At 47.0% G+C, this 51,262-nt stretch carries 52 protein-coding genes (1 of these 52 only partly in view); 18 read left to right on the top strand and 34 right to left on the bottom strand.

Annotation, left to right across the window (positions count from 1 at the left end):
- Positions 1 to 30: 30 nt before the first annotated feature.
- Complete coding sequence (locus ACF8OF_RS13285; RefSeq protein WP_392505297.1) at positions 31 to 5,028, top strand: dermonecrotic toxin domain-containing protein; 4,998 nt, start codon at positions 31 to 33, stop codon at positions 5,026 to 5,028.
- 189 nt (positions 5,029 to 5,217) lie between these two features.
- Positions 5,218 to 6,072 carry a hypothetical protein gene (locus tag ACF8OF_RS13280; RefSeq protein ID WP_392496918.1) on the top strand — a complete coding sequence of 285 codons (855 nt, stop codon included), beginning with the start codon at positions 5,218 to 5,220 and terminating at the stop codon, positions 6,070 to 6,072.
- Positions 6,073 to 6,099: 27 nt separating this feature from the next.
- Here ACF8OF_RS13280 and ACF8OF_RS13275 read toward each other — a convergent pair whose 3' ends face one another.
- The 7 genes from ACF8OF_RS13275 to zwf form a co-directional block, all read right to left on the bottom strand.
- Positions 6,100 to 6,714: a sulfite oxidase heme-binding subunit YedZ gene (locus ACF8OF_RS13275; RefSeq protein ID WP_392496917.1), complete on the bottom strand. Its 615-nt coding sequence runs from the start codon at positions 6,712 to 6,714 to the stop codon at positions 6,100 to 6,102.
- The gene (gene msrP, locus ACF8OF_RS13270; RefSeq protein ID WP_392496916.1) at positions 6,714 to 7,718 is read right to left on the bottom strand and encodes a protein-methionine-sulfoxide reductase catalytic subunit MsrP; all 1,005 of its coding nucleotides are present in this window, start codon (positions 7,716 to 7,718) and stop codon (positions 6,714 to 6,716) included. The genes ACF8OF_RS13275 and msrP overlap by 1 nt, the downstream gene beginning before the upstream one ends.
- A gap of 96 nt (positions 7,719 to 7,814) precedes the next feature.
- Entirely contained in the window at positions 7,815 to 9,191 is a 1,377-nt protein-coding gene (locus ACF8OF_RS13265; RefSeq protein ID WP_392496914.1) for an ATP-binding protein, read from the bottom strand.
- Positions 9,188 to 9,856 carry a heavy metal response regulator transcription factor gene (locus tag ACF8OF_RS13260; protein WP_262861571.1) on the bottom strand — a complete coding sequence of 223 codons (669 nt, stop codon included), beginning with the start codon at positions 9,854 to 9,856 and terminating at the stop codon, positions 9,188 to 9,190. The genes ACF8OF_RS13265 and ACF8OF_RS13260 overlap by 4 nt, the downstream gene beginning before the upstream one ends.
- 113 nt (positions 9,857 to 9,969) lie before the next feature.
- Positions 9,970 to 10,302, bottom strand: coding sequence for a multidrug/spermidine efflux SMR transporter subunit MdtI (gene mdtI / locus ACF8OF_RS13255; RefSeq protein ID WP_004237484.1), 333 nt, complete (start codon positions 10,300 to 10,302; stop codon positions 9,970 to 9,972).
- A gap of 1 nt (position 10,303) precedes the next feature.
- Positions 10,304 to 10,693: a multidrug/spermidine efflux SMR transporter subunit MdtJ gene (gene mdtJ / locus ACF8OF_RS13250; RefSeq protein ID WP_045138142.1), complete on the bottom strand. Its 390-nt coding sequence runs from the start codon at positions 10,691 to 10,693 to the stop codon at positions 10,304 to 10,306.
- Positions 10,694 to 11,201: 508 nt separating this feature from the next.
- Positions 11,202 to 12,677, bottom strand: a complete 1,476-nt coding sequence (zwf, locus tag ACF8OF_RS13245) for a glucose-6-phosphate dehydrogenase (protein WP_262861572.1) — start codon at positions 12,675 to 12,677, stop codon at positions 11,202 to 11,204.
- Between the two features lie 329 nt (positions 12,678 to 13,006).
- On the opposite strand from zwf, the gene ACF8OF_RS13240 reads away from it, so the two are divergent.
- Positions 13,007 to 13,855 (top strand): MurR/RpiR family transcriptional regulator, encoded by an 849-nt coding sequence (locus ACF8OF_RS13240; protein WP_025154199.1) that lies wholly within the window; start codon positions 13,007 to 13,009, stop codon positions 13,853 to 13,855.
- A gap of 252 nt (positions 13,856 to 14,107) precedes the next feature.
- Entirely contained in the window at positions 14,108 to 15,550 is a 1,443-nt protein-coding gene (gene pyk / locus ACF8OF_RS13235) for a pyruvate kinase (protein ID WP_392496912.1), read from the top strand.
- Between the two features lie 111 nt (positions 15,551 to 15,661).
- On the opposite strand, the gene ACF8OF_RS13230 is transcribed toward pyk, so the two are convergent.
- Positions 15,662 to 19,696, bottom strand: a complete 4,035-nt coding sequence (locus tag ACF8OF_RS13230; protein ID WP_392496911.1) for an NACHT domain-containing protein — start codon at positions 19,694 to 19,696, stop codon at positions 15,662 to 15,664.
- Between the two features lie 736 nt (positions 19,697 to 20,432).
- Positions 20,433 to 21,131 (bottom strand): arsenical resistance protein ArsH, encoded by a 699-nt coding sequence (gene arsH / locus ACF8OF_RS13225; protein ID WP_272515206.1) that lies wholly within the window; start codon positions 21,129 to 21,131, stop codon positions 20,433 to 20,435.
- A gap of 85 nt (positions 21,132 to 21,216) precedes the next feature.
- On the opposite strand from arsH, the gene ACF8OF_RS13220 reads away from it, so the two are divergent.
- Genes ACF8OF_RS13220 through arsC form a run of 3 tightly spaced genes read left to right on the top strand, consistent with a single transcriptional unit; the run spans position 21,217 to position 23,309 of the window.
- Positions 21,217 to 21,537: a transcriptional regulator gene (locus ACF8OF_RS13220; protein WP_392496910.1), complete on the top strand. Its 321-nt coding sequence runs from the start codon at positions 21,217 to 21,219 to the stop codon at positions 21,535 to 21,537.
- Positions 21,538 to 21,581: 44 nt separating this feature from the next.
- Positions 21,582 to 22,871: an arsenic transporter gene (locus tag ACF8OF_RS13215; RefSeq protein WP_004911723.1), complete on the top strand. Its 1,290-nt coding sequence runs from the start codon at positions 21,582 to 21,584 to the stop codon at positions 22,869 to 22,871.
- Positions 22,872 to 22,883: 12 nt separating this feature from the next.
- A complete protein-coding gene (arsC, locus tag ACF8OF_RS13210; RefSeq protein WP_004911718.1) occupies positions 22,884 to 23,309 on the top strand; it encodes a glutaredoxin-dependent arsenate reductase in 426 nt (141 codons plus the stop codon).
- 144 nt (positions 23,310 to 23,453) lie between these two features.
- Here the strand turns inward: arsC and ACF8OF_RS13205 are convergent, their stop codons facing one another.
- Genes ACF8OF_RS13205 through ACF8OF_RS13195 form a run of 3 tightly spaced genes read right to left on the bottom strand, consistent with a single transcriptional unit; the run spans position 23,454 to position 25,153 of the window.
- Positions 23,454 to 23,702: a hypothetical protein gene (locus ACF8OF_RS13205; RefSeq protein ID WP_392496908.1), complete on the bottom strand. Its 249-nt coding sequence runs from the start codon at positions 23,700 to 23,702 to the stop codon at positions 23,454 to 23,456.
- Positions 23,703 to 23,717: 15 nt separating this feature from the next.
- Complete coding sequence (locus tag ACF8OF_RS13200) at positions 23,718 to 23,978, bottom strand: ogr/Delta-like zinc finger family protein (protein ID WP_064483143.1); 261 nt, start codon at positions 23,976 to 23,978, stop codon at positions 23,718 to 23,720.
- Between the two features lie 50 nt (positions 23,979 to 24,028).
- The gene (locus tag ACF8OF_RS13195; RefSeq protein WP_392496906.1) at positions 24,029 to 25,153 is read right to left on the bottom strand and encodes a phage late control D family protein; all 1,125 of its coding nucleotides are present in this window, start codon (positions 25,151 to 25,153) and stop codon (positions 24,029 to 24,031) included.
- Positions 25,154 to 25,302: 149 nt separating this feature from the next.
- On the opposite strand from ACF8OF_RS13195, the gene ACF8OF_RS13190 reads away from it, so the two are divergent.
- The 6 genes from ACF8OF_RS13190 (at position 25,303) to ACF8OF_RS13165 (ending at position 30,853) form a co-directional block, all read left to right on the top strand.
- Positions 25,303 to 26,493: a phage tail sheath subtilisin-like domain-containing protein gene (locus tag ACF8OF_RS13190; protein ID WP_392496904.1), complete on the top strand. Its 1,191-nt coding sequence runs from the start codon at positions 25,303 to 25,305 to the stop codon at positions 26,491 to 26,493.
- Between the two features lie 3 nt (positions 26,494 to 26,496).
- Positions 26,497 to 27,009: a phage major tail tube protein gene (locus tag ACF8OF_RS13185; RefSeq protein WP_392496903.1), complete on the top strand. Its 513-nt coding sequence runs from the start codon at positions 26,497 to 26,499 to the stop codon at positions 27,007 to 27,009.
- A 61-nt stretch (positions 27,010 to 27,070) separates the two neighbouring features.
- Positions 27,071 to 27,370, top strand: a complete 300-nt coding sequence (locus ACF8OF_RS13180; protein ID WP_392496902.1) for a phage tail assembly protein — start codon at positions 27,071 to 27,073, stop codon at positions 27,368 to 27,370.
- On the top strand, positions 27,367 to 27,522 hold the full coding sequence (locus tag ACF8OF_RS13175; protein WP_392496923.1) for a GpE family phage tail protein: 156 nt from the start codon (positions 27,367 to 27,369) through the stop codon (positions 27,520 to 27,522). The genes ACF8OF_RS13180 and ACF8OF_RS13175 overlap by 4 nt, the downstream gene beginning before the upstream one ends.
- Positions 27,519 to 30,404 carry a phage tail tape measure protein gene (locus ACF8OF_RS13170; protein WP_392496901.1) on the top strand — a complete coding sequence of 962 codons (2,886 nt, stop codon included), beginning with the start codon at positions 27,519 to 27,521 and terminating at the stop codon, positions 30,402 to 30,404. Before ACF8OF_RS13175 ends, ACF8OF_RS13170 begins: the two co-directional genes overlap by 4 nt.
- A gap of 5 nt (positions 30,405 to 30,409) precedes the next feature.
- Positions 30,410 to 30,853 (top strand): phage tail protein, encoded by a 444-nt coding sequence (locus ACF8OF_RS13165; protein WP_392496900.1) that lies wholly within the window; start codon positions 30,410 to 30,412, stop codon positions 30,851 to 30,853.
- A 34-nt stretch (positions 30,854 to 30,887) separates the two neighbouring features.
- Here ACF8OF_RS13165 and ACF8OF_RS13160 read toward each other — a convergent pair whose 3' ends face one another.
- The 17 genes from ACF8OF_RS13160 to ACF8OF_RS13080 all read right to left on the bottom strand — a co-directional run bounded on the left by ACF8OF_RS13160 (position 30,888) and on the right by ACF8OF_RS13080 (position 41,089).
- Positions 30,888 to 31,271 carry a tail fiber assembly protein gene (locus ACF8OF_RS13160; RefSeq protein ID WP_392496899.1) on the bottom strand — a complete coding sequence of 128 codons (384 nt, stop codon included), beginning with the start codon at positions 31,269 to 31,271 and terminating at the stop codon, positions 30,888 to 30,890.
- Entirely contained in the window at positions 31,271 to 32,548 is a 1,278-nt protein-coding gene (locus ACF8OF_RS13155) for a phage tail protein (RefSeq protein ID WP_392496898.1), read from the bottom strand. Before ACF8OF_RS13155 ends, ACF8OF_RS13160 begins: the two co-directional genes overlap by 1 nt.
- Positions 32,545 to 33,153 carry a phage tail protein I gene (locus ACF8OF_RS13150; protein WP_392496896.1) on the bottom strand — a complete coding sequence of 203 codons (609 nt, stop codon included), beginning with the start codon at positions 33,151 to 33,153 and terminating at the stop codon, positions 32,545 to 32,547. Before ACF8OF_RS13150 ends, ACF8OF_RS13155 begins: the two co-directional genes overlap by 4 nt.
- Complete coding sequence (locus ACF8OF_RS13145; RefSeq protein WP_392496895.1) at positions 33,146 to 34,054, bottom strand: baseplate J/gp47 family protein; 909 nt, start codon at positions 34,052 to 34,054, stop codon at positions 33,146 to 33,148. Before ACF8OF_RS13145 ends, ACF8OF_RS13150 begins: the two co-directional genes overlap by 8 nt.
- A 2-nt stretch (positions 34,055 to 34,056) precedes the next feature.
- Positions 34,057 to 34,395, bottom strand: coding sequence for a GPW/gp25 family protein (locus ACF8OF_RS13140; protein ID WP_392496894.1), 339 nt, complete (start codon positions 34,393 to 34,395; stop codon positions 34,057 to 34,059).
- Positions 34,392 to 35,021, bottom strand: coding sequence for a phage baseplate assembly protein V (locus ACF8OF_RS13135; protein WP_392496893.1), 630 nt, complete (start codon positions 35,019 to 35,021; stop codon positions 34,392 to 34,394). Before ACF8OF_RS13135 ends, ACF8OF_RS13140 begins: the two co-directional genes overlap by 4 nt.
- Positions 35,018 to 35,659, bottom strand: coding sequence for a phage virion morphogenesis protein (locus ACF8OF_RS13130; protein ID WP_392496891.1), 642 nt, complete (start codon positions 35,657 to 35,659; stop codon positions 35,018 to 35,020). Before ACF8OF_RS13130 ends, ACF8OF_RS13135 begins: the two co-directional genes overlap by 4 nt.
- Positions 35,656 to 36,078: a phage tail protein gene (locus tag ACF8OF_RS13125; protein WP_182116158.1), complete on the bottom strand. Its 423-nt coding sequence runs from the start codon at positions 36,076 to 36,078 to the stop codon at positions 35,656 to 35,658. The genes ACF8OF_RS13130 and ACF8OF_RS13125 overlap by 4 nt, the downstream gene beginning before the upstream one ends.
- On the bottom strand, positions 36,078 to 36,233 hold the full coding sequence (locus ACF8OF_RS13120) for a hypothetical protein (protein ID WP_392496890.1): 156 nt from the start codon (positions 36,231 to 36,233) through the stop codon (positions 36,078 to 36,080). The genes ACF8OF_RS13125 and ACF8OF_RS13120 overlap by 1 nt, the downstream gene beginning before the upstream one ends.
- Positions 36,230 to 36,739 carry a lysis system i-spanin subunit Rz gene (locus tag ACF8OF_RS13115; protein WP_392496889.1) on the bottom strand — a complete coding sequence of 170 codons (510 nt, stop codon included), beginning with the start codon at positions 36,737 to 36,739 and terminating at the stop codon, positions 36,230 to 36,232. Before ACF8OF_RS13115 ends, ACF8OF_RS13120 begins: the two co-directional genes overlap by 4 nt.
- Positions 36,729 to 37,274, bottom strand: a complete 546-nt coding sequence (locus ACF8OF_RS13110) for a lysozyme (RefSeq protein WP_392496888.1) — start codon at positions 37,272 to 37,274, stop codon at positions 36,729 to 36,731. The genes ACF8OF_RS13115 and ACF8OF_RS13110 overlap by 11 nt, the downstream gene beginning before the upstream one ends.
- Positions 37,274 to 37,534 carry a hypothetical protein gene (locus ACF8OF_RS13105; RefSeq protein WP_392496886.1) on the bottom strand — a complete coding sequence of 87 codons (261 nt, stop codon included), beginning with the start codon at positions 37,532 to 37,534 and terminating at the stop codon, positions 37,274 to 37,276. The genes ACF8OF_RS13110 and ACF8OF_RS13105 overlap by 1 nt, the downstream gene beginning before the upstream one ends.
- Before the next feature lie 2 nt (positions 37,535 to 37,536).
- On the bottom strand, positions 37,537 to 37,737 hold the full coding sequence (locus tag ACF8OF_RS13100) for a tail protein X (protein ID WP_049247083.1): 201 nt from the start codon (positions 37,735 to 37,737) through the stop codon (positions 37,537 to 37,539).
- Positions 37,737 to 38,222, bottom strand: coding sequence for a head completion/stabilization protein (locus ACF8OF_RS13095; RefSeq protein ID WP_392496885.1), 486 nt, complete (start codon positions 38,220 to 38,222; stop codon positions 37,737 to 37,739). Before ACF8OF_RS13095 ends, ACF8OF_RS13100 begins: the two co-directional genes overlap by 1 nt.
- A 95-nt stretch (positions 38,223 to 38,317) precedes the next feature.
- Complete coding sequence (gene gpM / locus ACF8OF_RS13090; protein ID WP_392496884.1) at positions 38,318 to 39,124, bottom strand: phage terminase small subunit; 807 nt, start codon at positions 39,122 to 39,124, stop codon at positions 38,318 to 38,320.
- Positions 39,125 to 39,175: 51 nt separating this feature from the next.
- Positions 39,176 to 40,231: a phage major capsid protein, P2 family gene (locus tag ACF8OF_RS13085; RefSeq protein WP_392496882.1), complete on the bottom strand. Its 1,056-nt coding sequence runs from the start codon at positions 40,229 to 40,231 to the stop codon at positions 39,176 to 39,178.
- A gap of 12 nt (positions 40,232 to 40,243) precedes the next feature.
- Positions 40,244 to 41,089, bottom strand: coding sequence for a GPO family capsid scaffolding protein (locus tag ACF8OF_RS13080; protein WP_392496880.1), 846 nt, complete (start codon positions 41,087 to 41,089; stop codon positions 40,244 to 40,246).
- 146 nt (positions 41,090 to 41,235) lie between these two features.
- Here ACF8OF_RS13080 and ACF8OF_RS13075 point away from each other — a divergent pair, with 146 nt between their 5' ends.
- The 3 genes from ACF8OF_RS13075 to ACF8OF_RS13065 all read left to right on the top strand — a co-directional run bounded on the left by ACF8OF_RS13075 (position 41,236) and on the right by ACF8OF_RS13065 (position 46,271).
- Entirely contained in the window at positions 41,236 to 42,954 is a 1,719-nt protein-coding gene (locus ACF8OF_RS13075; protein ID WP_392496879.1) for a terminase large subunit domain-containing protein, read from the top strand.
- A 2-nt stretch (positions 42,955 to 42,956) separates the two neighbouring features.
- Positions 42,957 to 43,991, top strand: coding sequence for a phage portal protein (locus tag ACF8OF_RS13070; protein WP_392496878.1), 1,035 nt, complete (start codon positions 42,957 to 42,959; stop codon positions 43,989 to 43,991).
- Between the two features lie 372 nt (positions 43,992 to 44,363).
- Positions 44,364 to 46,271, top strand: coding sequence for a hypothetical protein (locus ACF8OF_RS13065; RefSeq protein WP_392496877.1), 1,908 nt, complete (start codon positions 44,364 to 44,366; stop codon positions 46,269 to 46,271).
- Between the two features lie 480 nt (positions 46,272 to 46,751).
- Here ACF8OF_RS13065 and ACF8OF_RS13060 read toward each other — a convergent pair whose 3' ends face one another.
- The 3 genes from ACF8OF_RS13060 to ACF8OF_RS13050 all read right to left on the bottom strand — a co-directional run bounded on the left by ACF8OF_RS13060 (position 46,752) and on the right by ACF8OF_RS13050 (position 49,929).
- Positions 46,752 to 49,415 carry a toprim domain-containing protein gene (locus ACF8OF_RS13060; RefSeq protein ID WP_392496876.1) on the bottom strand — a complete coding sequence of 888 codons (2,664 nt, stop codon included), beginning with the start codon at positions 49,413 to 49,415 and terminating at the stop codon, positions 46,752 to 46,754.
- A gap of 78 nt (positions 49,416 to 49,493) precedes the next feature.
- Complete coding sequence (locus tag ACF8OF_RS13055; RefSeq protein ID WP_392496874.1) at positions 49,494 to 49,715, bottom strand: TraR/DksA C4-type zinc finger protein; 222 nt, start codon at positions 49,713 to 49,715, stop codon at positions 49,494 to 49,496.
- Positions 49,708 to 49,929, bottom strand: coding sequence for a DUF2732 family protein (locus tag ACF8OF_RS13050; RefSeq protein ID WP_087826431.1), 222 nt, complete (start codon positions 49,927 to 49,929; stop codon positions 49,708 to 49,710). Before ACF8OF_RS13050 ends, ACF8OF_RS13055 begins: the two co-directional genes overlap by 8 nt.
- Before the next feature lie 195 nt (positions 49,930 to 50,124).
- On the opposite strand from ACF8OF_RS13050, the gene ACF8OF_RS13045 reads away from it, so the two are divergent.
- Positions 50,125 to 50,310, top strand: coding sequence for a hypothetical protein (locus ACF8OF_RS13045; RefSeq protein ID WP_318668037.1), 186 nt, complete (start codon positions 50,125 to 50,127; stop codon positions 50,308 to 50,310).
- 3 nt (positions 50,311 to 50,313) lie between these two features.
- Here the strand turns inward: ACF8OF_RS13045 and ACF8OF_RS13040 are convergent, their stop codons facing one another.
- Together ACF8OF_RS13040 and ACF8OF_RS13035 are read right to left on the bottom strand one after the other, a co-directional pair.
- Positions 50,314 to 50,616: a hypothetical protein gene (locus ACF8OF_RS13040; RefSeq protein WP_392505296.1), complete on the bottom strand. Its 303-nt coding sequence runs from the start codon at positions 50,614 to 50,616 to the stop codon at positions 50,314 to 50,316.
- Positions 50,617 to 50,827: 211 nt separating this feature from the next.
- Entirely contained in the window at positions 50,828 to 51,106 is a 279-nt protein-coding gene (locus tag ACF8OF_RS13035) for a regulatory phage cox family protein (RefSeq protein WP_087826427.1), read from the bottom strand.
- A gap of 103 nt (positions 51,107 to 51,209) precedes the next feature.
- Between ACF8OF_RS13035 and ACF8OF_RS13030 the strand changes: the two genes are divergently transcribed.
- Positions 51,210 to 51,262 carry the 5' portion of a helix-turn-helix transcriptional regulator gene (locus ACF8OF_RS13030; protein ID WP_262882927.1) on the top strand. The gene runs 247 nt beyond the window's last position, so 53 of the gene's 300 nt are visible here — the first part of the coding sequence; the start codon lies at positions 51,210 to 51,212; its stop codon lies beyond the right edge, outside the window.

Here is a 51,262-nt window from a genome sequence, read left to right as displayed (position 1 = left end):
CTACTGCCTCTGGTGGTGGCAGGAGCAGCTGTGACTCCCGTGGCAACGTCTTATGTGCAGGCTCTGAAGAGTAAAACAGTCATTGCAGCCGGCACAGCCATGGGGGTATTAGGGTTAACCGCAGGAGCAAAAGCGCTGTGGAATAGTATCAATCCACAAACTGCACGGAATGCAGATAGCGTTATTCCTGACACAGAACCGTTAGTACAGAATAAAAGCGCCGAGAGAGAGAATATTATTCAGGACTGCAATTGCAGGGTTAAGCGTGAACAGAATTCAAACAACATGGCATATAATAATTTTTATCTCTCAAATATGCCATGTCAAAAAGAGTTTCAGGTAATGACTGCTCAGCCCCGCAACCATGCAGCAGCCTTCAACGACATCACACGCAGTATGAATGCCATCCTTGGTCAACATAACCGGCAATACGATTCCATAGAGCTTCTTAAAAACGCACTAACCGACCAGCACGGAAAAATTCTTGTACGCAGAATTGAAAATGCACTAAATGAAGGCATGGCCCTGATTAATAACGCTTATAAAAAATTTATTAATCCGGCAGAGAAAGATAACATTTTACGCTATCTGTCTGCTGCACTTGAAACAGATAACAAAATAGCCCTTGATGAAGCTTACGAACGGTTAAGAAGAACGGCATTTCAAACAACCATGCTGGTTAAAAATAATATTCATCAGGCTGGTTTTTTTGAACGACGGGATAAAAATATCCCTTTACCCTCCACGGGGAATAAAAGCCCCATGGTTCTTGTTAACAGAAAGAACCCCGCATTAATCAGAATCAACCTGGAAAATGCAGAAAATAATATTGCAGAACTTTTGGCGCTGCAATCATCAGCAGGGTATAACCCTGAACTGATGGAGGCGTTCATGCGGCAAATGATCATGCTGGGAGGAAACACACAAGACGTAATTACCCTGCCTGCATGTCAAAATGAGCAGGGACTCTCTCCGGGCTCATATCAGCGGGCCCTGCTCTATTTCGCAATGAAAAATCAGCCGGTACAGGCGTTAGGCATTAAAGGCGCTGTCTATCCTGATGATAATGCAGTATGGGATATATTGAACACACATCATAATGTCACCCTGACAGACGCTATGCGTGAGGATGCTAAAAATAAGCTTCTGAACCCGCAGGATGAATATTATCGGAGAAAAACAGGTAAATGCGATCCGGCACGCCATGAGCAACAAGAGATTATTAATGCCATAACATGGGTATACACAGGTTCAGAACGTGATTTTGAGATGACAAAATTCTTCAGTGATCCTGTTTACCGGGCAGATATCATGACCGCCAATACGGACTCAGCAACGATTTACCTGCGGGATATCGGATCAGAAGACAGCCAAAACACCCATATTAAGGACTCAGATAACGCACTTTTCATTACTTTTAAGCAGAAAGCGCAGGAACTCCGTAATCGTTTCAGCGACCCCGCTAAAGTTGCAAGAAACATAGCCGGAAATAAAGTTTATGAACGAACGGGTCAAAACCTCGATCCGGACAACATTTTCCTGCACCAGTTCACACTGAGTCAAACGGTAAAAGATACCAACAGCTGTACGGGCTATGCACACAACGGTAAACCATTGCATACCGAGACGCTCACACAAGCCTATATGGATAATTTTAACGTATTTCGCAAGCGTCAGTTTAGCTCATTCATGGATGTGTTAAATAAAGGTGCTGCTTCATCGGCCGGAAATGGATATATTCCTGACCACATGAACAATCCTGAACTGACCGCTCCGTTTTTTACCGGTCCCGATAAACTGTCGGGTTTATATCTGGCTGATGCCGGCTCCACACATTTCGGTGCTGAAAATGAAGTTAAGTATCTTCCTTCTGATCTGAAAAATGATATTTATGATGCAAATATCATGAAACAGATTGAGGAGCAGCAACAGACATTCTGGCGTGAAAACAGCGAAGAGTGGCGGGCCATGGCGAAAGGACAATTCATTGAAGAGGCTCGCTTAGCCTATGTCAATAACACCCTTTCACAACAAGCATATGAAATAGCTATAAAAGGCGGTGCCGCCAACATCATTCTTTACGACCCGGTAACCATGTCCGAGCTAAACGAATCTGCCGCCGCAGCGTCCTCAGTGAAAGTCAGTTTTTTAAATGTTCTTACTCAGTCATACTCCTGGAGTCCCACAGAACCCGGGCCTTATCAATCATTTTATAAAACCAATATCCTTTGTTTCACCGGCAAAGATGGGCGTGAGGTTCTTTATATCCCGGGGAACAGCAATGCATTTCGTGAATTTAAGGATGAGAAAGCGCTTAAAGCATGGTTTGAGCAACAAATTAAAAAGGAAGAGACCCGCAACGCATTTCTTCAGCATATTTCGCTGATGGATCGGCAAAGCGAGGCTGAAGAAGCGCTTATCGAACTGGCGGACAGCGAAATATATGATGACTGCGGGATGGGGGATCTAAAACCGACTATCATTAAAAGAAGTATTAAAACAGAATATGACACTGAAGATGCCTTCTCTGCCCTCACACTGTTAACGAAAGAACGCACAAAACAGGACACGGATATCTTAATCAGTTCAAACGGAGAAATTGCTTTAGAATCGTTCCGGCAGATATTGCAGGTGGTGAGTATGCTGGCTATGCCCATTTTGCCAATGTTCGGGCCGGTAGGTATTGCTTTAGACATGGCTTTGATCACCACACAGCTGGGTACAGGTATAGGAATCATGTACACAGCCGATACGCAGGATGAGTATAACGTTGCGCTGACAGATGTCGGTATGAGTTTACTCTTTTTAGGCTTAAACAGTATCAGCGTTATTTCCTCAACTATAAATGCGGCTCCCCCCGCCACATCATTCCGTCATGCGTTATTGAAAACAGAGAGCACCACTCTGCAAAAGGAGTCAGGGGTTCTGCCGCGTATTCAATTAATAAAGGAAAAGGGTCTGAGTGGCAGAGGCGCCATTATGGCCGGAAGAAAGTGGCCGGCGTGGGTTAAAAAGCCGTTTGGCGAAGACCTGAATTTTCGCTGGATTGATGACGGAATCGGAGAAACGGAAAAAAATCTGCAAAAACAGCTCTTTTCCAGGGGGGGGAGTGCCGCGAAACTTCGTGAATTTCGTCAAAACCCGTCAGGTTTTTGTTATGAGGCGATGGTTGAATCTTATAATTCACTCAAAAATCAGGGCGAACAACCAAAAGTTATTGGTTTACTCATCTATAAGACGCCCCGGGATAACGCACCGTCAAATCATTTTGCCGTGGTTTTAAAGAAAGACGCTTCTGATTTTGTTATCGACCCCACTGTCCGTCAGTTTGATCCCGCTTTACCTGAAGAGGCAACAATATTAACCCTGAGTGAATGGAAAGCATTGATGCTCAATAACGTCGGGGTCGGCAAAGATTCGGTTGTTGTTCTGAATACCTTTGATACCCCCTTACTGGCTAAACTGAATGTGGCTGAACTTCATACAGCAAAGGGTAAGTATTTTCAGAATTCATTAATCAGAAAAGATAATATAATAAAACATGGCGATAGCTTTGAAAACTCTGTTATTAAGGAAATTCGTGCCACAAAAGATACGCTGCATCATCTGGCCAGGGGTTCAGAAGAATATGCTTATGCCGGACAGGATCTGGAAAGACTTATAGCACTTAAATCACATTTCGTCATTTTTTCTCCGGATGAAATAAAAGTGACTCACCTGATCAGCTCCGGTTTTAAAAAACAGATTTTAAAATATTCCGTTTCCGCAGCAGACATACCCGCATTACGCTCAACAGGAGATGCCAGAGGAATAACCTCAACGTTTTCAGGAAAGCATTATATCAAAATAAAAAAAAATGCATGGATTCATATTGAACCATCAGAAGACGCATCTTTCCGGATAATCTTCCGGGGACAAAAAAAACTATTGATGACTTTTGATGAAATAAAGAAAAAATGGCATTTTCCTGACCTTATCACTAATGCTAAAAACCGTGATACCGTTCATTCCATTGCGGTCAAACCCGGCCGGGACACCCCCGGGCAGCGCAGTTCTTCAGCAAATAAAAACGCGTTACCGGGTACATCCGGGACCAGGATCGCACAACCGCATATTAATCCCTATATTGCTGATGAGAGTCATCAGGGGGTTTTGATGATTAATCATCATGATCTCCCTGAAAATACCCATCTGGCACAAATAGCTATGTTAGGCAGCCACGATGCGGGGACGTATGCCTTTAATGGTTTTAATAGTGTGGGGGCAATATTTCCTTTTGCCTTTAAGACACAACAGATAAATTTGAAGGCCCAGGCTATGGCCGGTGTCAAATATTTTGATATTCGTATCGCTGAGAGAGCCGATGGTTCATTTGGCTTTTTTCACGGCTCCAGCGTGACGGGGGGCAATGCCGTTGCTGATGTCCGGGACTTACTCCGTTATGCAAAAGAGGACAGCAAAAATTTTTATATACTCAAATTTGTATTCAAAAAAGATCGGATAAAAAAAGGTACCGTAACAACCCCTTCCGACAAATTTTTACAACAGACGCTGGAAGGATATCATGAAAATATGATCACCCGGAAAGATACGCCAGCCCTTTCTATGGCAAAAGTGACATTATTAAATAAACATAAAAATCTGGCGGTGATGGTTCATAAGTATCAGGGCCGTGAGCCACACTGGCAATATAAACAACAGGTGCATACCAGGTGGGCTAACCATGCCGATGCACACAAAACTGCAGATTTTATTTTAGCATTTCATGGTACACCCGCACCTGAAGATAAATTAACGATTATTCAGACCAACATGCCCTATGCTTCAGTTGAGAATACAGAGATCACGTTAAGTGTGAAAAAATATCTTAATAAAAATGCTGACATCATTGCCACCGCTGTAGATAAAATACCGGGCACAGGGATTATCAGCGGAGATTATATAGGTATGCCTGTCGGTGCATCAGAGAGATTCAAAACTAAAATTAATGCTGATAATCATAAGCTTCTCACGCCTGCCCGGCGCTGAAATATACACTGTGAGAGTTTGCTGTAAACATTGCGTTAATAATTAACACTGAACCAAACTCCGCTGAATCTCAGGAAGCTGATTTTTATAACGGATAAAACTGATTTTTGATTGTCCGGTTGCCTGAACGGAATAAGTTCCTTAACATCTGAGCAAATTAATCAGGATTTATGGCTTTCCGGAGAAATCGTGAAAAAACACACAGTAACCTGCTCAGTTTTGCCTTTGGCGCTGTTTTCCGCTGTTTTCGCTCTGCCGTCTTATGCCGCAGAGCCTGACTGTCAGCCAATGTCTGAACAGACCCGGCTTAATCATATGAGAATGACAGGAATGCCTTACCTGAACGGGCCGGTGAAATCAGTCACCATGACGACCGTCAAACCACCGCAGGACAGCCCGCAGATATTTTCAGCCAGCCATATGACGCTGACCCCCTGCGGACAGATCAGCCGTTATTCTTTCACACGGAAAAGTGAGGAATACGGCATGATTTTCGATCTGAGCGTCACCGGCTCGGAAAACGATAATGCCATCAATATGGAATACCGTTTTTCCGCCGATTACGCCGGTAAGAAAAAAACGCGCCCGACCATCACCCGTATTTCAATGATCAAAGATGAGCAGCAGGTTATCACCGCTTACCGGACTGAAAATTTTATTGAAGGTAACAGTACCATACTGGCTGAAAATGGCACCGTGGAATACCGTGACAACAATATACATTCGGTTCTGATAAACAGTGAAATTCTCGCCAAATCCTACAATCTGAATTTTGATTATGATAAAGCAGACCGGCTGACCCGTATTTACACCACACCAATTCCTCTCAGTGACTTTAATTTCACCTACAATGAGAAAGGTGGCCTGGATAAAGGGACAGAAAGAACGGAATCCGCCGGAATCGTCACCGGTAATGATATTCAGTGTACGGAATGGGATACGTACCAGAACTGTACCGCCGGTGTCTGGCTCCGGCATATTAACGGTGAACCTGCCGGTGAAGTCCCTTTCCGTACCACTTATGAGTATTACGGTAATAAATAACAGCAGAATACGATTATGTTAATTGTATTACCCGGTTTTATCGGGTAATACCTGTTCTTTGCTTCGTTGCTGCCGGCGATGACAATATGCCAGAATAACCAATATCAGGTAAATGGCCGGTTCCGGTGTATCTGTCTTCGCAGCCAGAATATAGTGCGTAATCACAATGAACAGCAGCGGATACAGCAGATTATGGATCCGCTTCCACCACCGGCCTGATAAACTGCGTATCCGGTCAGACGATGTCACCGCCATCAGGCACAGAATTAACCAGCCTGCCGCACCGAGATTAAGATAAAACCGGGACACTATCTCACTGAAAAAGAGCGCCGTATTTTCTGCACCTATTTCAAGAAAAAAATAACTGGCCAGATGCAGCGTTGCCCAGAAAAAACACCATAATCCGAGTAATTTCCTCACCTGATACAAACTGTTCAGCTTAAAATAAAAAGCGATCACCGGTATCACTGCGATAATAATCACTAAACGAAGTGCCGTAATACCGGTGAAATGCTGAATATCTTTTGCGGGATCTGCGCCCAGCATCCCGTAATTAACAGTATAAATAAGCCATATCAGCGGCAATATGGCTGTCAGATGAAAAAAGAGATTAACAAACGGGTAGCGGAATAATTTCATCATCAGAAATATCTCCGCAGATCCATCCCTTTATATAATTCTGCCACGTCTTCTGCATAACCGTTAAACAGTAATGTCGGCTGCCGTGTTGTCCGGCCTAATCCTCCGGAGCCGATAAACCGTTCTGTGGCCTGTGACCAGCGCGGATGATCAACCTGCGGGTTTACATTGGCATAAAAACCATATTCACGGGGTGCTGAAAGATTCCATGTGGTCGGCGGCTCAGATTCTGTCAGACGAATTTTAACAATGGATTTTATGCCTTTAAAACCGTATTTCCACGGAACCACCAGCCGGACAGGCGCACCATTTTGTTTCGGCAGTTCCTTGCCGTAAACACCTGTCGCCATCAGTGTCAGCGGGTGAAGCGCTTCATCCAGGCGTAATCCTTCAATATACGGATACTGAAGCCCGCCTCCGGTAAAACGGCTCTTTTGACCCGGCATTTGTTCCGGGGCGTACACCGTTTCAAAAGCGACATATTTCGCTTTGCTGTTCGGTTCCGCTGATAATAATAAATCTCTCAGAGGAAAACCGACCCACGGAATAACCATTGACCATGCTTCCACACAGCGCATTCGGTAAATACGCTCTTCGGCCTGAAATTTATGGCGGATCTCATCGGCATTTAATACCAGAGGCCGGTTAACCTCCCCTTCAACCGTCAGTGTCCATTCATCCGTTTTCAGGGTATGTGCATTTTCAGCCGGGTCCGATTTATTCAGGCCGAATTCATAAAAATTATTGTAACCGGTCACCTTATCCTCCGGCGTTAATGCCAGAGCGGACTGATATTTTTCAGGTTTTGTATAACTGAGGTCTTTTAAGATTGTCTCCGGAACGCCGGGCTTATCATCCCCGGAAAACCACGAAAACAGACCGGCGCTGGCTGACGAGCTGACCATTAATCCGGCCGTACCGGCACCTAATAATTTAAGCAGATTCCTGCGTTTCATCATAAAAACAGATTCCGGCGTAATCTCAGACGATCGTATTATTTTTTTCATGATGAGTCCCTGTATTCAACAATCACGGTAATAACATTCCGGCACTGTTATACCGCATAATCTGAATTTTAAGCTGACAGGACGATGACAAATTTGTCATGAAGGGGGCGGAATATCCGGAAAAATTAAGGTTACCCTGTTATATGAGCCGGTACGTTCAAATCTGACCTCACCTGAATGCAATTCTGTTATTGCCTGAACAATCGATAAACCCAACCCGCTTCCTTCTGACGTTCTCGCATTATCCCCGCGCCAGAAACGGGTAAAGACCTGTTCACTGTTTGCCACAACATCACCTTTATTCATCACTGAAATGACTGTGCTGCCATGATTATTTTCTGCACAGGCAATAACCTCCGTATTTTCATATGAATATTTAACCGCGTTTGACACAACATTGACCATAATCTGCATCAGCAATACTCTGTCTGCTGACACCGTCACATCCGGCATTTTATTCACTAACCGGATATTTCTCTCATCGGCATAAAATGCCAGTAATTCATAAATATCATCAACCAGCTCAGAAACAATGATGGTCTCCCGCTTAAGATTAATATTTTTATTCTCTGCCCTGGCGATAAACAAAATGTTTTGTATTATTTTTGCCAGTTTATCCAGTTCTTCTGTATTACTGGCGATAATCGCTTCATATTCATCTGCAGTGCGCGTTTTTTGTAATGTGATTTCATTCTGAATTTTAATGGCATTAATGGGTGTTCTTAATTCATGCGCTAAATCATCTGCAAGTTGTGTCAGCCGGACAAAATCGTTTTTCAGCCGTGAGCGCATGATATTCAGCGAATCGCCCAGGCTTTTCAGTTCATCCGGTAACCGGCTGATATCCACCGTCTGTCCCAGAGCGTGCAGATCTGTTTTCGCGGTGATCCGGCTGAGACGGGCAATATCCTGCAATCCCCGGCGGATAAGCCACATACTGAAGACGGCCATCAGGAGAATAGCAATAACGGAAACAATCAGACTTTGCTGTAAATATCCGCGTAAAACACTGCTGCGATCAACCGAACGCTTTGCCAGCGTGACATATAAATTCCCTTCGGGAGCCTGAATCTCAAAATTAACCACGGAAACCGGCATGTTATCATCCGTATTCTGGTATGAGATTGAAGGCGTTTCCTGATTATCCGGATAATTAAGTTTGTCCCGGGTATTCAGGGTTATCTCCGGGTTGGTATCCACAATAACGTGATTATCAGCATCAGCTATCTTAATAACGTCCTGCCGCATATCCATCATCCGCCGGAAATAAACAGGTAACGATTTAATATCAATACCGCTGACAATCAGTTTAGCCAGTTGATCGGCACGGTTAATCAGAATGTCATCATCTTTTGAAGCAAGTTCATTTTTCAGCGAATGATAAAGGATCAGTGTGACAAAACCCGCGTTTGCCACCATCAGCAACATAAATAGTGAGACAATTTTAAATCTCAGTGAGTGTATTTTCATCATTCCGATCCGTTCAGGCGGTATCCCGTTCCCCGGACAGTTTCAATTAATTTATGATCATGCCCGTCATCTATTTTTTTTCTGAGCCGCCGGACAGCCACATCGACAATATTGGTATCACTTTCAAAATTCATGCCCCATACCTCACCGGCAATCAGTGTTCTGGGCAGGATCTCTCCGGAATGCAGCGCAAAAAAAAGTAACAGTGAATATTCCTGACGTGTCAGCGATATTTTCACGCCTGCCCGCTGTACATCATGACGGGTAAGATCAATGCTGAGATCGGCGATATTAATCACTTTGGAATCAGGCTGAGACGTACGCAGCTGATTACGGACTCTTGCCAGTAATTCGGAGAATGAAAACGGTTTAACCAGATAATCATTTGCGCCCAGTTCCAGTCCTTTTACCCGGTCGGCAACCGCATCCCGGGCTGTCAGACAAATAACCGGTACCATTTTGGCGGTTCTCAATATTCTCAGCACTTCCCAGCCATCCATACCGGGCAACATAATATCAAGAATAACCAGCCGGTAATTGTTCTCCAGAGCAAGATATAACCCGTCTCTGCCATCTGCCGTGATATCAACAATAAATCCGGCTTCCTCTAATCCCTTTTTAACCCAGCTGCCGGTCTTTTCATGATCTTCAATCAGTAATATTTTCATTTTTATAATCCGGAATTTTACCTGGTTCATTCTGTATCAGTGTATTTTAATTCCGGACATAAAAAAACAGCAGACAACTCCGGGTTGTCTGCTGTTTTTCTGTGACGCAATGATCAGGCAAACTTGATCATCACCATACCCAGCAGAAGCAGAATAATCCCGCTCCAGCCTTTGTAATTGAGGCGCTGGTTAAACAGTATCCAGCCTGCGGCAACCGTTGCCACGATACCGAATGCTCCCCACAATGCATATGCAACAGAAAGCTCAATACCGCGGACCGCCAGTGCCAGACAGCTGAACGCCCCCAATACCGCCAGCAGCGATAAAATACCCAGCCACAGACGTTTAAAGCCGTTTGACATTTTCAGCAGGATATTCGCCAGAATCTCCAGTACCACGGCCAGCAGTAAAAATGCACCGTGCCACCATTCAAATGTCGATAACATATTACGCCCCTTTCAGCATCTCATTCAGTGGCGCACGAACCGGTTTATCAGCAGGCTGCTTTTTCTGCACTTTTTTGGTGCCGTATTTAATCAGGGTGATACCCGCGATTAACAGTGCCAGACCGCCCAGTTTCAGCGGTGACAGAGATTCATGGAACCACATCACACTGAACGTGGTGATGATCAGGATCCCGATCCCTTCCCACAGCGCATAAGCCACCCCGAGGGCCACTTTTTTCACTGCCATGGATAATAAAATATAAGAAGAGGCAATCATGATATACATCACAATCATCCCCGCACTGCCGCCGGAGACACTCGCGTATTTCATCGACAATGTACCGATCACCTCGGTAATAATGGCTAAGCCTAAAAACATCCAGTAAATCATAGTTATTTCTCCTGATGGACAACGCATACAGGTTTACACCGCAGAACAGAAAGTTTGCGTGACCGGGTGCGTTTATCGCGAAACGAAAACGTTAAATGTAACGATGTGACCAAAAACGCAGGCGCGCTTGGTTCGTCAGACGAAAAGAGAAATAGCTATAACTCGCCGTACCAATAGTGTTCGCTTGATACGATAGCGGAAAGGAAAAGTACATGGGTAGAACGTCGGATTTTAATCCTGCTACTACTGTCGCTTTGCATGATGTCTTATTCTTTTGTCTGTCCCCGGACAGGGTGACAACAATGAAAGAATCCTCCGGTTATTAATATTCATATTATTTTTAGCACAAGTAACATCGTTCAGCAATGGTGCGATGAATTATTTTTTAGTAAATAATTTTATTTTTTAGACAGTTATAAAAAATGACCACCTTCTTATTCAGAAGATGGTCATAATTACGCAAATATTGAACCGGTTAACTACCCTTACTGATACCGCAGGTGGATAATTATTCCACTTCGTTCCAGGCATGACCGTCACGGGCCATCATAGCGATAGAGGCTATCGGCCCCCAGCTGCCTGCCTGATACGGTTTCGGCGGTTCATTATCCATTGCCCAGGCGTGCATAATAGAATCCACCCATTTCCAGGCTTCCTCCACTTCATCACGGCGGACAAACAGTGCCTGAATACCGCGCATGGCTTCCAGCAGCAGACGTTCATAGGCATCCGCAATATGTGTCTGGTTAAAGGTTTCCGAGAAACTCAAATCCAGCTTGGTGGTTTGCAGACGGTGTTTATGATCCAGCCCCGGCGCTTTGTTCAGCACTTCAATATCAATACCTTCGTCCGGCTGCAGACGGATAGTCAGTTTATTCGGCGGCAAATGCTGATAGGTTTCGTTGAAGATATTCAGGGACGGCTGTTTGAAATAGACCACCACTTCCGAACATTTCGACGGCATCCGCTTCCCGGTACGCAGATAGAACGGCACACCGGACCAGCGCCAGTCGTCGATATCCGCACGGATAGCGACAAAGGTTTCGGTCTGGCTGACGGTATTTGCGCCCTCTTCATCCAGATAACCCGGCACTTTTTCGCCGTGAACAAACCCGGCGGTATACTGCCCGCGCACGGTTTTTTCGCGGACATTCGTGATATCAATGGTCCGCAGTGAACGCAGCACCTTCACTTTTTCATCACGGATTCGGTCACTGGTCAGGTCATCCGGCGGTGACATGGCAATCATGGTCAGGATTTGCAGCAGATGGCTCTGCACCATATCCCGCATCTGCCCGGCTTTATCGAAATATCCCCAGCGCCCTTCAATCCCCACTTCTTCCGCCACTGTGATCTGGACGTGGTCGATGGTGCGGTTATCCCAGTTATTCACAAACAGAGAGTTGGCAAAGCGCAGCGCCAGCAGGTTCAGTACGGTTTCTTTGCCGAGATAATGGTCGATGCGGTAAATCTGGCTCTCTTTAAAGTATTTCGCCACCTCGGTATTGATCGCCTGTGATGAGGCCAGATCATTACCCAGTGGTTTTTCCATCACCACACGGCTCGGCTCTTTATTCAGATGCGCTTCGCCCAGCCCTTTGCACATGGCGCTGAAGGTGCCCGGCGGCATGGCGAAATAGTAAACAGCGGTATTTTTGTTTTCCGCAATAATAGTGGCGAGACTTTTGAAATGCGACGTCTCATTCACATCAAGATTACAAAACAGCAGACGGGCACTGAATCGTTCCCAGAGCACCGGATCCAGTTGCTCGTTAAGGAACGTATTGAACGCATCCTCAACAAATTTCTGATACTCCTCACGGGACCAGTCCGCACGGCCTGCGCCGATAATCCGCGTATCCGGATGAATATTACCGGCTTTTTCCAGCTGATATAAAGACGGGAGTAACTTGCGGCGTGCGAGGTCGCCTTTGGTACCGAAAATGACTAAATCACAGGCGGGAACCGTTGCTGTCAGCGCCATAGAAAACCTCTCCTCGTGGCTGTGGATTGTAATTTTGTTACAGAGATAACGAATAATGTACTCGTTTGCGCCCGGCCAGTAAACATAAATGCGGGTTACCGCACATTCTGACAGGTCTCTGTCGCCGGTCTTTCTGTGTGCTGTTTTGTAATTTAATTACTTTTTTGATGCAAACTTACTAAAATGAAAATCAGACACAGTTCAAACTTTCAAAAAAAAGCCGGATCGGGCGGGATTTCCCCTCTCCTTTGCCCTGGCTTACGTAGTATATTTTCAAAAAATGCGGGTGGCCGGTGTGTCACACAGATCAATATAGAAGGCACAGTGGCATGAATATTTTAGACCGTCTCCGTAACAGTCTGGATTACCTGAGTAAATCGGAAAAAAAAGTTGCAGAGACGATCCTCGGCGCCCCGCAGATAGCCATTCATTCCAGTATCGCCACACTCGCCAAAATGGCGGATGTCAGCGAGCCGACCGTTAACCGGTTCTGCCGCCGTCTGGACACCAAAGGTTTTCCTGATTTCAAACTGCTGCTGGCACAAAGCCTGGCAAACGGCACCCCGTATGTCAGCCGCAATGTGGATGAAAATGATTCCGTCGAGGCCTACACCGGCAAAATCTTTGAATCTGCCATGGCCGGCCTGGACGCGGTCAGAAGTACCCTCGATATGCTGACCATTAACCGCGCCGTGGATTGCCTGACACAAGCCCGGAAGATCGCCTTTTTCGGTCTGGGGGCTTCTGCGGCGGTCGCCCATGATGCAATGAATAAATTCTTCCGGTTCAATATCCCGGTGATTTATTCCGACGATGTCGTAATGCAGCGCATGAGTTGTATTAACAGCAGCGAAGGTGATGTGGTGGTTTTAATTTCCCACACCGGACGGACAAAGAACCTGGTTGAAATCGCCCGTATCGCCCGTGAAAATGACGCCACCGTGCTCGCCATCACCTCCGAGAACTCCCCGCTTGCGGCGGAAGCCACTCTCACCCTCATTCTTAATGTGCCGGAAGACACCGATATTTATATGCCGATGATCTCCCGCCTCGCACAGCTGACGATTATTGATGTCCTCGCCACCGGTTTTACCCTGCGCCGCGGCCCCAAATTCCGCGATAACCTGCGCCGGGTCAAAGAAGCGCTCAAAGATTCCCGAATCGATAAACTCCGTTGATTTTTAACCATTTGTGTCAATTTGACACATTTCCTGCTGCCGGGTGTAATGATCATCACGAATTAGTCATATAACGGATGGTAGGATAACGTCTGACTCACTGTTTTGCGTTTGCTGACTCGATTTTAATTTTAAATACGCGATAATCAGACAGGAGTGAATCGATTTTACACTGTCCCGGCGGAAGCGATTTTCCGGCGGGGAGTTTTTTATCAACACCATTTCACCTTATTCAGGTCAACGGAGTAATTTATGTCAATACGCCTCAGAAGAACGAAAATCGTAACGACCCTGGGCCCCGCCACCGATCGCGATAACAACCTTGAAAAAATCATCCGTGCCGGTGCTAATGTGGTTCGTATGAACTTTTCTCACGGCAGCCCGGACGATCACGTTGAACGTGCGAATAAAGTCCGTGAAATCGCTGCCCGCCTCGGCGTGCAGGTGGCTATTCTGGGTGATCTCCAGGGGCCGAAAATCCGTGTCTCCACCTTTAAAGACAATAAAGTTCTGCTGAATGTCGGCGATAAATTTATTCTGGATGCAGAGCTGGGCAAAGGCGAAGGCACCAATGAGCACGTCGGGATCGACTATAAAAAGCTGCCGGAAGATGTGGTGACGAATGACATTCTGTTACTCGATGATGGCCGTGTGCAGCTGAAAGTACTGGATGTCAAAGGCACTAAAATCATGACCGAAGTGACTGTCGGTGGTTTGCTGTCTAATAATAAGGGTATCAACAAACTCGGTGGCGGGTTATCTGCCGATGCACTGACAGAAAAAGATAAAGAAGATATCAAAACCGCAGCCCGTATTAATGTTGATTACCTTGCGGTCTCCTTCCCGCGCAGTGCGGAAGATCTGCACTATGCCCGCCGCCTCGCCCGTGACGCCGGTTGTGAGGCGATGATTGTCTCCAAAGTCGAACGTGCCGAAGCGGTCGCCACTGATCAGGTGATGGATGAAATCATTCTCGCATCCGATGTGGTAATGGTCGCGCGTGGTGACCTCGGTGTTGAAATCGGCGATCCGGAGCTGGTCGGCGTCCAGAAAAAGCTGATTCGTCGCAGCCGTCAACTGAATCGTGTCGTGATCACAGCGACCCAGATGATGGAATCCATGATCACTAACCCGATGCCGACCCGTGCGGAAGTGATGGACGTGGCAAACGCCGTACTTGATGGCACCGATGCCGTAATGCTCTCTGCAGAAACCGCTGCCGGTCAGTACCCTGCTGAAACCGTGGAAGCGATGGCGCGGGTTTGCCTCGGCGCAGAAAAAATGCCGAATGTGAATATCTCCAAACACCGTCTGGACATGACCTTCGACAACCCGGAAGAAGCGATTGCAATGTCCACCATGTACGCCGCCAACCACCTCAACGGCGTAAAAGCGATTATTGCCATGACTGAATCCGGCCGTACCGCGCGTATGATGTCCCGCATCAGCTCTGGCCTGCCGATTTTCGCCATGTCCCGTCATGAAAAAACCCTGAACCAGTGCTCACTGTACCGTGGTGTCACCCCGGTATTCTGCAGCACCCACACCGACGGCCTGGCTGCAGTCACCGAAGCAATCAGCCGCCTGAAAGAAAAAGGCTATCTCTGCACTGGTGACCTGGTGATGGTCACCCAGGGCGACCAGATGGGTCTGGTCGGCAGCACCAATACCAGTCGTATTCTTGAAGTGAAATAATTTGCTTCAGATAAAACTGAAACCGCCTGTCTGATGATGGGCGGTTTTTTTAATGTCTTGTATTGTAACTTGCGCTATCCAATAGCTTAATTTCGGTATCGGCAAGAAATACTAAATTTCCTTTGAAATATCCAAGACAAAAATATCGATAAGACCACGTAATTCATAAGGCAATTCAGATTCAATTTTTATTTTCAATTCAGTTGCTGTTTTGATCTTATGATGTATTTTTCCTGCTACTTTCTCATTTTTACCAAACCAGAGAACTAAAAAAATACCTTGTTGTTCTGCTGCCGGGTGAATTGAATAACGTTCATACAATTGCTTTTCAGCAGCCGTGTATAATTCTCGATGCCACTGCCCTTTTACTTCTGTAACCAACAACCGTTTTCTTCCATTTACAATTCCGGATGCTGTAAAGTCACTTCGATTATGTGATTTTAGTTGATGTTCCAATGTTACAGTTATGTTTTTATGTTCAAGTTTCAAACTAAGTCTCTCAGCAATAATCTCTGTTGATTTTACTTCATCTAAACGTACTCCATTTTCATAAAAACGATCTGCTGAATTGAATTCACCACCATCAATTGATTTTTGAAAATTGGTTAATTCCTGTAGCACTACCTTTCTGATCCCCTCTACACTAATAACTTCATTTTTGTCTAAGTAGCTCACCACTTCTCTAGCAGATGGTGGTTTAAAATCGAGTAGTAATTTTTTTCTGCGTTGAGATGCTAGTATACTTTGTAGCTCACTCCGGGAATTTAGAAACCGTTTATCATTAAGTAATCTCACCAGTACAGGTATGGCATTATCTGGATTATCAGAATTAATACTCCATATTAAATCTGTTAAAAACCGATATGCTATTTCCCCTTTAGGGCTATCTGTTCCCCATGAGCTTGGTAATTCTACAACCGGCCATTGCTCATAGAATGCGTCTAATACTTTTTCAACTTTGTCAGATGTCAGTTTAGGCCATCCCTGAAACTCATTTTGGTTTATTCGTCCAATTTTATGATGCAATCTCAGTAAGTTATTTTTATCTTTCGCGAAAAAATCCCAATGAGAATTCTGGATTTTCTCAAAAAAACAAAACTCTCTGAGTATCCAAAAATACAATTCTGACTTTACTTGTTCATTTGTTGATGTTTTTATCCATTTTTGCTCTGAATCATACGCATACTGTCTAATTATTTTTTTTAATTGATCTTTGCAGCCATGATTAACTGCTATTTCAAAAATCCTGTCTATTAAATTTATTGGAAGGCCTTTGAATTCCAAAAGCCATTTTATTGACAACTTACCTTGTAATTCAGAAAAAATGTCATAAGTTTGAAGGATTTCAATATTAGTACGCTCAAATTTTTCAGACAATTGCGGCTCTATATAATTACAAATAAACTGAATTTTAGAATCACATTTAATAAATAAAACCTCTGCGACCTCTTTTTTCAATCTATCGTACTCTTCGCTTGACACAGCTTTGTAGTGACAATTAAAAGTAGCTTGTAGTGCAAATAATATATTTCCTGGAACACCATCAAGGTTCCCTTGATTACGAAAAATAACTAAACAAGCTGCAAACCATATTAATTCTAGTGAAGATCGTTTTGACGCACACCTTAATTTAGCAATTTCTTGTAAAGTAGGTGTAATAGATGAAATATAATCAATACAGTTCGTTAATGCCTGTGTGATTAATTTTTCATTACCGACCTCTTCCTTTATTTTTTCAGGATAAAACAGAATTAATTCAGAAAATCTTTCCAGACACCCAAGATGCCGGCCACTAACAATCAATGGTAGATTATTATTAATAAATTCAATACCTCGTCTATTTATTTCATTCTTCCTTTTCTCATGCTTTTTTCTTTTTCTTCTAAATTTAATATCGTATTTAAAGCTATCCATCTTACCAGCCTTAAATATCTTATTAAAACATGCCCAATGACGCATAAATTCTGGTTTAGCCAATGCTTGCTGTCTCAGCATATGTCGAATAGATTTAACTTCATTTAAATCATCATTTTTATATCGTGGATGGCTAACAATAAAGCCTCTCCATAATTCCGCATTATTAATATTAAATGCCATTGATAATATAAACAAAATATCATCTTTTAAGATAATTAATCCAGAATGAGATTGAAATCCCGAACTAAAATAATGAACTTTCAAATTCCATATTTCTTTTTGATCAGTAATCTTAGAAAAAACATGAGTCAATATGCCTTGTCTTAATGCCGTATCTGTCTGTAAAACATATACAGCTTTACTGTCTTTAGTCAGGATGCGTTCATGATAATGAAGATTTTTCACCCAATTCCAGACTTGTATCGGGTCATAAGGGGCCGGAATTAATTCAAAGTAACGATCCATTATCATACCGATAATTTTACTTATTCCATTGCGGCAATCACAATTGTATGATTCACTCCCACAGGTACAAGCTAGTTTAGCTGTTAATTCATTAAGCAAGTTCTCAAGAAAATCAGCAGGGAAAAGTGAAATTAAACGCCTAATAAAATAACGCTTCCCTAACTCACCGTCATATCTTGTTTTATGATCCGGGTAAAGGTGAGCACATACTCTTAAATATCCACAAATACTTTTAAAACCTACTTCGTGAACACCTATTTTCTCTATAAGAGTTGATATCATAGATAATGATATATTACTGGATTCAAAAATTAAAATACCAAAAAGATCAAGTAAGTTATAATCTTTGGTGTTAACCAAACAATCTAATGCTGACATTCTTGTATATTCAGTTTCACTATTACTTACTACGATCTGTGTTAGTTCTGTTACCAAATCAGCAGTTAGAGGTGAATCTACTAATAAATCAAGAAGTAAGTCATGTAAATGCCCATCTTTGTGATTAAGTAAAATAGATTTAACTTCATCCAGAATATCTGGTGTAAAAAAATCTGAAACGCTAAATCGACGAAAATAATCACCTCTTCGGAAATAAGGATCAGAATCTTCAAGCTGTTTTAACTTGTGAATAAGCTGTCTCTTGGAAGAACTCTCGAGCTGAGAAGGATCTCCGTTAGCCAGAACAGCGTAGGCATCAAGATCGATAATGGCTTCCTGAATTATTTTATTTCCCAGCGTAGCCATCCATCCAAGAAGCCCTCTGAGCTCATCTCTTGATACACCATTAGGGGCAATCAAAGATAAACATTCTGATAACTTCAAGGGTTTTTCCAGTGTGGCTATTCTGCTGACTAAGTAGCTGGCAGCGCAATATTCAGCAACAATTTTATGAACAGGTCGGTGTTGATTTTCATCAGCACCTGGCATAAATAATCTGGTTGATAGAACCTTATGTACATTATCGTCATCAACCAGTGATGATAATGCAGGATACAAACGATTTTCTGTTGCTTCAGATGTATTGACACCTTCAGCTCCGGATAATAGTAATTTAGTAAAAACCTCTGATGATAATGATATTTTTTTTGATATCTGAAGAGTATTTGAAATTTTTAAAATGTTACTATTCGCCTCTTTCGCTAATCGTTCAACCGCCATACTAAAGATAGATTTTTTGTCTGTAAAATGCTTATTACTTTCAAAATAAGCATCAGAAAATAATTTCAAAAATTGAGGGTTCGGTAATAGCATCCCCAGATTAAAACGATAAATTTCTTCCTGAAATAAACTAAAGTCAGCACTACCTGTATAATTTTCAAAAAGTTGTCGTTGTTCATCTGAACTAAACTCATTAAGACGAACAATCTCCGGGGTTGAACCTAAAAATTGCTCAAAAGCAGTTGTCGAAGCTTGCTCCCATTCACTGGAACGACTCGACATAATCACTAACGTAGGTTTTAGCTTGTAAACAGCTCCCAATAATCTATAAATTCCTGATTTTTCAATTGTCGCAATTTCATCAACTGCATCAACTACCAAGGGACCATTGTCAGCACTGGTAGCATCATTATACATTAATACTGATGCACTCAATGGACGAACACTGAGCTTACGCGCCAAACTCGCCATCAATTCTGTTTTACCAGCACCCGGCTCTGCCAGCACAACTATATACCGAAAATTTTCCAGTAACTCACGCTCAGTGAATACATGGCCACTATTCTGTGCAATTAGCGTACGTTCAAGGTAAAAATATTTATTCATGGTTGCAATGTAATAAGCATGTCATCTACTTAAATACCGGCTTATCTTTATTACCGGTCCCTGTCAATTCTTCGATATTACCATAGTTATTCCGAAAAAAAGGCGAGTTGATATCCACTATATGAAACCATGTAGTTAATACCGTTAGGGAATAATGACTATGCCATATGCAATGCATTGAAATATAACTGATTGTAAATATTATCGTTATATATCACCCGAATTTTCAGATGTAGTGAGGTGCGTGACATATATCCGGATAGGTAAATACCGTGCATACTTTGCCATTGAGCCCGACCTGTTTGTCAGGAAACCGGCGGGTGGAGCAATATTGTATTACTCTGGGTTACAGGCTGACAATTAACACACTGAAAACGATGAGGAAATACGAATAAACTATCCGGAATTATATTAAAAATCACCAATGTGATTAGGAACAAAGAATTGCCCCGTCTCAGGGCTGTTTGTTAGCAAGCTAATCATATGAAACAAAAGGATTTGTTCCCTGCGATGTCCACATCGCGACCACATTTGATATTTTTATGTAATCCAACCCCTCTTCTGAGGGGTTTTATTTTCCAAGCAAACGCCCATTGAGGCAAGTAAGAACTTATAAGCGCCACTTGGCTTTGAGTACACAGTTGTGACACAGATCTACACCTAATTTGACAGGCAGCTCTGTGCCAATAGCGGACGTTATTAAGCTCAGTCAGTATGGATTCACGAAAAACATAAGTTATATTTTGTCCTGATTTACACGGGATGAAAGCTCCTGATGGCTCTCCTTTCGCTCGCTGTAACGATCTGCAAGATAATCGGTTTGTCCCTTAAGCAGCAGCGTGACTTTAAACAGCTCCTCGGCTACATCGGCGATGCGGTCATACCATGAAGAAGGTTTCATTCGTCCGTTATCGTCGAACTCTTGCCATGCCTTGGCTACAGAGGACTGGTTGGGGATCGTAAACATCCGCATCCAGCGACCCAGAATACGCATCTGGTTCACAGCATTGAAGGACTGTGAACCGCCGCAGACCTGCATTACCGCAAGTGTTTTGCCCTGCGAAGGACGAACCGCGCCTTCACTTAAGGGTATCCAGTCAATCTGCGCCTTCATAACTGCGCTCATAGCACCGTGCCGTTCCGGAGAACTCCACACCATCCCGTCACACCATCTGACCAGACCGCGCAGCTCGGTGACTTTAGGATGCGTATCTGGCGCATCATCCGGCAGGGGTAAACCTGAGGGGTTAAAGAGTTTTACCTTTGCGCCCATCGCTGTCAGCAGACGACCAGCTTCTTCCGCAGCAAAGCGGCTGTAGGAGCGCTCTCTAACTGAGCCATATAGGATCAGAATCCGCGGCGGCTCGTGCATGTGCAGGCGCTCGGCGATGTGTTGATCAAAGTATTCACTATTTAGAGCTGGAAAATGTTCCATTTTTCTACTCCGGAGATATCAGATGATTTCAAATTTAACACATATGATTTACCATATGTATATTCTAAAGGAAACGGAGTGAAAAATGCTACAACCTATTCAGCTTTTCAAAATCCTGTCGGATGAAACCCGGCTCGCCATCGTCATGATTCTCCAGGAGTCGGGAGAACTATGCGTCTGTGATATCTGCGCAACCATTTCCGAATCGCAGCCCAAAGTCTCGCGACATATGGCTATTCTTCGCGAGGCTGGGTTGGTTCTAGATCGTCGTGAAGGCAAATGGATCCACTATCGTCTGTCACCCCACATACCGGCATGGGCAGCTGAGACAATCACAACGTCCTGGCAGTGTATGCGAGAGGATGTGCGTGAATGGCTGGATAAATCAGCCTGCACCTCCTGTTAAGAAAAGAAAACACATGTACATAATCATATATAAAGGAGTCTGAGATGCTTTTGGCAGGGAGTATATTTTTACTGACGCTGATACTAGTGATCTGGCAACCCAGAGGCTTGAGCATTGGCTGGAGTGCGAGTATCGGGGCTATGCTGGCGCTGGTAACTGGTGTCATTCATATCACTGATATTCCCGTTGTCTGGAATATCGTCTGGAACGCGACAGCGGCATTTATTGCGGTCATTATCATCAGCCTGCTGCTCGATGAGGCCGGCTTCTTTGAGTGGACCGCACTGCACGTCTCCCGCTTGGGTAACGGGCGTGGTCGCCTGCTGTTTACCTGGATAGTGTTGCTCGGTGCCGCTGTCGCTGCTTTGTTCGCCAATGACGGCGCCGCGCTGATCCTGACACCAATTGTGATTGCAATGTTGCTTGCAATGGGATTCAGCAAGAGCACAACACTAGCCTTTGTGATGGCCGCAGGATTTATAGCAGATACGGCCAGCCTACCGCTCATTGTTTCTAACTTGGTGAATATCGTCTCGGCGGACTTTTTCGATCTGGGCTTTACTCAGTATGCCTCCGTTATGATCCCCGTAGATGTGGCAGCGATTGCGGCCACGCTGGTCATGCTGCATCTCTTTTTCCGCAGGGACATTCCGGCGACGTATGACGTTTCGCTACTGAAGACTCCTGCCAGTGTGATAAAAGATCCGGCAACGTTCAGGGTGGGCTGGATTGTCCTGTTATTGCTGCTTGTAGGTTTCTTTGTTTTGGAGCCTATGGGGATCCCGGTCAGCGCGATAGCGACTACTGGCGCAGCAGTACTGTTTATAGTGGCGAAAAGAGGTCATGCCATCAACACCGGAAAAGTCCTGCGCGGTGCGCCATGGCAGATCGTTATTTTTTCGCTGGGCATGTATCTGGTGGTTTATGGGCTCCGCAATGCAGGGTTAACGGAGTATCTGTCTGGTGTATTAAACCTGCTGGCAGAAAAGGGATTATGGGCAGCAACGTTTGGCACCGGTTTCCTGACCGCGCTCCTGTCGTCGATGATGAACAATATGCCGACAGTGCTGATTGGCGCGCTGTCGATTGATGGTAGTACGGCGACTGGCGTCGTCAAAGAGGCGATGATTTATGCCAACGTGATCGGCTGCGACTTAGGCCCGAAAATCACCCCGATTGGCAGTTTGGCAACCCTGCTTTGGCTGCATGTGCTTGCCCAGAAAAATATAACGATTACCTGGGGATATTACTTCCGCACCGGCATTATCATGACTCTTCCGGTGCTGTTGGTCACTTTGGCCGCGCTGGCGTTGCGGCTCTCCATCACTTTGTAATGAGATACAGATATGAGCAACATTACCATCTATCACAACCCTGCCTGCGGTACTTCTCGCAACACGCTAGAGATGATCCGTAACAGCGGCAACGAACCAACGATAATTTATTATCTCGATACGCCACCGACCCGTGATGAGCTGATTAAACTTATTTCAGATATGGGAATTACGGTGCGTGAATTACTGCGTAAGAATATTGACCCTTATGAACATCTGGGTCTTGATGAAGAGAAATTTAGTGATGAGCAGTTGATTGATTTTATGCTTCAACATCCGATCCTGATTAATCGGCCAGTAGTCGTTACGCCGCTTGGCACTCGTCTTTGCCGCCCTTCAGAAATAGTGTTGGATATTCTACCGGAAGGTCAGAAAGGAGCGTTTACCAAAGAGGATGGCGAGAAGGTCATTGACGAGACGGGGAAGCGGGTTAAGTAATCTACCCACTTCAAAATATCGGACGCCTGTTCCGCTATGCGGGCGTCCGCTTTTCGCTCAAAGCAGACTGTCAGACTTGATGGTGTACTGCCAATGAAAACTGTCAAATCAGGTCTGAGCCAGTACATATTAATAGTATACACCTCAATTAGGAGGCTTTTTTAGCGGAAGTAAAATTTTGGCTTCCGCTATAAATATTTCAATAATCGATAACAGCAAATTATCCGCAAAAATACTGATAGAAAATTCATGAGTCACATCTGAATAAAATATCTCTGCTAATTGCTCTACAGGGGATGTATCCGGCAACCTCAGTTCAAGGTACATTCCGTCTCTGACAATATCACTCCCTCTGATAATTTCATATCGTGTTCCATTGTCTTCAATAAACATAATTCTGACTCCCTGTTATATGCTTCCTGAGAACATATCCAATTGATTTTCGCCGTAATGGCTTTTCGGAAATGCATTCTCCGGCAGGCGAAATCCTGTCGGCAGTGGCTGCGGGGCTGGCTTTGTTAAATACCGTTCAACGCTGGTCAGGGTAGTAAAAGTACAGCCACACAGTATATTTTGACACTGGTGATAGCTGCGTTTCGTTTCTTCAGTTACCGGCTCGCTGGTGCGAGTCCAGGATGCGGCGCCGCATTTTGGACAATTAAACGCCATTGTAAAACCTTGGTTCGGGGGTTTGCCTGTTCCAATTATATCACGTTAAATTAGTTGTCTGAATTATCACCATCCACCATATTGTCATTATCTATTTTCAGCTCTAATTCAAGCTGTGTCTGAAAACCGCCCTCACCTATCTGATGCACCACCCGGGCAATAATCCATTTGTGATTATCAATCACCGATTTAAAGCCGCTTACCGTGGCGGGCATTTCCGGAAACAGGTCTGCCCGGCCACGCACCAGCGTGATAGAAAACTCCGCCGCCCCGCGTTGCAGTTTCAGCCACTTTGCCGCTGCCGCCCGCTTTGCCGCTGTCTCGGTTTTAAAGGTCTGACGCATAACAAAAACGTTACCCTCTGCCCCTTCCAGATATTCACCCTCTTTACTACTTGATTTTTCTTTCTTTTCTTTTTTTGGCTTTTTACTTTTACGTTTCTTCCGCTTCACGCTGGTTTCCGGTTTTTTCCCGAAGTTGAGATCCAGCCAGTTCGCCTTTACGCCGGTGTAAGCGTCCCGGTCAGCCACGCGAAAGCTGTGCTTATCGCCGCTGTCACGGGTGATCACGATTTCCGGTATCGGCTTGCCACTGGCTGACAGCCCCCGGTTCGGGATGATAAACAGCAGATTCCCGTTTTTGATAGTGGCAATGGCGCCCAGCATTTCAGCCATGCGTGACAGAAAGCTGATATCGCTTTCATTGGTCTGGTCGGCGTGGTCTATTTCAATATCAATCAGCTGGCGGCTGACTGCCGGTGTCAGGTTGTAGCGACCAGCGATAGCGCTGACCACCTTACCGACTTTGATATCGTGCCAGCTGTATTCGCGCTTAACGTTGAAGTCCTGCCGGAAGTCCGCAGACCGGGCTGTAACAATTAACTGGTCAGGCGGCCCGGAGTGACTAACCTCATCCACGGTAAAAATACCTTTATGCGTCAGAGGTTCACCACGCCAGCCGATAGCGACACTGACCTCAACCCCGCGCGGCGGCAGCTCTATTTTCCCGTCAGTATCATCAATGGTGATTTCCAGTGTGTCAGCCTCAAAGCCCCGGTTGTCCGTCAGAGTCAGTCCCATCATACGCCCATTCAGGCTTAACACCTGCTTTCCGCCGATAGTGATATCAAAGGCCGGTTGCTTTACCAGTTCCGGATCAAAATATTGTTCGAACATGCGCCCCCCTTATGCGGACACTTTCCCACATCGCGCGCGCGTGGCTGTACCGCTTTTGCTTGTCACACGGATATCACAAGTGAAAGCACATGATTTAGCAGGGTTTTATCATGACAATAGCGTTACTTCTTTTTTTGTGAGGCTGAATTATGACTTATCATCACGGCGTGGAAGTCAAAGAGACAACCAAACTCCCCACCCTGATCCGCGATATAAACACCTCTGTAATCGGTGTTGTCTGCACGGGTGATGATGCTGATGCGGAACAGTTTCCGCTTGATACCCCCGTACTTGTAACTCGTATCCGTTCAGTGCTCGGGAAAGCAGGTAAAACCGGCACCCTGTATAAAACCCTGAAAGCCATTTCTGACCAGTGCAGCCCGAAAGTGATTGTTATCCGCGTAGCAGATGCGGCCAATATCCAGCCCAAAGAGGGCGAGGCGGCCAAAACTCAGGATCAGCTTGTTATCGGCGGCAATGGTGCCGATGGCCGTTATACCGGCCTGTATGCGCTTCTGACGGCAAAAGCCAAAACAGACGAGCAACCGCGCATTCTGATCGCCCCGGAACTGGACACAAAGCCTGTGGCGCTGCAAATGGCTATTTTTGCTGAGAAGTTGCGCGCATTCGCTTATGTGTCCGCCAACGGCTGCACCACTATTGCCGAAGCGAAGGAGTACCGCAGTGATTTCAGTCAGCGTGAAGTGATGGTGCTTTACCCGGACTGGATTGGCTACAACAGCGAAGCCGGTAAAAATGAAGTCATTCCCGCGCCAGCGGTGGCGGCCGGTTTGCGTGCCCGTATCGACGATGAACAGGGCTGGCACAAATCATTATCCAACGTGCCGGTTAACGGCGTTCTCGGCATGTCTGCGGATGTGTACTGGTCGCTACAGGATAAAGACACCGATGCAAACGACCTGAACGAAAAAGGCATCACCACCCTGATAAAAAACATGGGGTTCCGCTTCTGGGGCAACCGGACGTGTGACGAAGAGATTTATTTCTTTGAGGTCTACACCCGCACTGCGCAAATACTGGCAGACATGGTCGCGGAATCCCATTTCTCATACGTTGATAAAACGCTCACCCTGTCTCTGATTAAAGACATTATCGACGGCATTCAGAAGAAAGGGGATCAGCTGGTTACCCAGGGGCGCTTACTCGGCTTCCGCTGCTGGTATGACCCTGCCGACAACCCGTCAACACAGTTACGTGATGGTCACGCGATCATCAAATATAAATATACGCCGGTGCCGCCTCTTGAGCGCCTCGGCCTTGAGCAGACCTTTACCGATGAATATTTTGCGGTATTCAATCAGTTAGGTTCAGGAGCGTAAATCATGGGAATGCCTAAAAAACTCTTTATGTTCGACCTGTTTATTAACGGTCAGACCTACCTTGGACAAGTAGAAGAGGTCACGCCGCCTAAACTGACGATGAAAACCGAAGATTATCAGGGTGGCGGAATGCTCGGTGCCGTGGCGGTCAATCTCGGCTTTGATGCCGGGGCGCTCGACATGGACGTTGCAATGGGTGGCTTAAACATTGAACTCATCAAACAGTGGGGCGGCACAATTGACAGCCTGCAATTCCGTTTTGCCGGTTCCTATTATGACGATGCCACCGGTGAGACAACCGCGTATGAGATCCAGACACGCGGACGTTTTAACGAACTTGACCAGGGCACAGCAAAAGCCGGTGACAATACCCAGCATAAATACACCCTGAAAAATACCTACATCAAAATTACTGCTGATGGTGAGGACATTTTCGAGCTGGATTTAATCAACATGAAATGGATCGTTAACGGCGTTGATCGCCTTGAGGAACACCGCGCCAATATCGGCCATTAATTCTACCCGCAGCGTCACGCCGTGGCGCTGACTACAACGCTTATTCACAGGAACTATCGCTATGTCTATTGTTAAATTTAAACGCCCTGTCTCTCTGAAAAATGGCAAGACAATCACCGAGGTTACGATTACTGAAGCCATGCGGCAGGCCGGAACCCTGCGAGGGCTGAAAATGTGGGAAGTCGCCACCGGGGATGTGAACTCTATGATCACTCTGCTGCCGCGTGTGACACAGCCGCGCCTGTCTGAACAGGAAATTTCTGAAATGCCGGTTGAATGTTTTTATCAGCTGATTAACGAGGTAGCGCTTTTTTTAGCACCGAGTTCCCCGGACGACGAGACCCACGAACCGGAAGAATAATCACCAAAATACCCACCACGGATATTGATGACCTGATCGCCGATATCGCCGTGGTGTTCCACTGGCAACCGTCCGCTTTTGATGAGATGACTATCTCTGAGTTACTTAAGTGGCACGGCCTTGCGGCGGCACGCACAGGACAGGACGAATGACAGATCGCAATCTCAGCATTCGGGTAGCACTCAACGCCGTCAATAACTTTACCTCACCGGTGAGTGCTGCACAGCGCAGTGCCGCCGGTTTTGCCTCTCAGATAAAAGCCACTCAGAACAACATCAGAAATCTGGCCGGTCAGGCGGCAACGTTTGACCGGTTATCTCAGTCCGTCAGACGCAATACCACGGCTTACGAAGAGGCAAAGGCAAAAGTTCAGGCGCTGCGCGACAGCTACCCGGCATTAAATCAGCGCACTGAAGAACAAAAACGCGCACTGGAACAGGCACGGCAGGCGCGTGACCGCCTCGGTCGTTCTCTCGACAGTGAAAAGCAAAAACTACAGGCTGCGGCGGCGCAGCTGTACCGGCACGGCATATCTGTACGGAACAGCGATAATGCCACAGCACAAATCACCCGGCGCACCGAAGCCTATAACCGGCAGCTTGAGGCTCAACGCCAGCGGCTGGCATCTGTTACCCGGGCACAGGCGCAGTACGAAAAAGCCAAACAACTGAGCGGCAAAATGGCAATGGGCGGCGCAGCAGCCGCTGCTGCCGGTGGCGGTGCTCTGTATGCCGCGTCCCGCGTCATGGCTCCCGGTCGTGATTTTGATGAAGGCATGTCCGGCGTTCAGGCTCTGACCCGCCTGGATAAAAGCGATCCGCGCCTGAAGATGTTGCGTGACCAGGCGCGGGAACTCGGCGCAAGTACCGCATACACGGCAACCGATGCGGCCTCCGGTCAGAAGTTTCTCGCAATGGCAGGTTTCACGCCGGAAGCCATTAAAGCGGCACTGCCCGGTATTTTAAACATGGGTCTGGCCGGAGATATGGATCTCGGTGAGGCTTCTGATATCGGTTCAAACGTTCTGACGCAGTTCAAGATGGATGCTGACCAGATGAACCGCGTCTCTGACGTTCTGACCGCCACCTTTACCCGCAGCAACACCGATTTACGGATGCTCGGCGAAACGATGACTTATGCCGGGCCGGTTGCCGCACAGCTCGGAGTCAGTCTGGAAAGTATGGCCGCTATGGCTGGTACGATGGCCGATAACGGGATCCGCGGCTCAATGGCGGGTACGTCACTGCGTGCCGGTTTATCCCGCCTTGTTGCCCCTGTCGGCAAGGGGCAACAGGCAATGGAGCAGCTCGGCGTATCGATCAAGGATTCTAACGGCCAGCTGCGGGATGCCGGGGATATCCTGAAGGATGTCGGCAAAGCACTGAAGCAATTCGACCAGGCAAGCCAGATCCGGATCAAAAAGGAGATATTCGGCGAGGAAGCAATGGTCGGTATGGGGGCCGTTATCGACGCAACCGGAAACGGCCGCTATGACGAACTCAAAAAAGCCAACGAAAACAGTGGCGGTGAAGCGGATAAAAACGCCAAGGTCAAAATTGACAACCTGAAAGGGGATTTGAAGCAACTTCAATCCGCCTGGGAAGATCTCGGCATTCAGATGCAGGAAAGCGTTGATTCCCCGCTGCGTAATCTGACGCAAGGTATTACCAATGTCATCAGCGGTATCGGTAACTGGATGAAAACACATCCTGAATTATCCGCAGCGCTGATTAAAGCCGGGCTGATTATCGCCACAGTCACCGCCGCTCTCGGCACACTGGCAGCAGGCGCTGCCGCTGTTATGTTGCCGTTTGCAGCTATGCGCCTGAGCCTTTCCCTGTTAACCGGCGGTCAGGGGTTAATGGGTGCTGTTGGTGCATTCGGCAAATTCTTTAACGTGATAAAACTCGGTGCATCAATGGCGTCCGGCGGACTTTCTCTGTTAATGAGTCCTGTCGGTCTTGTCGTTGCTGCAGTAGTCGGTGCGGCATTACTGATCTACAAATACTGGGATCACGTAAAAGCCTTTTTCAGCGGATTCTTTGAAGGTCTGATGACCGCCCTTGCACCGCTCGGCGAAGCATTCAGCGCGGTATTCTCCGGGCTGGCACCGGTTTTTGATGGTATCTGGACGGCGATCAAAAAGGTGTGGGAATGGCTTTCCGAGCTGTTTACGCCGGTTAAAGCCTCTGATGAGGCATTACAGGCTTGTACGTCTGCCGGGAAGATATTCGGTGAAGTTGTTGGTATCGCTATCCGTTCCCTGCTTGCCCCGATTGAACTTGTCGCCAGGGGGATCGGCTGGATTCTGGAAAAACTCGGCATGGCACCAAAAGCTGCCGAGGATGCCGTAAATCAAATCAACAAAATGAAACCTGTTGAACTCTCCGCCGAAGATGCCGCGAAGCTGAAAAGTCAGGGCAGGAAAGTCATGAGCCTGTTCACGCCTAAGTGGAAACTGCCGAAAGGTGCCAGCGACTTTATCGACAGCGCGGGTAAAAAGGTTTCAGACGTTGCCGGTAAAGCCAAGGAGAAATTAACCGGTGCGTGGGATGAAGCCATTCAGGAGGCGGAAAAAAAGAACAAGCAGAAGGAAGCCACAGAGGCCGCTTATAGTTCACGGGTTTATGATCCGACAGCGAAAAAAAGTAAAGACGGTTCCGGCTTCAGCAGTCCGGCAGAGAAAGCGGCGAAAGATCCGAATAAACTCGGTGAAATTGTCTTTAAAAACTTCCCGGCGATTAAAGCGGTTGACGGTTTGTATCAGGATCCGTCTGTGCGTTCTCCGTCAGCCTTTAAGCGTGTACCGGCTCCGGATATTGCCGCGTCAGACTTCACCCCAGCAAAAATGGAAATGCAGCGCCCGGCGGCACGGCAGGACATTAAACAGGAAGGCGATAAAATTGAGCTGCATTTTCACGGCGTGGATATGGCAAACGCGAAAAGTGTCGCAGCAATGGTACGGCAGGAACTGGAAAAACTGAAACGCGCTCAGGACAGCCGCCGCCGGTCACAACTCACGGATATAGGGTAATAGCTATGATGATGATTTACGGTATGTTTGTTTTTATGCTGGAAACCATACCTTACCAGAACTTACAGCGATCAATGAGCTGGCGCTATGCCAAAAATGACCGTGTCGGCCGTTCCGCGAGCTGGCAGTATATCGGGGCGGGTGAGGATAAAATCACCCTGAACGGTGTGCTGCTGCCGGAAGTGACCGGCGGGGATATCTCACTTGAACTTCTGCGCACTGCCGCCTATCGCGGACGGCCTTACCCTCTGATTGAGGGTACCGGCATGATTTACGGTATGTACATCATGGACGGCCTGAACGAAGGCCGGACGGAGTTCTTTTCAGACGGTAAAGCCAAGCGGATAGAGTTCAGTATTTCCCTGGTGAAAGCCAGTGAGGATCTGCGCGAACGACTGGCTGAGATGGAGTTCAGCGATCTGATGGATATGCTGCCGATATCGTTATAAACACAGCAAGGGGCGAATTAAACGCCCCTTTTTCTTACTGTGGTTTTTCCGGCCAGTCGATATCCGGTGCGATGATGGTGTCGATAGCTTCCAGCAGATCAAGATAATCCAGCCAGGCGATTAACATCGCTTCTTCATCCGGCCTGATACGTTTAAGTGCCAGTTTTGCCCGGAGCATTTCGGTTTCGGTGTGAACTTCAGAAATCAGGAACTGCTTTTTTTCTTCCGCCTGAAGAATCAGTTGTTCTTTTGTCGGCGGCGGATTGGCAATCTGATTTGCCTCGCCCTCACTGATTGCGACCCATCCGGCTTGTATTTCTGATTCCCATGAATCCTGATTTATCGGCATGATTTCGATACAAAACACATTATTATCTGTGTCTTTAAAAAACTTTTGTTCCAGAATTTCTGTGCTCATTAGCGCAACTCCATGACGACGACAGTTGTTCCGTCTTTTTGATATGAATATGTGTTACCGGGGGGCACGATAGCAGTGACAAAAGCGACTTTTAAATTCTGGTCATAACGCACATGTGAATGGGCGACAAGAGCACCGGCAACATACAATTTAATCCACGGCGCGTTGTTTCCGCTCATTTCTGCATAAATATTTATCATGAGTGGTTTTTTTAACCCGTTGGTGTAATTCACTCCCGGGCTTCGTTGTGAACTGACATTCGCCCATTTTTGATTAATTCCGATAGCCAGTTCTGATAAATCTGCACCTTTGGGCTGATATTTTCCGTCAGATTCTGCTTTTGAATAGCTGGTGCCTACAGCGGCTTTTTTACCGAGTTCGGTGGTCAGAAGATTTTGTGATACCACTTTGGTGGTGTCATTTCCCAGCTGATGGGTGATATCCGCTTTATCTATTTTTTTCAGCAGTTCCAGCTTTAAATACGAATGCAGAACATAATCATCTTTTGGCTGAAATTTACCCGGTAACCCGAGATTATCTATAAACTTTTGTTTATCAGGGATATCTGCGCCGTTTTGGTCTTTGGCGAGTTTGCTGTTGGCATCAGCAACACTCGCTTTTTTACCAAGTTCGGTGGTCAGAAGATTTTGTGACACCACTTTGCCGGTATCATTTCCCAGCTGCTGAGCGATATCCGCTTTATCAACTTTTTTAAGCAGTTCCAGTTTTAAGTACGGATGCAGAACATAATCACCAATCGGCTGATACGTCTTCGCGGCTCTGGCCTCTGATGCCTGAATCGCGGCATCAATACTTTTAGTCACATACTCCCGTGTTGCCAGCACCACGGACGGATCAACTTTCAGGGTGATGGCCTGGGTGCTGCTGACCATCAGCACCATCTGAATGATCTGTGTCCGGCCTGACCCTTCCTGTAAATTCGGTTTGTAGGTTTCCGGGGCGTTGCCGACCGCGATTAAACCGCCGTTATCATCAAACAGGCCGATTTCACGAATAAACCAGCCGCCCTCATTTTCAGGGATCACCTGTTCGGCAATGATGAAATTCGGATTTTTCTCGTCAACAGATACCTGATTGACTGCCGCCCGGCGGGTTTCACGGACTAACTTTGTCTGTGCCGGATCAGGAACCGGCAGCGTTCCGCCGCCGTCACCGACCGCCATTTTTGAAATATTCATCTGCGTACCCAGCGCGACAGCGTTCGCCAGCTGTGCCGCGCCGTAGTTCGTCAGGATAGCGAAATACTTTGCTGTCATGGGTTTACTCTCACTTTATCAATGGTTATCAGGGCTGCGCCAAAATAGTCCGCGCTTTCCACCCGGACGGTTTCCGGGATATACGGATAAACAGTCAGCGTGTCGCCGGTGTTGGTGGCGGCACAGCAGTAAAAATGTCCTGATGTGCTCAGGTTGATAGACAGCCCCAGCAGGTGACGGCTGACGGGCTTCGCGTCGAATATCAGGCGTTCCAGTTCGTAATAAGTTTCTTCGGTGATACCGGTTTCCGATACGCCGACCGTCAGGCGGAATGTCCCGTTACGACCACCGGTTTTCCACCACTCAGTAATGCGGATCAGATAGCCAAGCGGCTCCACGACACGCCGCAGCGCCCCGATGGTGCCTTTATGTTTATGAATGAACATAGACGCTTTGATAACATCCCGCTTTGTCCGCTCCGGCCAGTCAGCATCCCAGCGGTCAACCGACCACGCCCACGCCAGATACGGCAGCAGAGGCAGCGGACAGGTATCAGGATTGATCAGTATTTTTAGCGGCACCGGTACACGCTCTATCTCAGCGCACGCCCGGGCGGCGGCAATTTCCAGCGGGCTGGAACCTGTCGGCAGCAGGCGGCTACTCATCAGCTCCCCCGACCGTTACTGTCAAACCGGTACAAAATGATGACTGTGTATCGCTTATCACAATATCTTTTGCCGGGCTTTTCAGCTCAACGCGCTGAACTCCTTCAACATGCAGGGCGGCGTAAATAGCCGACAGGCGGATATCACGCCCGATACGGTGCTGCTCTTTCACATACCGCGCTATCCGTTCCCGGGCGGCGGCTTCTATCGGTTCGGCTTCCGGTGCCGGGAAAAGATAAAGCACCGCGTCAATGGCGTAACGGACAATCTCAACAGACTGCACAGTAACGCGGTCAGCCACCGGGCGCACATTTTCATCATTCAGTGCCTTATCAACGATGGTCAGCAGTTCCGGCGGTGCGGTGCCGTCACCCTCGCGTGACAGCACACTGACTGTCACGCAGGCAGGCTCCGGGCTGATTGCCGAGGCATCCGCCACCAGTCCGGAAGCGCTGCGGGCATGAAAAACATACGCGCCGACAGGCCCGGCAACACTCATTCCCTCAAATGCCTCCGGAATACGCATCCGGAAATCAGCATCGGATTCATAAACGGCCGGCAGTGGCGGGATCACTGTGTCGTCAGCCTCCCGGATAACCAGCCGTGACACGTTGTTGTTTGCACCCAGCTGATCCAAATCTGCCCCGTAAGCATAAGCCACCATGCAGGCGCGGGCAGCTTCATTGACCCGCTGGCGCAGCAGTAATTCCCGGTAGGCGCTTTCCTCTAACAGCTTGGTCAGCGGTTCGGATTCCAGTTGCAACACGCGGGCGACCGGCGCCCGCAGTTCTTCCGGCAGTGATGCCAGCAAGGCCGTTTTACGCTCAGTGAAAATCTGTTCGAAATCTAACGCTTCGATCACGTCCGGCGGCGGTAACTGGCTGATGTCGATGGTTGGCATGATTACCCCCGGGGAATTTCTGCCGTAAACGGCTGGTTATCGGTTTTTGTGCCCTGAAAATACAGGGTCGGTACATTGTTTTCGTCCGGTTTTACTTCAATGCGTTGCAGGCTGATACGCGGCTCCCAGCGCATCAACGCCATATAACAGGCGCTCATGACTTTCAGACGCGTTACCTTATTGTCCGGTTCATCAATCAGCTCTGACAGTAACGAACCGTATTCACGGCGCATAATGCGGGAACCGATAGGCGTGTGCAGAATGTCGTACATGCTCTGCGTAATATGCGCATCGTCACTGATGGTCATACCCGTTTGTCTGTCAAATCCGCTGTATGTCATTTTATTCCGTCCGTCCAACTGCCGCCGCGTTCTACGCCGCCGTGACTATGGTTGTCAACCACGACACCGTTTGATGAAAACTGACCGTCCTTATGTGTAATATTTCCGGTCATTTCACCGCCTTTTTCCACATTCAGGGTGGAGCACGTCAGGTTGTCTGAGCACACCACTTTCGGGGTATTAAAATTAATCTGCGTGCTGGCCGTCACTGTCACTTCCGGGGCGGTGGCATCAATTTTTTGCGCGGCGTTCACCGTAGCTTTCTGAATGCCGGTCACCGTTAATTCACCGGTTTCCGGCTCGTATTCGATTACGGCACCGTCACTGAATGTTTTGTGCATAGCCTGCGCACTGTGGCTCGGTGCGCTGTTTGCATCGCTGTACAGTGAACACAACACAAATGCCGTGGTTAATTCACCATTCACAGCGCCGAGCAGAACCTGCTCACCGGTAACCGGTGCCCACCATGAGCGCCCCGCTCCGGCACGGTCAGCGCCCCAGCGGATCCAGTCGGTGAGATTGCGCCCGGCTCTCACCCGGCAGACCATCTTCTCAGTGTCCACCTCTTCAACAACGCCAACACGTAGCAGGTTGGAAATAAGGCGTTCCAGTTCATTCAGTGTCATCGTGAGTTCACCAAATCCTGATAAATAAGTTCCAGCAGCCCAGCGCGTTCGTACTGCGACAGGCCGAGTAATTCACGTTTCGGGTACTGCGTCCGCGCCAGCTCGTTAACGGCACCGGTGAGGCCGTACTGATGCTGCCGGGCAATGGCGGCGGCTTTACCCTGAAACCCGACAACGGCGGCATCCGGAAAAGCCTGTGCCCGCAAAAACCGGGCAGTGCGCAGCCGCTTAAACATCGGATCCGCGCGTTTTGTGCTGCGGCGGGTTTCTGACAGGTCGATGGACAGAAAGCGTTCAATATCTTTCCGCATGAATGACCGTATCGCGCCGCGCTCTTCGTCATAGCCGGTAATCATCCGGCCGTTTCGCCCCCTGGTGTTACGCCAGCCCCGCAGGCGGCGGACTTCACCCTTATACAGAAATTCAATACCCTGCTTTGACCGCAGCACCCGTGTTTTTCGTGCCTGGTAAGGTGAGCCGTCCGCATTTTGCTGACTGCGGATCCGTTTCTGCTGGTCTGTCCGGATAGCTTTTGCCAGTTTTGCCGACAACCGGCGGCGGTATGCCGGGCTTGTCGTTGACAGCAGCCGCGATAACTCGGCATCCAGCTGTGAAAACAGCGTGGTTTCGTTACTCATGCTGCCGCCTTGCGGGGGTTAAAATCCGGTTCCGGCAGGTGTGTAACGATATCTTCACCGTCTGTTTCCTCAACAATCACACGCTCTGTCACCGGCATAACAAACAAAATATCAGCGGTGTTGTTATCCAGAATATCCGCATCAAAACTGATCCCGCGCTCGCGCTTGTCCGGGTTGAATATCAGTGACGGCTGATGCTTCCGCACCCATTTCAGGATGGTGACTGTCAATTTATCCAGTGAGTTCGGGTAATCCATTGCCAGTACGTTCAGCTCATAGCTGTACAGAAATGAGAGTCCGGGCGTACCGGTTGCGATAACCGATCCCTTTGACGCGTACACTTCCAGTGCTTCAGCGTTCTGCCGGAAGTATGGCTCCCGCGCCGTGAGAAAATCCCGCAGTAACTTTGGTTTCAGCATCACTGCCCCCTGTAGTGGTTAATCGCACTGACACAACGCTTTTCAAGGCTTTTACGGTCAGTACCGCAGCTGTTATCTGTCAGCAGATATGCCGAAGAGATCAGAAACACGACCAGAAAAATCAGGGTGCCAATGACATAACAGATTGTTTTCATGGTGATACCCTGCACTGTTTTTCTAACTCCCTGACCCGGGATTGCAGATAATCTAATTTTGCCTGATCGCTGATGATTCCGGCTCTGATATCGAAAACAGTTCGTTCAGCTTTTTCAGTGAGTCGGATTTCGGTTCCATCGCCCACGCTGCCGCTGCCGGTATTTCTGCCTGCTGACAATTCACAGGTGGCAAGGTCGGCACCGGTGAGCCGCAACCGGCGAACACCATCACGAACGGCATCACGCAGATGATTATTTTCCTCAAGCGCATCTTTCAGTTTTCCTGTGTGTCTGGCGTCCAGTTCGGCAGCTTTACGCTGTGCTGTCCGCATCCGTTCCGCTGCTGCATCACTTTGCTGTTTCGCTGCCAGCGTCAGCGCGTTTAATGTGGTCTGGTGTGTGGTGGTCAGTACTGCGATTTTCCTGTCGTAGTACCATTTCCCGCCGACAGTCAGCAGTAACAGGCCGACAATGGCACAGGCCGAAAAGCCGATCTTATTCATCATCCAGCCCCCAGCACGCAAGCGCGGCCTCCTGTTCCCGGCGCAGTACCTGACCGTAACAGCCGTTTTTCTGCCCTTTGGTCTTCCGGCAGTCTTTCCCGCCGTCATAGATCCAGCGTTTTATTTCCTGACAGGCACCACGTTTATCACCGGCATTCAGTTTTTTATAAAATGTGGATGTGAAACACTTCCCCGGGCCGATGTTATACGGGCAAAAACTGGCAATACCGGCAATCTGTGCATCATTCAGCGGCACATGCACATTACGCAGCACCCACTGCACCGCCTTTTCAGCCTCAATACGGTTCACTTTGGCGCACTGCTCCGCTGTCAGTGTCATACCGCGCGTTACAGGCTTGCCGTCAATCCGGGTCACACCCCGGCAGATAGTCCAGATGCCGCCGCCGTCCTGATACGCGGTCAGCGAATTACCTTCTTTCTCATCCAGAAGCTGATCGACAATGGCGGTCGCTCCGGCACCACCCAGCAACAAACCGATCATTACTTTGCTGAATACATTCAGGTTATTCTGTTGCATCACAATTCCTGTTTCGGTGCGGTAATGAAATCTTTTGCGGATCCGCTACTGATACCCTGCTGTTTCAGGGTTTCCACATAATCCGCCCATATCGCTGTGCGCTGCTGCTGCGAGCGCCGGTTAAGCAGGTAATTCAGCACACCGAGCGCAATACTGACGGCCAGCCCGATTAAAAAGCCCATTTCATACAAAGAAAGCCCGGAGAAAAACGCGCCAATCGTGGCGAAAGAATAGGTGAGTCTGCTGTGTAATTCGTCCATCCCTAATCCCACAATTGAACAGTATCTTTCTGTTTTGGTTCGGTAATGTCCGGCATTTCCACCCACTGACCCGGACGTAAAACGGTTGCCAGACACAGCCCCGGATTCGCATCAAGAACCTGTGTGACGACTCCCTGCGTGCGCCGGTAGTGCCGGTAACAGAGTAAATCCACGGTATCGCCCTGCTGTGCCTGTACTTTCATTACGCCAGCTCCGCCACCATGCGCCGCAGCCCCATCAGGTCACGTACGGCGTTCTGTCCGTCACGGCGCAGATCATCAATCTGCGTGCTCAGGGCTTCCGCGTGTTTTTCACCTTCGCGGGTTGTGTCGATATCACGATAATTTTCAATCAGATATGACTTTGTGAAGCTGTAAACCGCCTGGCGGTATAAAAATAAATGCCGGGTTTCATCGTTGACCGGTGTTGACGGCACATCACCCAGCGTTTTCGCTGTCTGCGCTGCCTGCCATCCTTTCAGCAGGTCATTGACATACAGGGCGGCACCGGTCGCAGCGTGCTTCAGTCTCGCGGTGGTAACCGTGCCGTTAACCCGCATAGCCCAGCGCAGATCAGACAATGTGATATCCGGGTAAAACGGGATGGTTGTCACCACTACGCCCTTGTCACTGATATCTGTCGTTTCATCGGTCGGCGCAACGGCCTTGGGTGCGACTAATCCGCTCATGGGATCACCTCGGTAAAAAAACGGCGGTGGACGACGTGGACGCAGTAATTAACCCCGCCCCATCGTGCCGCCGTGGCACACGGGGGTGCATTCGGTTATGACGCGGCTTTTTTCCGTGTCGTTGTTGGCTTTTTAGCGCTGCCCGGCTTTGGTTTTGTGCCGGTACCTTTCGCCGGGGTATTTTTCACCGGTTTCTTTTCCGGTTCCGGCGCAGCGTCCTGTTTACTGTCGTCAGCTTTTTTCAGCTCCCGTTGCAGCAGTTCAATATCCCGTTTCACACCGGATTTGCTGTGCAGCAGCAGCGCACGCTGTAACAGCTCAAGCGCCCGGGATTTATCTTCCGGCTGCTTACTCAGGCGCAGTGTGTACGCCAGTGCTTTACAGAGTTTTGCCTGTACTTCGTTCGGTACATCATGGTACTCAGTCAGTGTTCTGACGCGTTCCAGTACCGGCAGCGGGATCAGCTGGTCAGCACCGACACCGGCAGAAAACAGGGTCAGCGCTTTATCACAGATTTCATCAATCACCATCACCGCCGGTGTGCGGTTGTAGCGTTCCGGCAGCGGTAAATGGTGTGCCAGCACGTAACCTGCCATATCCAGCGCCCGGTCATAGTTTCCGCAGTCAATCTGCCAGACCAGAACGGTCGTAAAAACCTCATCTGACTGGCCGGTATTGGCCGCAATAACGCCGTCAATCCACGGTTCGTACTGGTCAAGCACCGTTTTCTTGTACTCAATTTTGAACTCAGTGCCCTGAATATCGCTCAGGCGTGACTGATCGTGACGCAGACGATGCAGGATCTGCTCGTATGCCGTCATGTTTACGGTTGTTTGTTCGCTGCCCCGGCGCTCTGCCATGACGCGTTGCCAGTGTTCCTGAGCAGGTGTTAACTGTTGCATTGCATATCCCCCGATAAACACCGGTGCCCGGCGGCACCGGCTGTGACAATGTTATTCGCCGCTGCTCTCAGCTTCGGCGTAAGTGATACCTTCAATCAGGCAGGCGAGACCGTAATCTTCCACGGCGTAACCGTCATTACTCTGTGCATAGGTGGCAATACGGTTATATTCCGGCTCATTTTTAATGAAGCGGTTTAACTTCCCTTTCTGCCAGTAAATGGACAGGTTTTTCATGGTGGTGATTAACACAGCGCCATCCGGGAAATACGGCACCTGAACAGACGGAATTCCGCCTACGCTGCTGAGTTTCATCAGCTCGTTACCGGTCATCAGTTCCATATTCGGATTTTGCTGGCTGTGCTGATTGATGATTTTGAAGTTTTTCTGTGTGACCAGCTGACGGCCGACAATCGCCACCATTCCCGGGGCGTTGTGGTGCCACGGATCGATCAGGGTGTTTACTGCGTCATACACAACAGCATCAATATTGGCGTAACGGCCTTTTTTGATAATTTTCCCGTCCTCGTCACGCGAAGTCAGCGTGATATTTTTCATCACACGCTGCGGTGCCCGTTCACGCACAAGCTGTAACCAGCCGATATTGACGTCCTGAAGTAACGGGTTTTGCTTACGGTCTGATTTCGCCGCACACTTAACCCCGTTAAAACCAATCATCAGGCGGTCAAGCCCTTCACGCTGGACAATCTGCTGATTAATCAGGCTCTGGAACTGAGGATGCCCCGCCCAGGCGTCGAGCTGGGTATACGGGATCATTGTGTCAAAGTTGGTTTGCGCACATTTGAATGTGTTTTCATCCATCCCGAAAGCCTGTGCAGGCTCGCGGCGGTCGGTGGTTGACGTATTACGGCTGGCAATTGGCTGACTGGAAGCGACCAGAATCGTTGACCCTTCTTGTTCAGTCACACCGAATGAATTGATTTCTTTCAGGAAAGGGCTGCTTTCCATCACGGCCTTTTCAATCTTCTGCTGCACTGACGGATCAACAGAAAATTGCAGTGATTTACCGTCACGGACGGCATGGTTTAAACGCGCCTGATTGTCCAGGTAGGACAGATACGCTTTATTTGCTTCAGGTGTTAATGACATATCAGTTTTTCCTTAAAATTCAGACTGAACGTAACCGCCGTTACCGGTGGAAAGCTGGCGCTGTTCGTTATCCGCGTCAGTGCCGCCGAGCTGCGTTTTCAGGGCGGATAATTCCTGTTTCAGCGTCGCCACTTCACCTGACAGCGTTTCTTTTTCGGCAGTCAGTTTCTGCATGGCCGTTAACGCCTCTGCACAGGTTTTCGCGGTCAGATTGATACCTTCCTGCAACGCGGCAATGTCGTGATTACTGTTTTCACGCTGGATCCCGAGCACTTTTTTCAGTCCGGTAAGGAATTCAGCTGCCAGTGATTTCTGCTCTGCCTGCTGCTTTTCCGCAGCGCTCATCTTCACGACCGTTTCCAGTGATGCGGTATAGGTATTTTTTGCATCTTCCGGCAGGCCGCGTTCACGGTTACTCAGGGTGATAACCTGCGTGCCGAATGCCGCCGGGGTATCAGTCAGCGCAACGCCGGTCAGATAGGCACCTTTTGCCGCGTCATTCGGGCAATCCGGTAAAAATTCGATACTGGAAAAAATCTTCTGACCGCTTTCGTTCAGGGCAATTAATGGTGCGTCTTTGACCGGGTCAATGGTGGCGGAGATTTCCAGCGCCAATTTTCCTTTTAACGGCCCGTCTTCCAGCTCATAAGCACGGACGGAATCGACCATAGAAAAATGGCGCCACTGGCTGTCCGGTAACACGCTTTTGATGTGTTCCAGATTGATACGCGCGGCATACAGCTGCGGGCTGTAGTTGTCAGCCATCTGCTGAATCTGGTCACGCGAGACAGCAAAGCCGTTTAACGTGCCGCCCTCGGTACAGACGATGACCTGTAGTTTTTTATTGTCTTCTGACATGGATTTTCACTCCGGAGATAACAACAATTCTGTGTGTCTGTATCTTCGCAAGTGCTTGTTTCCGGTTCAAAAGCTTTGCCTTGTGACATCGGTGTGACAAGTGAAACCCGTGGAGGTGTACGCGCGCGATGTGGGAAAGTTGACGCATGATAACTGACTCTCAGCGCGATCCGCGGTCGGAAGCGAAAAGCCTGTACTGGCAGGCGTACAGTATTTCACAGATAGCGTCACACCTCGGTGTGAGCGCCAACACGCTCTATTCGTGGCGCAGACGGGATAAATGGGATGAAACCCACCCGGTTCAGCGCGTCAGTGATGAGATTCATGTCCGTATTCTGCGGATCCTCAATAAAAAAGACCTGACCGCGCACGATTTTAAAGTGATGGATTTTCTCGGCCGTCAGATGGCGCGGCTGAACAAAGAAAGCGACAAGCAGGAGAAAGAGAAGAAGCCGAAGACGCCGAAGAACCACTTTACCGAAGAGCAGATCGAACAACTCCGGCAGCTGGCACTTGAACCGCTGTTTGAACATCAGAAGAAGTGGTTTAAGCAGAAAAACCGCCGTAACCGCATGATTTTAAAATCACGGCAAATCGGCGCGACCTGGTATTTTGCCCGCGAGGCACTGCTGCACGCACTGGAAACCGGCAATAACCAAATATTCCTGTCAGCCAGCCGGGCACAGGCGCATCAGTTTAAAGGCTTCATTATCGCCCTCGCGCGGCTCGTCGGCGTGGAGCTGAAAGGCGGGGATAAAATTATTCTGTCCACCGGTACAACATTCTATTTTCTCGGTACCGCTGCGGCATCCGCACAGTCCTACACCGGGGATCTCTATTTTGATGAGTTCTTTTGGGTGGCTAACTTCGCCGAACTGCGTAAAGTGGCGGCGGCTATGGCGTCACAGGTCGGATTACGCCGGACTTATTTCTCTACCCCCTCATCTGAAGAGCATGAGGCTTATCCGTTCTGGACAGGTGACTTCTTCAATGAATCCCGGCCTGAATCCAAAAAAATCAGCATTGATACCACACACAAAACCCTGAAAAACGGTGTGCTGTGCGGGGACAATATCTGGCGGCAGATTGTCACTATCCATGATGCGATTAACAGCGGGTTTGACCTGATATCACTGGCTGATATCGAAAGCGAGAACACCCCGGACGATCTCGAAAACCTCTATAACTGTAAGTTTGTTAAAGCCGGTGAACGGGCATTCGACTATAACGCCCTTATTTACCGTGGTGTTGATGGTTATAACCGTGATGTCTGGCCGGACTGGAAGCCTTACGCCGACAGGCCACTCGGTAATAAACCGGTGCGCATCGGTGCCGACCCGACCGGCACCGGCGGCAATGGTGACGGCCTCGGCCTCGCTGTGCTCGCCCCGCCTGCCATTCCCAGCGGGAAATGGCGGGTTGTCGAGGCGCTGCGCTTCCGTGGCATGGCCTTTGAAAAACAGGCCGAGGAAATCAGAAAACTGACACTGCGCTACAACGTGCAGGGGATCAACATTGATATTACCGGTGGTACCGGCGAAGCCGTGTATGAGCTGGTGAAAAAATTCTACCCGGCAGTACAGGGCATCCGTTATACCCCGCAGGTCAAGCGGATGATGGTACTTAAAGCGCAGATGCTTATCCGCAACGGACGCATTGAATATGATGCCGGGGCATCACAGATCCCGTCGTCTTTCATGACTATCAAAAAAGTTATCACACAGGGCGGCATTGTCACCTATGCGTCAGACCGCACACGCGGCGTTGATCACGGGGATATTGCCTGGTCTGTTATGAACGTTTTATACGCTGAACCTATCGGCAGTGAATCCGCAGACAGCGGATCCTGCGTATCGGAGTTTTAACCATGAAAAAAAAGAAAACACAGCCCGTCACCGCTAAAGCAGAACTCCCCGCTGACAAGCAGTGTGCTGCATTCACCTTTGATAATCCTGTGCCGGTCACCGGTGCTTATGACCTGCTCGACTGCATGGAGTGCGCGAAAACCGATAAGTGGTATGAAACGCCGTTAGACTTCTACAGCATCGCCCGCGCATTCCGTTCAGCGGTACATCATGAATCACCGCTGCTGTTTAAGCGCAACGTTATCATGAGCTGTTTTATCCCGCATAAATCCCTGTCCTATCAGGAAATGAACGCCTACGTTCTTGATTATCTTGTATTCGGAAACGGATATCTTGAGCGCCGCCGCAATATGTTCGGCGGACTGCTGCAACTGAAACGATCACCGGCCAAATACACACGGCGCGGGATTGACCTGGACACCTATTATTTCGTTCAGACATGGCAGGATGCGCATGAATTTAAGCGCGGCGATGCTTTCCATCTGATCAACCCGGATATTAACCAGGAGATTTACGGTCTGCCGGAATATCTGGCCGGGCTGATATCCGCCAAACTCAATAAATCGGCTACCACATTCCGGGTTAACTACTATGAGAACGGCTCACACGCCGGGGTGATTGTTTATCTCAATGACGCACTGGCCGACCCGAACGGTGTTGAGGATCTGAAAGGCGCATTGCAGAAATCACGCCGTGACGGGGCTTTCAAGAACCTGTTTGTTTATTCGGCCAACGGGAAAAAGGACGGTATTCAGATCCTGCCGTTCAGCCAGATAGCGGCCAAAGATGAATTTATGAACGTGAAAGATGCTACCCGTGATGATTTGCTTGCTATGCACCGTGTGCCGCCGCAGCTGATGGGTATCGTGCCGACCGGCGCAGGTAGCTTCGGTGATGTGGAAAAGGCCGCGAAAGTTTTTTCTATCAATGAGCTGATGCCAATCATGCAGAGCCTGAAATCCGTAAATGATTGGGTCGGTGAAGAGGTGGTGCGCTTCAATGAGTACGCCCTACTTGAAGCCCTCGGCGCAAAGTAAATAATCACCCCGTATCAGGCGCAGCGTAACCCATCACACGCCGCGCTGACCATCATTGATACCCTGCCATTTGTTTTCACCTACCACGCTCGCACACCCTGTAAAACAGGCGCAGAAATGCGCCTTTTTTATGTGCCGGACACACGGAGAAAGAGCGGCACCCTATCCCCCTCAGCGCGCGATTGCTCCCCCGCCTCGCCCGCACACAAAAGGTGTGCTTTTTTGTGCAGGTTTTACCACTGGGGCAACGCGCAGCCCGTCAGGGCTTGCGCGGTATTTTGTGTGAACAAGAAATTGTGCAGGAGTGTGCGGATTTGTGCGCTAAATATGATAAAATTTATTTAGACTATAGTTATATAAAAAGGGATTGTTATGAGAAGTGATATTGAATTTTTTCTTAAAGAGAAATTTAACTCAGGAATGTTAATCTTAGGGGACTGGGGTATTGGTAAAACTTATGCCATTAAAAAAATAACAAACGACATACTAAGTAAATCTAAGAATTACAAACATATATCATATGTAGCAATGAATGGGATGACAAAACTCGACCAAATTGAAGAGTCCATTTATAGAAATAAGAAAAATATTGGTGAAAGCATTAATACAACTATTGTAAACATACTTAAAACCAAAATTGATTTAAAAAAATACTTAGAATTATCAAAGATATATCTTGAAAATGACATCCGGAATACACTAATAATCATAGATGATTTTGAAAGATCATTTTTTAGTCACCCAGAGAATGTCAATGAGGATGAGGGAGAAATACATTTTTTTCTTTTAGTCGTCGGTTTATTAAACAGATTAACCCAAGAAAACAATAGTAAATTCATTATTATTATGAATAAAAATGTAATTAAAAATATAGATGATGCAATCACTAAATCCTCAGAAAAACATTTATCTAAAATAATTAACTTCGAACAAACCGATCAAACCTTTAATATTGCTATGAATATGTTAGAAGAGATTGAGGGTGAAAATGAAATATTCAAATCAAACAGAGACAAATTAAATAAATTAAATAAATACATCACCACCAATAATATTAGAATTGCCTACAAATCGTTACTATCCTACTTTAATATATTAAAACTAAAACTTCACATTGATATTAAAAATAATAGTGAAGATTCAAAATTAAATAAATTAATTGAAGACTATTTCTTGTTTTTATGCATCCTGAACTCTATTGGGTTATTAGAAGCTCGAGTTATTTCAGATAGTAGCTTTATACAGAAAGCAAACTCGATATTACGTTCATTTAAAAATAAAGAAGTAATTGATATTAATCTCATTAAAATATGTGAAAAAATCATTAATAATGAAATTTTCGAAATTGAAATATTCTCCATTCCTCCGCTAGCAAGATTGCTCTATACCCATGATCATGGTATAGCTGACCTGAAACAGGAGATCTCATGCCACATATTAAATATTCTTAAAAAAATCAGCGATAATAATGTATTGAAGTTAATCAATAAAATTAAGACAAGTGTTAAACCGATCGAAAAAAAAGAATTATTATGCATCAGTAATGATTCTAAAATATCACAATACGATTTAATCTATTTGATTTATTATTTAGAAGATAGGAGTGAGACATCATCTATTTTAATGAGAAAATTCGACCATGAAGTTGAAACCACAATTGAATCAAATGATGAGGCTAAATTAAAAAACCTAATCAAACTAATTAAAAGATCTCCTATAATTAAATATAAAAATGAAAACTCAAAAAAACTCATCGATGCTAAAGAGAGATTAAATACAAAACTCAATGAAGTTATAGAAAAAAACAAGCATGATGAGATTAATAAAAAAAATACACAACTAACTAATAATGAAGTTATAAGTTTTTTTAAAGAAATACTATTGCTAATAAACAACCCAATAAGTAATTTAAATAAATTAAGAAACCAAGAAATCACATATGAATTACGGGGAGATTCATCACTTAATAACCTATCAGTTTTAAAGTCACTATTTGACAAAATCAAATATAATAATTCTCTTGAAGTCGCTGGTGAGAATAATGCAGAAATATTATTTATGTTAACCAAGCATTTAGAATGTCATAAATTAAAGATCGAAGATGATAAATTTAAAAATAACCTTGATGATTTAGAACTAAAACAAATTCATATGGAAATGAATGATTTTTTGAATTCTGTATTTACCTACATAGGCGAAGTTAAATCCAATCTTTGGGATAAAAATCCAGACTTGGAGAAATCAATGAATTTATATATTGCTGAATGGTATCCCGAATGAGGAAACTTAAGAAGTTTAGCCCCCCCTCTCGGATCACGGTTACAACGGTTACCCCCCCTTAAAACCACACCTAACTCACTGATAACAAACAAACCCGTTGTAACTTTTTACCGGTTACAATGGGTAACAAAACATAGGGTAAAAAGTTATACCCTTATAAATCAATATATTACGGATCTGAAATGTAACCTTTTAATTTGGTTACACGTAACCGCGAAGTAACTCTTTTGTAACTGCTGACATCATCATTATTTCTTTATTAATTCAGTAAGATAGAGAGAGAATATATTTTTGTAACCATTGTAACCCGTTTCCGAAGCCCCCCCACGGATTTTCATTCCTTATATAAAGCGCAAAAAACAATCACTTCTTTCTCTGTTTTTATCTTAGTTTTGTACAGTTATTCACATTTCCTGTTTACGTATATATCACGCATAAAAAAGGCCGCACACGGCAGCCTGATTACAAAATAGATACACCCTAACTTTCACTGTTTTCCTGAAATACCCAGCACTTGATCACTTCCGGCTTTTTCGCTGTACTGGCTATAGGTAAGCAACTGTTGTACATGCTGTTTACACAGCTTCTTACGGTTTTGATGCCGATGAATTTACGCATCTTCCCGGCTTTCAACAGGTTTTTGATGTCCGTATTCAGCAGCAGGGACTGACGCTGTTCACTTGCCACCTGTGCGATATGGTTAAAATTCACCGCATACACGCCCGGTTCGGTACTGTGGTTCACGCCGTGGGCTTCGTTGTCCTGGAGATAATCAAAGGTTTCCCAGAACTCCATCACCGGCGGCTGATCAAGCTGGATGGCCTGAACGCGCTGTTTTGCCAGTTCAACAATAAAATCCCGCGTTTTTCTGATGCGGTCAGCTTTCACCGGCAGTACCAGCGACACGGTTTCCAGCAGGGCGATCAGCTGGGCGTGGTTCTTGGCAATACGTTCATGGTTAATCGCTTTATCCGCGAACAGTTTCGCCTGTAAATCATCCACCCGGGCGGTGTACTGCGTTAAAATGGCATCTTCTTTCATCAGTACCAACGGCAGGAATCCGGACAGTTTTTCGATAGGGTAGCGTTCCAGCGCAATAGCCGCGTGGCGGGTTTCAATACTCTGTTCGGCTTTGTCGGTGTAGAGGTGGATAATCCGCTCCAGAACGGCGCGTGAGGCGTTTATCTCCGCATTCTGTGCAATGATGATGCTGCCTTTGAATAACGGCTCATAGGTCTCGTTACCGTTATTTTTTACACCAAGTGAACGGGTTGCACGCCCGTTATACAGGGCTTTTAGCTCCTCCCAATCGAACGCCTTTAATTTTGCATTATCCTGAACGCGGTCACTTTCAATTAAGCAGACCGGCAGATTACTGATCTGCGAAAAGTTACGGCCACGGGCGGCGGCACTGGACTTGGACGCATCAAAACCCTCGTAATCCGCTCGGCCGCACAGCCGCCACAGGAATTCAATCAGGGTACTTTTCCCGGAACCCGGTTCCCCGCAGATTTCCAGAAACGGATAGCTTTTGTGGATCTTGCGGATCTGCTCTGAAAACAGCGAACCCAGCCAGAACGCCAGCACCACATAGCCTTTTTCACCGAACGCACTCCAGAGAGAATCAAGCCAGCGGTTATCAAATTCGTTTAAATCGGTATTGATTGATAACGCCGGGCTTAAGCTCAGGGTTTTGATATCCAGCTTATTCAGGGAAAAATAGTCTTCTTCGTTCAGGGTGAAGCACTTACCGTTCTGCACGGCCACATCATTAAAGACATACACACCGTACTCTTTGTTGTAACCGACATAATTCTGCGTGATCACTTCTTTGATATCCGGCAATGCCTGTTTGCAGATGCGGTCTAATTGCAGGGTTGTGCCGGTATACACCGCGCCTTTTGCCACATGCAGCAGCCGTTTTTTAAACTCACCGGCGCTGGTCAGCTGCGCGGCGGTAAAGGTGGCTTTCACACACGCCTGACGATGGGGAAAATCGACGCGGATATAATACCAGGACTCATCCGTTTCAACGGATTTCTGGAAATACAGCGGTGTGGGATAGCAGTTGGCGATCTCAACGACGGTCCCGGATTCTTTCACCGCTTTTTGCCGGGCTTCTTCGTCCGTCAGTCCCGGCTCTGCATCGTTGATGCGCTCAATGGCTTTCATCATCTTATCGACATCCAGCTTAAACCAGTACAGCCGGTTATCATGCTGAAAATCAAACTCTGATCGCCCGGTTTGGTTGAACATCAGCCGGGCTTTTTCAAACGCAGATGCGGCCAGCAACAATTTACCGTAATAGCGGTAACGGCCGAGATCCCGTTCAGTCAGACGTTCTTTGATGTGTAAGTCGTTCCAGTCATTGCCGTTATCGGTCTCCGCCGGTCGTGCGGCAGTGGAACGCCAGCCCTCATCCCGGCTGCGGGAAACAAATTTTTTCATCGCCCGTTCACCGGCACTGCCGTTATCCAGCGCCCACACCAGTAACGGTTTTTTCTCTGCGCCCAACGCTTCCCTCAGCGCATTCAGGGCAATGTCCGGGTAGTTGTGGCAGGTCATCAGGGAAACGGCGGTAATGCCGTTCTGGATCAGGCTCAGGGCGTCAAAAATACCCTCTGTCAGCCAGATCTCTTTCGCCTGTGTTAAATCCTGTTTCGGATGCTGCCACCAGTAGCCTTTATACGAGCCGAAAAAGTTGGCTTTACGGTCAAAACGGGATGGCCGGTCGATGATCCGTTCCCAGTACGCGCCGTTCGGCAGGGGGAATTTAACGGTTGCCGCGCCCAGCCCGTCAGCGTGATAAGAGGATTCCGCGTACAGCCCTTTCAGGGTACTGATATCCAGTCCGCGTGAGTGCTGCAAATAGGCATCTGCTGCCGCATTTGGTGCCTGTTCTGTCTTCGGATAGTGGGCTGACCAGTCATCAAAAACATCCGGGTACATCTCTTTGACAAACAATTCGGCTCCGCACTTATTTTCACGGCCGCAGCGCAGTACAAACGGCATTTCCACTGAGGTAAACAATTCTTTCTTTTTGCAGTTCGGGCAGACGCCCTGCCGTAAATAGCCGTTTTGCTCTTTGAACTGAAAATCGTTTATGAGGCGCGGCAGTAGTGCCTGTAAGTGATATGATTTCATGCGATAACCTTAGTCGCACACAGCCACATGATACCGAAAGCTGTGTGCTTTTCGTTGAGGTAAGACGGCGGCATTTGTTCAAATGCTCCGGTAGTGCCTGCGATTTAATTCATCTATTGCCTGACAGTCTGCACACAATGTGCAACCACTAATGACTTTCCGGCGTGCCTCCGGAATCGGGCGGTCACAGTTCTCACAGACAAATGCGGAAACACGGGTAATCACCTGCCGGGCTGCAGCTATCTGATGTTCCAAAATTAACGCCGCATGATCATTTGCACGGTCTATTTCATCAGACATAATTCAGTTCCCCTGCTTCATTTTCGATATGGTCGGCATCATTCATCAGTAGCTGACAAATATCTGCCCGTTCTAATTTTTCTTTCATAATTTTTCCGGCAAGTGACCTCTGGCGATCGGCAAACCGATTAAGCAGTGATTTACGTTCATCTTCACGGTTCGCTTTAATACTTTCAGCAACCGGGGTAAATATTGGATCCGGAAATGATTTCATTTTGAAACCTCATTTTCAGGTAATAAAAAGCCCTGACCTGTTACGGTCATATTTAGCGTGATGTTAATTATCACCTCACTTTATTAATCCGATTTTTTTAGCCATGATCGGGAACATGGGGTGTGGTATATTTGCTATGTCTGATGTTTCTTCACGGGAACCAGACATAACGACCACCAAAACAGGAGTTATTTCATGACTAAAGAGCAAAAAGTTCTCTTCTTGGTTGAACAATCTATTCAATGTGCCCTCAGTGAAATCCGTGATCAGGGTTATTCACATACCGGGTCGGTCATAAAAAGTAAAATTGACAACTATTACTACTCTTTGAAAGAAATCCTTGAAGAAAAACTTGCACAAAAAGACACTGATTTTCTTTGATTTTTAAAGTATGGCAAGCAGATTACTTATGATTTGCTTGCTCTCAGACATCCGTGATTCAATCTCTTTTTCATCAATAACCCAGGAACCATTAGTTACTGCTATTTTCAATAATGGAATTAGTTTCTCTGATTTAGCCTTGTCGGCATTTTCAAAATAAAATAGGTTATCAAGTGTTTTTTCAATGAATTTTATTTTGGAATATTCACATTCTGAATTAGTACAGATGAATTCACTGATAACATAAATAACACTATCAGTTCGTAATTCATCAATTGAGATATGCTCTTTTTTCATATAACTCATTTCCTACTCCCATATAACCCATCAATAAACCCTGTCACTTCAGCCAATGCATCAAATAATCCGAAAGAATTATCACCTTGCATGACTCTGTACTGCGTAATTTTTCTGACTGTATTTCGCGGAAGTTTATAAATATTGAAACCCCGATATAAAAAACAGTGAGATTTGTAATACACCAACTGATATTTATGTTGCTGCATATTCACACACCTTAGTGACGGGGTTTACCCAAACCAAGCCACGCTAACCAGCCGTCGCGCATTTCTTCCGGCAGTGATTCATACGCCAGTTTCAGCCCGGCATTCCACGCTGGCAAATAAACGTAATACTCGCCCCGCTTGCCTTTCGGATCTTTCATCTCAACAACCGGTAACTTGCCGTCTTTGCGCATATCAGAAATTGCCTGCTTAGTTTTTCCGATCATTTCTGCAAATTTCGCCTCTGTCACACAATCCGAGGCTATTGGTGTCTTTACGATTTCCTTAGTCATCTGTTAACCTCTCTTGTTGTGGCTCTTTTTAGCCCTTGTCTACTCTCACCAACTTGAGCGTGAGAGTTTTGTTTCATCTAAAATTTAGAGGATCCGCAAATTTATGTCAACTCCGAAAAACGAAAAGCTTAAGCTGATTCGGGAATCTGAACGTCT

The sequence above is a fragment of the Morganella sp. TYF_1 genome, assembly GCF_043105645.1.
GTDB lineage: Bacteria > Pseudomonadota > Gammaproteobacteria > Enterobacterales > Enterobacteriaceae > Morganella > Morganella morganii_B.
Note: the sequence above shows the minus strand (reverse complement) of the source record. Positions and strands in the feature narration are given on the sequence as shown.

Bases quoted from the DNA above. Each gene is read 5' to 3' on its own strand.
- pyk (WP_392496912.1), top strand. From the start codon at position 14,108: ATGTCAATACGCCTCAGAAGAACGAAAATCGTAACGACCCTGGGCCCC.
- ACF8OF_RS13150 (WP_392496896.1), bottom strand. From the start codon at position 33,153: ATGAGTAGCCGCCTGCTGCCGACAGGTTCCAGCCCGCTGGAAATTGCC.
- ACF8OF_RS13080 (WP_392496880.1), bottom strand. From the start codon at position 41,089: ATGTCAGAAGACAATAAAAAACTACAGGTCATCGTCTGTACCGAGGGC.
- mdtJ (WP_045138142.1), bottom strand. From the start codon at position 10,693: ATGATTTACTGGATGTTTTTAGGCTTAGCCATTATTACCGAGGTGATC.
- ACF8OF_RS13060 (WP_392496876.1), bottom strand. From the start codon at position 49,415: ATGAAATCATATCACTTACAGGCACTACTGCCGCGCCTCATAAACGAT.
- ACF8OF_RS13265 (WP_392496914.1), bottom strand. From the start codon at position 9,191: ATGATGAAAATACACTCACTGAGATTTAAAATTGTCTCACTATTTATG.
- ACF8OF_RS13085 (WP_392496882.1), bottom strand. From the start codon at position 40,231: ATGTCATTAACACCTGAAGCAAATAAAGCGTATCTGTCCTACCTGGAC.
- ACF8OF_RS13070 (WP_392496878.1), top strand. From the start codon at position 42,957: ATGAAAAAAAAGAAAACACAGCCCGTCACCGCTAAAGCAGAACTCCCC.
- ACF8OF_RS13170 (WP_392496901.1), top strand. From the start codon at position 27,519: ATGACAGATCGCAATCTCAGCATTCGGGTAGCACTCAACGCCGTCAAT.
- arsC (WP_004911718.1), top strand. From the start codon at position 22,884: ATGAGCAACATTACCATCTATCACAACCCTGCCTGCGGTACTTCTCGC.
- ACF8OF_RS13260 (WP_262861571.1), bottom strand. From the start codon at position 9,856: ATGAAAATATTACTGATTGAAGATCATGAAAAGACCGGCAGCTGGGTT.
- ACF8OF_RS13135 (WP_392496893.1), bottom strand. From the start codon at position 35,021: ATGACACTGAATGAACTGGAACGCCTTATTTCCAACCTGCTACGTGTT.
- msrP (WP_392496916.1), bottom strand. From the start codon at position 7,718: ATGAAAAAAATAATACGATCGTCTGAGATTACGCCGGAATCTGTTTTT.
- zwf (WP_262861572.1), bottom strand. From the start codon at position 12,677: ATGGCGCTGACAGCAACGGTTCCCGCCTGTGATTTAGTCATTTTCGGT.
- ACF8OF_RS13065 (WP_392496877.1), top strand. From the start codon at position 44,364: ATGAGAAGTGATATTGAATTTTTTCTTAAAGAGAAATTTAACTCAGGA.
- ACF8OF_RS13160 (WP_392496899.1), bottom strand. From the start codon at position 31,271: ATGAGCACAGAAATTCTGGAACAAAAGTTTTTTAAAGACACAGATAAT.
- ACF8OF_RS13095 (WP_392496885.1), bottom strand. From the start codon at position 38,222: ATGAGCGGATTAGTCGCACCCAAGGCCGTTGCGCCGACCGATGAAACG.
- ACF8OF_RS13050 (WP_087826431.1), bottom strand. From the start codon at position 49,929: ATGAAATCATTTCCGGATCCAATATTTACCCCGGTTGCTGAAAGTATT.
- ACF8OF_RS13040 (WP_392505296.1), bottom strand. From the start codon at position 50,616: ATGAGTTATATGAAAAAAGAGCATATCTCAATTGATGAATTACGAACT.
- ACF8OF_RS13185 (WP_392496903.1), top strand. From the start codon at position 26,497: ATGGGAATGCCTAAAAAACTCTTTATGTTCGACCTGTTTATTAACGGT.
- ACF8OF_RS13240 (WP_025154199.1), top strand. From the start codon at position 13,007: ATGAATATTTTAGACCGTCTCCGTAACAGTCTGGATTACCTGAGTAAA.
- arsH (WP_272515206.1), bottom strand. From the start codon at position 21,131: ATGGAACATTTTCCAGCTCTAAATAGTGAATACTTTGATCAACACATC.
- ACF8OF_RS13180 (WP_392496902.1), top strand. From the start codon at position 27,071: ATGTCTATTGTTAAATTTAAACGCCCTGTCTCTCTGAAAAATGGCAAG.
- ACF8OF_RS13190 (WP_392496904.1), top strand. From the start codon at position 25,303: ATGACTTATCATCACGGCGTGGAAGTCAAAGAGACAACCAAACTCCCC.
- ACF8OF_RS13215 (WP_004911723.1), top strand. From the start codon at position 21,582: ATGCTTTTGGCAGGGAGTATATTTTTACTGACGCTGATACTAGTGATC.
- ACF8OF_RS13125 (WP_182116158.1), bottom strand. From the start codon at position 36,078: ATGCTGAAACCAAAGTTACTGCGGGATTTTCTCACGGCGCGGGAGCCA.
- ACF8OF_RS13115 (WP_392496889.1), bottom strand. From the start codon at position 36,739: ATGATGAATAAGATCGGCTTTTCGGCCTGTGCCATTGTCGGCCTGTTA.
- ACF8OF_RS13105 (WP_392496886.1), bottom strand. From the start codon at position 37,534: ATGGACGAATTACACAGCAGACTCACCTATTCTTTCGCCACGATTGGC.
- ACF8OF_RS13165 (WP_392496900.1), top strand. From the start codon at position 30,410: ATGATGATGATTTACGGTATGTTTGTTTTTATGCTGGAAACCATACCT.
- ACF8OF_RS13275 (WP_392496917.1), bottom strand. From the start codon at position 6,714: ATGATGAAATTATTCCGCTACCCGTTTGTTAATCTCTTTTTTCATCTG.
- mdtI (WP_004237484.1), bottom strand. From the start codon at position 10,302: ATGTTATCGACATTTGAATGGTGGCACGGTGCATTTTTACTGCTGGCC.
- ACF8OF_RS13100 (WP_049247083.1), bottom strand. From the start codon at position 37,737: ATGAAAGTACAGGCACAGCAGGGCGATACCGTGGATTTACTCTGTTAC.
- ACF8OF_RS13155 (WP_392496898.1), bottom strand. From the start codon at position 32,548: ATGACAGCAAAGTATTTCGCTATCCTGACGAACTACGGCGCGGCACAG.
- ACF8OF_RS13120 (WP_392496890.1), bottom strand. From the start codon at position 36,233: ATGAAAACAATCTGTTATGTCATTGGCACCCTGATTTTTCTGGTCGTG.
- ACF8OF_RS13200 (WP_064483143.1), bottom strand. From the start codon at position 23,978: ATGGCGTTTAATTGTCCAAAATGCGGCGCCGCATCCTGGACTCGCACC.
- ACF8OF_RS13130 (WP_392496891.1), bottom strand. From the start codon at position 35,659: ATGAGTAACGAAACCACGCTGTTTTCACAGCTGGATGCCGAGTTATCG.
- ACF8OF_RS13140 (WP_392496894.1), bottom strand. From the start codon at position 34,395: ATGACATACAGCGGATTTGACAGACAAACGGGTATGACCATCAGTGAC.
- ACF8OF_RS13230 (WP_392496911.1), bottom strand. From the start codon at position 19,696: ATGAATAAATATTTTTACCTTGAACGTACGCTAATTGCACAGAATAGT.
- ACF8OF_RS13220 (WP_392496910.1), top strand. From the start codon at position 21,217: ATGCTACAACCTATTCAGCTTTTCAAAATCCTGTCGGATGAAACCCGG.
- ACF8OF_RS13205 (WP_392496908.1), bottom strand. From the start codon at position 23,702: ATGTTTATTGAAGACAATGGAACACGATATGAAATTATCAGAGGGAGT.
- ACF8OF_RS13075 (WP_392496879.1), top strand. From the start codon at position 41,236: ATGATAACTGACTCTCAGCGCGATCCGCGGTCGGAAGCGAAAAGCCTG.
- ACF8OF_RS13145 (WP_392496895.1), bottom strand. From the start codon at position 34,054: ATGCCAACCATCGACATCAGCCAGTTACCGCCGCCGGACGTGATCGAA.
- ACF8OF_RS13055 (WP_392496874.1), bottom strand. From the start codon at position 49,715: ATGTCTGATGAAATAGACCGTGCAAATGATCATGCGGCGTTAATTTTG.
- gpM (WP_392496884.1), bottom strand. From the start codon at position 39,124: ATGCAACAGTTAACACCTGCTCAGGAACACTGGCAACGCGTCATGGCA.
- ACF8OF_RS13045 (WP_318668037.1), top strand. From the start codon at position 50,125: ATGACTAAAGAGCAAAAAGTTCTCTTCTTGGTTGAACAATCTATTCAA.
- ACF8OF_RS13110 (WP_392496888.1), bottom strand. From the start codon at position 37,274: ATGCAACAGAATAACCTGAATGTATTCAGCAAAGTAATGATCGGTTTG.
- ACF8OF_RS13195 (WP_392496906.1), bottom strand. From the start codon at position 25,153: ATGTTCGAACAATATTTTGATCCGGAACTGGTAAAGCAACCGGCCTTT.
- ACF8OF_RS13035 (WP_087826427.1), bottom strand. From the start codon at position 51,106: ATGACTAAGGAAATCGTAAAGACACCAATAGCCTCGGATTGTGTGACA.